The organism is Streptomyces sp. NPDC051364 (assembly GCF_040682115.1).
GTDB lineage: Bacteria > Actinomycetota > Actinomycetes > Streptomycetales > Streptomycetaceae > Streptomyces.
Map to the genome: position 1 here is coordinate 447,697 of NZ_JBFBAH010000004.1, position 57,671 is coordinate 505,367.

At 70.2% G+C, this 57,671-nt stretch carries 50 protein-coding genes and 2 pseudogenes (2 of these 52 only partly in view); 18 read left to right on the forward strand and 34 right to left on the reverse strand.

Annotated elements, in window-relative coordinates; translation table 11 throughout:
• Both AB0M76_RS11805 and AB0M76_RS11810 read right to left on the reverse strand, forming a co-directional pair.
• A protein-coding gene (locus tag AB0M76_RS11805) for an alpha/beta hydrolase (protein ID WP_365952696.1) crosses the window boundary here: on the reverse strand, window positions 1-660 show its 5' portion. The gene continues 159 nt to the left of window position 1, outside the view; only the first 660 of its 819 coding nucleotides appear in the window; its start codon is at window positions 658-660; the stop codon falls past the left edge of the window.
• 91 nt (window positions 661-751) lie between these two features.
• A complete protein-coding gene (locus AB0M76_RS11810) occupies window positions 752-1,180 on the reverse strand; it encodes a nuclear transport factor 2 family protein (RefSeq protein WP_365952697.1) in 429 nt (142 codons plus the stop codon).
• A 109-nt stretch (window positions 1,181-1,289) separates the two neighbouring features.
• On the opposite strand from AB0M76_RS11810, the gene AB0M76_RS11815 reads away from it, so the two are divergent.
• Together AB0M76_RS11815 and AB0M76_RS11820 are read left to right on the forward strand one after the other, a co-directional pair.
• Window positions 1,290-1,847, forward strand: a complete 558-nt coding sequence (locus AB0M76_RS11815) for a TetR/AcrR family transcriptional regulator (RefSeq protein ID WP_365952698.1) — start codon at window positions 1,290-1,292, stop codon at window positions 1,845-1,847.
• A 40-nt stretch (window positions 1,848-1,887) separates the two neighbouring features.
• A complete protein-coding gene (locus AB0M76_RS11820; RefSeq protein ID WP_365952699.1) occupies window positions 1,888-2,334 on the forward strand; it encodes a hypothetical protein in 447 nt (148 codons plus the stop codon).
• Here AB0M76_RS11820 and AB0M76_RS11825 read toward each other — a convergent pair.
• From AB0M76_RS11825 to AB0M76_RS11890, 14 genes are all read right to left on the reverse strand, one after another.
• Window positions 2,331-2,978, reverse strand: coding sequence for an OmpA family protein (locus AB0M76_RS11825; RefSeq protein WP_365952775.1), 648 nt, complete (start codon window positions 2,976-2,978; stop codon window positions 2,331-2,333). The two genes, AB0M76_RS11820 and AB0M76_RS11825, sit on opposite strands and share 4 nt — an antisense overlap.
• 5 nt (window positions 2,979-2,983) lie before the next feature.
• Window positions 2,984-3,574: a hypothetical protein gene (locus tag AB0M76_RS11830; protein WP_365952700.1), complete on the reverse strand. Its 591-nt coding sequence runs from the start codon at window positions 3,572-3,574 to the stop codon at window positions 2,984-2,986.
• A 31-nt stretch (window positions 3,575-3,605) separates the two neighbouring features.
• Complete coding sequence (locus AB0M76_RS11835; protein WP_365952701.1) at window positions 3,606-4,244, reverse strand: pilus assembly protein TadG-related protein; 639 nt, start codon at window positions 4,242-4,244, stop codon at window positions 3,606-3,608.
• Window positions 4,241-4,441, reverse strand: coding sequence for a hypothetical protein (locus AB0M76_RS11840; RefSeq protein WP_365952702.1), 201 nt, complete (start codon window positions 4,439-4,441; stop codon window positions 4,241-4,243). Before AB0M76_RS11840 ends, AB0M76_RS11835 begins: the two co-directional genes overlap by 4 nt.
• A 110-nt stretch (window positions 4,442-4,551) precedes the next feature.
• A complete protein-coding gene (locus tag AB0M76_RS11845; protein ID WP_365952703.1) occupies window positions 4,552-5,235 on the reverse strand; it encodes a response regulator transcription factor in 684 nt (227 codons plus the stop codon).
• The gene (locus AB0M76_RS11850; RefSeq protein ID WP_365952704.1) at window positions 5,235-6,473 is read right to left on the reverse strand and encodes an ATP-binding protein; all 1,239 of its coding nucleotides are present in this window, start codon (window positions 6,471-6,473) and stop codon (window positions 5,235-5,237) included. The genes AB0M76_RS11845 and AB0M76_RS11850 overlap by 1 nt, the downstream gene beginning before the upstream one ends.
• A 3-nt stretch (window positions 6,474-6,476) precedes the next feature.
• Window positions 6,477-7,370, reverse strand: a complete 894-nt coding sequence (locus AB0M76_RS11855) for a DUF5936 domain-containing protein (RefSeq protein ID WP_365952705.1) — start codon at window positions 7,368-7,370, stop codon at window positions 6,477-6,479.
• A 13-nt stretch (window positions 7,371-7,383) separates the two neighbouring features.
• Window positions 7,384-8,322 carry a type II secretion system F family protein gene (locus AB0M76_RS11860; RefSeq protein WP_365952706.1) on the reverse strand — a complete coding sequence of 313 codons (939 nt, stop codon included), beginning with the start codon at window positions 8,320-8,322 and terminating at the stop codon, window positions 7,384-7,386.
• Window positions 8,319-9,665, reverse strand: coding sequence for a CpaF family protein (locus AB0M76_RS11865; protein WP_266996753.1), 1,347 nt, complete (start codon window positions 9,663-9,665; stop codon window positions 8,319-8,321). The genes AB0M76_RS11860 and AB0M76_RS11865 overlap by 4 nt, the downstream gene beginning before the upstream one ends.
• Entirely contained in the window at window positions 9,662-10,024 is a 363-nt protein-coding gene (locus AB0M76_RS11870; RefSeq protein ID WP_365952707.1) for a TadE/TadG family type IV pilus assembly protein, read from the reverse strand. Before AB0M76_RS11870 ends, AB0M76_RS11865 begins: the two co-directional genes overlap by 4 nt.
• Before the next feature lies 1 nt (window position 10,025).
• The gene (locus AB0M76_RS11875) at window positions 10,026-10,403 is read right to left on the reverse strand and encodes a TadE family protein (RefSeq protein WP_365952708.1); all 378 of its coding nucleotides are present in this window, start codon (window positions 10,401-10,403) and stop codon (window positions 10,026-10,028) included.
• Window positions 10,404-10,406: 3 nt separating this feature from the next.
• The gene (locus AB0M76_RS11880) at window positions 10,407-11,720 is read right to left on the reverse strand and encodes an AAA family ATPase (protein WP_365952710.1); all 1,314 of its coding nucleotides are present in this window, start codon (window positions 11,718-11,720) and stop codon (window positions 10,407-10,409) included.
• Between the two features lie 7 nt (window positions 11,721-11,727).
• Entirely contained in the window at window positions 11,728-12,429 is a 702-nt protein-coding gene (gene cpaB, locus AB0M76_RS11885; RefSeq protein ID WP_365952711.1) for a Flp pilus assembly protein CpaB, read from the reverse strand.
• 40 nt (window positions 12,430-12,469) lie between these two features.
• Window positions 12,470-13,453 carry a hypothetical protein gene (locus AB0M76_RS11890; protein WP_365952712.1) on the reverse strand — a complete coding sequence of 328 codons (984 nt, stop codon included), beginning with the start codon at window positions 13,451-13,453 and terminating at the stop codon, window positions 12,470-12,472.
• 382 nt (window positions 13,454-13,835) lie between these two features.
• On the opposite strand from AB0M76_RS11890, the gene AB0M76_RS11895 reads away from it, so the two are divergent.
• Entirely contained in the window at window positions 13,836-15,530 is a 1,695-nt protein-coding gene (locus AB0M76_RS11895) for a glycosyl hydrolase family 18 protein (protein WP_365952713.1), read from the forward strand.
• A gap of 127 nt (window positions 15,531-15,657) precedes the next feature.
• Entirely contained in the window at window positions 15,658-16,995 is a 1,338-nt protein-coding gene (locus AB0M76_RS11900) for a M14 family metallopeptidase (RefSeq protein ID WP_365952714.1), read from the forward strand.
• A 141-nt stretch (window positions 16,996-17,136) separates the two neighbouring features.
• On the opposite strand, the gene AB0M76_RS11905 is transcribed toward AB0M76_RS11900, so the two are convergent.
• Together AB0M76_RS11905 and AB0M76_RS11910 are read right to left on the reverse strand one after the other, a co-directional pair.
• Window positions 17,137-17,547: a RidA family protein gene (locus AB0M76_RS11905; RefSeq protein WP_365952715.1), complete on the reverse strand. Its 411-nt coding sequence runs from the start codon at window positions 17,545-17,547 to the stop codon at window positions 17,137-17,139.
• Window positions 17,544-18,398, reverse strand: coding sequence for an IclR family transcriptional regulator C-terminal domain-containing protein (locus AB0M76_RS11910; RefSeq protein WP_365952716.1), 855 nt, complete (start codon window positions 18,396-18,398; stop codon window positions 17,544-17,546). Before AB0M76_RS11910 ends, AB0M76_RS11905 begins: the two co-directional genes overlap by 4 nt.
• Window positions 18,399-18,545: 147 nt before the next feature.
• Here AB0M76_RS11910 and AB0M76_RS11915 point away from each other — a divergent pair, with 147 nt between their 5' ends.
• From AB0M76_RS11915 to AB0M76_RS11935, 5 genes are all read left to right on the forward strand, one after another.
• Complete coding sequence (locus tag AB0M76_RS11915) at window positions 18,546-19,826, forward strand: alanine racemase (protein WP_365952717.1); 1,281 nt, start codon at window positions 18,546-18,548, stop codon at window positions 19,824-19,826.
• 8 nt (window positions 19,827-19,834) lie between these two features.
• Entirely contained in the window at window positions 19,835-21,406 is a 1,572-nt protein-coding gene (locus AB0M76_RS11920) for a D-aminoacylase (RefSeq protein ID WP_365952718.1), read from the forward strand.
• A gap of 57 nt (window positions 21,407-21,463) precedes the next feature.
• Window positions 21,464-22,474: a YdcF family protein gene (locus tag AB0M76_RS11925; protein WP_365952719.1), complete on the forward strand. Its 1,011-nt coding sequence runs from the start codon at window positions 21,464-21,466 to the stop codon at window positions 22,472-22,474.
• 87 nt (window positions 22,475-22,561) lie between these two features.
• The gene (locus AB0M76_RS11930; RefSeq protein ID WP_266664334.1) at window positions 22,562-22,747 is read left to right on the forward strand and encodes a hypothetical protein; all 186 of its coding nucleotides are present in this window, start codon (window positions 22,562-22,564) and stop codon (window positions 22,745-22,747) included.
• Between the two features lie 161 nt (window positions 22,748-22,908).
• Window positions 22,909-23,373 (forward strand): nitroreductase/quinone reductase family protein, encoded by a 465-nt coding sequence (locus tag AB0M76_RS11935; RefSeq protein ID WP_365952720.1) that lies wholly within the window; start codon window positions 22,909-22,911, stop codon window positions 23,371-23,373.
• 68 nt (window positions 23,374-23,441) lie between these two features.
• Here AB0M76_RS11935 and AB0M76_RS11940 read toward each other — a convergent pair whose 3' ends face one another.
• Entirely contained in the window at window positions 23,442-23,918 is a 477-nt protein-coding gene (locus AB0M76_RS11940) for a macro domain-containing protein (RefSeq protein WP_365952721.1), read from the reverse strand.
• 312 nt (window positions 23,919-24,230) lie between these two features.
• Here AB0M76_RS11940 and AB0M76_RS11945 point away from each other — a divergent pair, with 312 nt between their 5' ends.
• Both AB0M76_RS11945 and AB0M76_RS11950 read left to right on the forward strand, forming a co-directional pair.
• Entirely contained in the window at window positions 24,231-25,442 is a 1,212-nt protein-coding gene (locus AB0M76_RS11945; protein WP_365952722.1) for a pyridoxal phosphate-dependent aminotransferase, read from the forward strand.
• Window positions 25,443-25,542: 100 nt separating this feature from the next.
• Window positions 25,543-25,956: a hypothetical protein gene (locus AB0M76_RS11950; protein WP_365952723.1), complete on the forward strand. Its 414-nt coding sequence runs from the start codon at window positions 25,543-25,545 to the stop codon at window positions 25,954-25,956.
• 190 nt (window positions 25,957-26,146) lie between these two features.
• On the opposite strand, the gene AB0M76_RS11955 is transcribed toward AB0M76_RS11950, so the two are convergent.
• Window positions 26,147-26,566 carry a hypothetical protein gene (locus tag AB0M76_RS11955; RefSeq protein ID WP_365952724.1) on the reverse strand — a complete coding sequence of 140 codons (420 nt, stop codon included), beginning with the start codon at window positions 26,564-26,566 and terminating at the stop codon, window positions 26,147-26,149.
• Between the two features lie 143 nt (window positions 26,567-26,709).
• Between AB0M76_RS11955 and AB0M76_RS11960 the strand changes: the two genes are divergently transcribed.
• The 4 genes from AB0M76_RS11960 to AB0M76_RS11975 all read left to right on the forward strand — a co-directional run bounded on the left by AB0M76_RS11960 (window position 26,710) and on the right by AB0M76_RS11975 (window position 31,246).
• Window positions 26,710-27,792, forward strand: coding sequence for a hypothetical protein (locus AB0M76_RS11960; RefSeq protein ID WP_365952725.1), 1,083 nt, complete (start codon window positions 26,710-26,712; stop codon window positions 27,790-27,792).
• 13 nt (window positions 27,793-27,805) lie between these two features.
• Window positions 27,806-29,002: a toxic anion resistance protein gene (locus AB0M76_RS11965; RefSeq protein WP_365952726.1), complete on the forward strand. Its 1,197-nt coding sequence runs from the start codon at window positions 27,806-27,808 to the stop codon at window positions 29,000-29,002.
• A complete protein-coding gene (locus tag AB0M76_RS11970) occupies window positions 28,999-30,618 on the forward strand; it encodes a VWA domain-containing protein (protein WP_365952727.1) in 1,620 nt (539 codons plus the stop codon). The genes AB0M76_RS11965 and AB0M76_RS11970 overlap by 4 nt, the downstream gene beginning before the upstream one ends.
• Window positions 30,619-30,703: 85 nt before the next feature.
• On the forward strand, window positions 30,704-31,246 hold the full coding sequence (locus AB0M76_RS11975) for a hypothetical protein (protein WP_365952776.1): 543 nt from the start codon (window positions 30,704-30,706) through the stop codon (window positions 31,244-31,246).
• Between the two features lie 122 nt (window positions 31,247-31,368).
• On the opposite strand, the gene AB0M76_RS11980 is transcribed toward AB0M76_RS11975, so the two are convergent.
• Window positions 31,369-33,204 carry a phosphoenolpyruvate carboxykinase (GTP) gene (locus AB0M76_RS11980; RefSeq protein WP_365952728.1) on the reverse strand — a complete coding sequence of 612 codons (1,836 nt, stop codon included), beginning with the start codon at window positions 33,202-33,204 and terminating at the stop codon, window positions 31,369-31,371.
• A 307-nt stretch (window positions 33,205-33,511) separates the two neighbouring features.
• Between AB0M76_RS11980 and AB0M76_RS11985 the strand changes: the two genes are divergently transcribed.
• A complete protein-coding gene (locus AB0M76_RS11985) occupies window positions 33,512-34,129 on the forward strand; it encodes a hemolysin III family protein (RefSeq protein ID WP_365952777.1) in 618 nt (205 codons plus the stop codon).
• A 69-nt stretch (window positions 34,130-34,198) separates the two neighbouring features.
• Here the strand turns inward: AB0M76_RS11985 and AB0M76_RS11990 are convergent, their stop codons facing one another.
• The 9 genes and pseudogenes from AB0M76_RS11990 to AB0M76_RS12030 all read right to left on the reverse strand — a co-directional run.
• Entirely contained in the window at window positions 34,199-36,622 is a 2,424-nt protein-coding gene (locus AB0M76_RS11990) for a galactose oxidase-like domain-containing protein (RefSeq protein WP_365952729.1), read from the reverse strand.
• Window positions 36,623-36,660: 38 nt separating this feature from the next.
• Window positions 36,661-37,902: a glycosyltransferase family 2 protein gene (locus AB0M76_RS11995; RefSeq protein ID WP_365952730.1), complete on the reverse strand. Its 1,242-nt coding sequence runs from the start codon at window positions 37,900-37,902 to the stop codon at window positions 36,661-36,663.
• Between the two features lie 6 nt (window positions 37,903-37,908).
• Window positions 37,909-39,621 (reverse strand): phospholipid carrier-dependent glycosyltransferase, encoded by a 1,713-nt coding sequence (locus AB0M76_RS12000; protein ID WP_365952731.1) that lies wholly within the window; start codon window positions 39,619-39,621, stop codon window positions 37,909-37,911.
• Complete coding sequence (locus tag AB0M76_RS12005; protein WP_365952732.1) at window positions 39,618-40,925, reverse strand: glycosyltransferase; 1,308 nt, start codon at window positions 40,923-40,925, stop codon at window positions 39,618-39,620. The genes AB0M76_RS12000 and AB0M76_RS12005 overlap by 4 nt, the downstream gene beginning before the upstream one ends.
• Before the next feature lie 254 nt (window positions 40,926-41,179).
• Entirely contained in the window at window positions 41,180-43,243 is a 2,064-nt protein-coding gene (locus AB0M76_RS12010; protein ID WP_365952733.1) for a thioredoxin domain-containing protein, read from the reverse strand.
• 568 nt (window positions 43,244-43,811) lie between these two features.
• A pseudogene (locus AB0M76_RS12015) lies at window positions 43,812-44,063 on the reverse strand (helix-turn-helix transcriptional regulator); the annotation flags it as partial.
• Between the two features lie 12 nt (window positions 44,064-44,075).
• Window positions 44,076-44,594, reverse strand: a complete 519-nt coding sequence (locus AB0M76_RS12020; protein WP_365952734.1) for a DUF6879 family protein — start codon at window positions 44,592-44,594, stop codon at window positions 44,076-44,078.
• 335 nt (window positions 44,595-44,929) lie between these two features.
• The gene (locus AB0M76_RS12025; protein WP_365952735.1) at window positions 44,930-46,123 is read right to left on the reverse strand and encodes a recombinase family protein; all 1,194 of its coding nucleotides are present in this window, start codon (window positions 46,121-46,123) and stop codon (window positions 44,930-44,932) included.
• A gap of 61 nt (window positions 46,124-46,184) precedes the next feature.
• A pseudogene (locus AB0M76_RS12030) lies at window positions 46,185-46,379 on the reverse strand (hypothetical protein); the annotation flags it as partial.
• A gap of 246 nt (window positions 46,380-46,625) precedes the next feature.
• On the opposite strand from AB0M76_RS12030, the gene AB0M76_RS12035 reads away from it, so the two are divergent.
• Window positions 46,626-46,964, forward strand: a complete 339-nt coding sequence (locus AB0M76_RS12035) for a hypothetical protein (RefSeq protein ID WP_365952736.1) — start codon at window positions 46,626-46,628, stop codon at window positions 46,962-46,964.
• Window positions 46,965-47,450: 486 nt separating this feature from the next.
• On the opposite strand, the gene AB0M76_RS12040 is transcribed toward AB0M76_RS12035, so the two are convergent.
• On the reverse strand, window positions 47,451-48,224 hold the full coding sequence (locus AB0M76_RS12040; RefSeq protein WP_365952737.1) for a response regulator transcription factor: 774 nt from the start codon (window positions 48,222-48,224) through the stop codon (window positions 47,451-47,453).
• 354 nt (window positions 48,225-48,578) lie between these two features.
• On the opposite strand from AB0M76_RS12040, the gene AB0M76_RS12045 reads away from it, so the two are divergent.
• On the forward strand, window positions 48,579-48,899 hold the full coding sequence (locus AB0M76_RS12045) for a hypothetical protein (protein ID WP_365952738.1): 321 nt from the start codon (window positions 48,579-48,581) through the stop codon (window positions 48,897-48,899).
• Window positions 48,900-49,360: 461 nt separating this feature from the next.
• Here the strand turns inward: AB0M76_RS12045 and AB0M76_RS12050 are convergent, their stop codons facing one another.
• From AB0M76_RS12050 to AB0M76_RS12060, 3 genes are all read right to left on the reverse strand, one after another.
• Window positions 49,361-51,388 (reverse strand): ATP-dependent DNA helicase, encoded by a 2,028-nt coding sequence (locus AB0M76_RS12050; protein ID WP_365952739.1) that lies wholly within the window; start codon window positions 51,386-51,388, stop codon window positions 49,361-49,363.
• A 183-nt stretch (window positions 51,389-51,571) separates the two neighbouring features.
• Window positions 51,572-53,362, reverse strand: a complete 1,791-nt coding sequence (locus tag AB0M76_RS12055; RefSeq protein ID WP_365952740.1) for an MFS transporter — start codon at window positions 53,360-53,362, stop codon at window positions 51,572-51,574.
• Between the two features lie 478 nt (window positions 53,363-53,840).
• Window positions 53,841-57,671 carry the 3' portion of a type I polyketide synthase gene (locus AB0M76_RS12060; protein ID WP_365952741.1) on the reverse strand. It continues 7,653 nt past the right edge of the window, so 3,831 of the gene's 11,484 nt are visible here — the last part of the coding sequence; its start codon lies beyond the right edge, outside the window; it ends in the stop codon at window positions 53,841-53,843.

A 57,671-nucleotide genomic window follows, 5' to 3' on the forward strand; every position in this document is an offset into this window, starting at 1 on the left:
CTCGCTGCCGAAGGTCAGCATCGCGGGGCCGGTGTAGCCGGAGAGGCGGGCGAGGTCGAGGCTCGCCCAGCCCGGGTCGCCGTGTTCGTCCATGAACGTGGGGGCGTTCGCGGTGAACGTCTCGCGGAACTGTTCCGGCAACTGCTCCCAGCCGCCCGGTCCGATGGCGACGTCGTCCACGAACCGCTGGGCGCCCGCCCGGTCCTCGCCCGCGCGCAGGGCTGCGAGAACGCCGTCGATGGCGGCCTCCATGGCCTGGAGCACCGGGCGGAGTTCCCGGTCCTCGTCGCCCACGATGCCCATGAGCGGGGGCTCGTGCACGGCCAGGCTGCGCAGCAGCTCGGGGCGGCGGCAGGCGAGGCCGAGCGCGGTCGAGGCCCCGAAGGAGTTCCCGGCCACATGGACCGGGGCGCCGAGGGTCTCGATGAGCGACGCGAGGTCGTCCTCGTCCTGCCGCCGGCTGCCCTGGCCCGGCGGGCGCTCGCTGCGGCTGTGGCCGCGCCGGTCGTAGACCAGTACGCGGAACGACTGCGCGAGGCGGGGGACGACGAGCTGCCAGTTCTCGTGGTCGACCCACGAGCCGTGGACCAGGACCAGGGGTTCACCCTCGCCCACGACCTCGTAGTAGAGGTCCACGCCGTTCACGCGAGCCCGTGCCATACCGAGTCTCCTCACCTGGGATACCGGAGGGGGCCCGAGCGCCCGCGCACAGACATACCGCGGGCCGGCGAACGGCACACCTCCCTGCGGATCACCAGGTGAGGCGGCGGTCCTCGGGGGTGATCGCGATGTCGTTGATGCTGGCTTCGCGGCGCCGCATGAGCCCGTTGCCGTCGAACTCCCACTGCTCGTTGCCGTGGCTGCGCCACCACTGGCCGGCGGCGTCGTGCCACTCGTACTCGAATCGGACGGAGATCCGGTTGCCGGTGTACGCCCACAGCTCCTTGCGGAGCCGGTAGTCGAGCTCGCGCTCCCACTTCTCGGCGAGGAACTCCCGGATCTCGTCGCGGCCGTTGAGGAAGCGGTCACGGTTACGCCAGAACGAGTTCTCGGTGTAGGCGAGGGCGACGCGCTCGGGGTCGCGGCTGTTCCAGGCGTCCTCGGCGGCCTGGACCTTGGCGCGGGCGGATTCCTCGGTGAAGGGCGGCACGGGCGGGCGTACGGCGGCGGGGTCGGTCATGGCGGTCACCTCTGTCGGACGAAGGAAGGGAGAACGGTCGTTCTCGACAAGGAAGGACGATAGAGAACGACCGTTCTCCGCGCAAGCGGTTCTGGGCTACGCTGCCTTCATGGACGACGAAGAGGCCCGCACCCGGCTGCTGGACGCGGCGGAGGCGCTGTTCTACGCCGAGGGCATCCAGGCCGTCGGCATGGACCGCATCCGCACGGAGTCGGGGGTGCCGCTCAAGCGGCTCTACAAGGTCTTCCCTGCCAAGGAGGTCCTGGTCGCGGCCTACCTCGAACGCCGCGACCGCCGCTGGACGGCGAGCCTGCGCGGCGCGGTGGCGGATTCCGCGGATCCGGTCGAGGCCGTCTTCGACTGGCTGGCGCAGTGGTTCTCGGAGCCGGACTTCCGGGGCTGCGCGTTCCTGAACGCGTACGGGGAGCTGGGCACGGGCCCCGCCGGGGTGCTGGACGTCGTACGCCGCCACAAGGCGGAGCTGCGGGAGCTGCTGGCAGAGCTGGCCGGCCCCGGCCGCGAGGACCTCGCGGACCAGTTGCTGATCCTGGTCGAGGGCGCGACGGTGGTGGCGGCCCTGGAGCCCGGCCCGGAGCCGGCCCACCGCGCACGGGAGGCGGCGTCGGCCCTGCTGCTCGCCCGGGAGGGCGGGCATGCGCTAGGTTGAACGCGTTCAACTCACTGCGGAGCAGAGTGCGGGGGCGGCCATGACGGCGACGGAGCCGGCCGGAAGAGCGGACAGAACCTGGACGCGCCGGGTGCGGCCCGTCCACTCCTGGCAGACCAAGATCGCGCTGACCGCTCTGGTCCTCCCGGCACCGATCACGCTCACCTTGCTCGGTGCGGGCGCGCCGGCCTTCCGGCTGGTCGTGACCCTCCTGCTGTTCTCGGTGCCTCTGGCCTTCCGGGCGGACCGGGCGCGGTTCATGACGTCCTGCGTGGCCCTCGGGATCGTGCTGGCAGGGTGGTCGATCCTCGGCGCGTGGGAAGGCACCTTGATCTTCTTCCCTTCGGCGCTGCTCCTGCTGTGCGCGGCGTTCGCGGATCCGCGCGAGTACCAGGGACCGGCCACGGTCGTGACCGCGCTCGCCTGCCTGCTGGCGGTGGTCCCCGGGTTGTTCTTCGTCGGCTGCCTGGCGGGACTCGTCGTCTAGCTGCCGCCGGCGGCGGTGGTGCGGGGGAAGGTGATCTCGACGCGGCGGTTCTTCTTGCGGCCTTCCTCGGTGCCGTTGTCGGCGATCGGGTAGTCCTCGCTGTAGCCGCGGACGTCGTAGACGACGCCGGGGCTGGTGACGGTCTTGGCGAGCTCCGTCTGAACGGCATCGGCGCGCTGCTTGGAGAGTTCCTTGCCGTGCTCGTAGCTGCCCTGGTCGTCGGTGAACCCGAAGACCCGGACGCGGGTCGCCTTCTGCGTGTTGATCTCGTTGGCGATGGCCTGTATCCGGGCGGCGGCCTGGGCGTTGAAGACGGCGCTGTTCTCGGGGAAGAGCACCTCGGACTGCAGGGCCATCATGACGGACTGGTTGGTCTCCTGCCGCCGCTGCTCACCGCCGAGGTCTTCGACGACCTCGGCGATGTCCAGGACCTTGATCGGAGCCAGGGTTCCGCCCTGGGGGATCTTCAGCCCGGGCGAGCTCGAGTCGATGGGCACGGGCGCGGAGGCCGATGGCTCGGTGCCGGGGGGCACGGACGGCTTTACGTCGTCGGCGTGGGCGCTTGTCGCGCCGATGAAGTGAGCCCCGGCGATGACGAGGCCTACTACGGCGGTGGATGCGGAGACGCGGTGGCGTTTATTCATGGGGGTCACCCGGAGATTTTGATGGTGGCCGTTGCGAAGGTGGGGAGGCTGAAGTCGACCTCCGCCGTGCCAACGGGCGGCGCCGGGAACTGGGCGAAGAACGGAATCGTCGCGCCGTGCTCGATGAGGGCGATTCCCGTGGTGCACAGGCACCTGCCGTCCGTGTCACGCAGGACGTAGTACCGCTTCTTGCCTGCCTTGTCGGTCACCGTGACTCCGGCGATCGACGTTCCGCTCTGAGTGAGCTCGTTACCTCTCCAGGCGGGCGTCTTCGCGTAGTCGGCGCTGCCGCCGTTCTTGAACTGGCCGCTGATGGTTAGGAATCCGCCGGCGTCACGAGTTGCCGAATTGACGGTCATCACCATGCCGTCCTCACCGTTGGCCGTGGCCAGTACCTGCGTCGGTGTCGGGCTGGAGCTTGCGCCCGTCGCAGGTGTCTGGGGAGTGGAACCCTGAGGGTTGGCTGCAGCAGATTTCTGCGGCTCCTTCGACTTACCGTCATCGCCACCGCCGCACCCGGCCAATGCGAAGGCGAGGACCGCCGCAACCGCTACGGCCGCTCCCCCGCGGGCTTTCACCGTGTGCCGAATGCTCATCTGTGCAGCTTCCTTGTCTCTCGTTCGCTTGTCAGTCGACCAGTCGTACGGTGAAGAGTGCCCTCGCCAGCTGGGACAGCGGGCCCGGCTTCGCCGGGTCCAAGCTGAGGGCCTTACCGCTGCACTCGAACGTGACGGTCCCGGCGCTCGGTGTGGGCGACGGGCTGGGTGTGGACGTCGGGGTGGGAGTGGGTGCGGCAGTGGGTGCCGAGCGGAGCGAGCATCGCGGTTCGATCCGGGCCTTGGCTGTGGCCTTGCCCTGCATGTCCCCACTCGCGGGGATGACCGACTTGCCCACTGTGTCGTTGGTCTTCACCGTGACGGTGAACTCGGGGGTGGCCGACCTGCAATCCGCGGTGGCATTGTTCAATTCGGCGAACTCGGCAGCCGCTCCGCAGGCGCCCGCCCCATCGAGGAGATCGCCGTTGACGATCTCCTCCCAGTCGGCAGGCTTGAGGGCGAGCAGGTCGAGCCCGAGGAACATGTTGTCCCTGGCTTCTCGGGCAGCCGCCAGCGCCGCCGCATCGGCGGCACCCTGTGCGTTGCTCCGCGTGGCGCCGGCCATTCCGACCACGAAGAAGGCGAGGGCGGCGAAGAGCAGACCCGCGACCACCACGATGTAGATGGGGAAGGCCTGCCCTTTGTCGCCGAGGAGGTCGTCCTCGGTCACTTGCCAGCCGTGATCGCGCCGATCTGACTCGTGATCTTGGCCGTAATCGTCTGACCGATGCCCGTGCCGACGATTGCGCCGATGATCACTACGACCACCAGGATGATGCCCAGGTATTCGAAGGCCGTCTGGCCTCGGTCCCGGGCGCCCTTGGTTTCGTACCGCTTCCGCATCCTCGCCAGGGTGTTCTGCAACATGGGGGTTCCCTCCCGGGCCGGTGCCGCTGTTGGTTTGCGGACCGTACGGGGAGTCACCGGTGATAACCAAGGGTCCCGGGGCCCAATTACGGACCCACTGCGCACTCCGTCTACCCATGGCCGGTCACCCCTGGACGGGCCGTTCCCAGCCAGCGCGCTATCGCCTCGCTGCGGCTCGTGCTCTGGAGCTTCGCGAAGATGCGGTTGATGTGGTTCTTGACCGTCTTCTCGCTGATGAAGCAGGTGGCGGCGATCTGCTGGTTGCTCATCCCGGACGCGATCAGATCCATGATCTCCACCTCCCTCGAACTCAGGCCGAAGAGAACCGAGTTGTGCAGTCGCTCAGGAGAGCGTGCCACAGATCGTTGCGGTTGCGAAGAGGTCCGGAGATTCGCGAGCAGCGCGCTCGCCGCCGTCGTCGTGAAGTGGGCCCGGCCCTCGCGGACGTCTCGGACCGCTCGGACCAGGTCTTCGGGCGTGAATTCGCCGTGGACGAGGTAGCCGCCTGCGCCCAGGAGGAGGGCTTCTCGGACAATCTCCGATTCCTGGCTGTACGTCAGCATCAGTACGGGCGCCAGCTGTACGAGGTGCGGCAGCGCCGAGATGCCGTCGACGCCTGGCATGCGGACGTCCAGCAGGATCACGTCCGGGGCGTGCCGGCGGGTCAGGCTCAGGGCCTCGCGGCCGTCTGCCGCCTGGGCCACGACCTCCAGGTCCCCGGCCGTCGCCAGGAGGGCTGCCAGGCCCGCCCGTACGACCGGGTTGTCGTCGGCGATCAGGACGCGGAGCGGCATCACGGGCTCCCCTCCGGGGTCAGGGCCGCGAGCGGGAGGTCCAGGCGGATGAGGGTTCCGGGGCCGGACGGCCGGGCTCCGATGTGGAGGCGGGCGCCGATCGACGCCGCGCGTTCCGTCATGCCGAGCAGCCCGAAGCGGCCCCTGCGGTGCAGGGCATCGGGCGGGAGGCCGCAGCCGTCGTCCTCGATGGTCAGGGTGAGGTCCCTCGCGTCCACCGCCGCCTTGACCACCACGCGCGAGGCTCCCGCGTGGCGGCGGGCGTTCTCCAGGGCCTCCGAGGTGACCGCCAGGAGGTGGTGCGCCACTGCGGAGGGGAGCACGGGGAGGACTCCCTCCGTACGGAGCTCCGCGTCCGCGCCGGCCAGGCGGCGCAGCTCCCCCTGTAGCGAGACCCCCGGTGCCTCCGTCTCCCGCCGCAGGTCCGTCAGCAGTGCGCGGGATTCCGCCGCCGCCGCGCGGGCCGCGCCCGAGAGGAAGAAGGCCTGGCGGCGCACGGTCGCCGGGTCCGTGGTGCGGGCGAGGGCGTCCGCCGCCAGGGCCAGGCCGTGCAGCGTCTTCGACACCGAGTCGTGCATCTCGCGGGCCAGGTGGTCCCGTTCGGCGCGCACCGCCTCGGCCACCGCCAGCCGGGCCCGCGTCTCCGTCAGGGCCTGGCTCGCCGAGCCGAAGCGGAAGAGCAGGTCCCGCAGCGAGGCACCGGCAGCGCCCGCCAGGAGGCACAGCACCGGCAGGGTCAGGCCGCCGCCGCCCACGGCCACCACGAGGGCCGCCGCCAGGGCCGCGTAGACCGCCGAGCCGCGCCACCCGTGGACCAGCCCGGCCAGCAGCGGTGTGCAGAGCACGGCGAAGCCGAGCGGCGACTCGGGCCTCGCCGTGACCAGCAGCAGCCCGCAGAACGCCATGTCCGGGGCCAGCAGCCAGCGGTGGCGCAGCAGCAGCGGCCCGAAGCGCTCCCAGTCGCGGAAGAGCACGTACGAGAGCATGAAGGTGAGCAGGATCGCGCCGCCGACGAGGTACGTCGGTCCGCCGCCCGCCGTGCGCCCCAGTGCCAGCGGCGCGCCCAGGCCGATCACCACCATCCGGAACGCGAACACCCGGCGGCACAGGGCCTGGAGGGCGTTCGCCTGGAGCGTGAGGGAAGGGGTCGGGGAAGGGGTCGGGGAAGGGGCCATGCCCTGCCGCTGCGCCCTCCCCCGCGCCGCCAGGTCGGCCAGGGGGATGTGGAGGACCGCCATGGCTCACCCGCCCCCGAGCATCGCGCCGAAGTCGACGTCCGCGCCGTACACGAAGCCGCAGACCAGCAGGATCAGCGTGCCCGGCAGCATGAACATCGTCACCGCGAACGTGGCCTTCGGGACGGCCCGGGCGGCCCGCCGCCGGGCGTTCTGGGCGTCCGTACGGCGCATGTCCTCGGCGATCGCGATCAGCGTCTCGACGATCGGCGAGCCCAGCTCCTCGCCCTGCTGGAGCGCGGTCACGAACTGCGCCACCTGCTCGGAGTCGTTGCGCGCGCGCAGCTCGTCGAAGGCCTGGCGGCGGCTGACGCCCATGTCCATCTGCTGCAGGGTGATCCGGATCTCGTCCGACCAGGGGCCCTCGTACTTGGCGGCCACCCGCTCCAGCGCCTGCCGGAAGCCGAGCCCCGCGCTCACGACGACCGCCAGCACGTCCAGGAAGTCCGGCAGCGTCCGCTCGATGTGGTCGCGGCGGACCCGGATCGCCGACCACAGGCCGACCTCGATCCAGAACAGGCCGAAGGCGACCATCAGCAGGGCCGGTACGAGCTGGCCGTTGATCAGCATCGAGAACGCGCCGAGCGCGCCCAGGAACCCGTAGACCGCGCGGCGCGCCGCGTACCGGTCGATCGTCAGGCCGGCCGGGTTGCCCGCCAGGTCGATCTGGCGCCGCTTGCGGGCGACCCGGTTCGGGCCCATCAGGCGCAGGACGAGCGGCGCCCAGCGGATGCCGAGGCGGTCGACTGCCGAGCCGACGGCCGTCGTACGGGTGGCGCCGACCTCCAGGGCGAGCGCGAGGTCGCTCGGCAGTTTCGTCTCGGCGCGGTAGAGGCGGATGCCGTGGAAGACGCCGAAGACCGACATCCCCAGCAGCAGGGCCAGCAGCAGAGCCGTCATGTCCGTCGCCCCCTCACACGTCGATCTTCGAGAGCCGGCGGATCAGGACGAAGCCGAGCGTGAAGAGCCCGATCGCCACCAGCACCGCCGTCTGGCCGATGAACGCGCCGGTCATCCGGTCCAGCGCGCCCGGCATCATCACGTTCACCAGCAGCAGCGAGCCGAGTCCGATCGCCGGTACCAGGTAGGCCGTCACCGTCACCTGGGAGAGCTGGGTGCGGATCTCGCGCCGCGTCTCCTTGCGCTGCTCCAGCGTCACCGTGAGGTTGCGCAGGCTGCCGACGATGGCGCCGCCCGCACGCGCGGACAGGACGAGCGTGGAGACGAGGACGACCAGTTCCCGGGAGGGAAGCCGTTCGGCGATCTCGCCGAGGGACTCCTCGATGGAGTGCCCCACGGCGAGCCGGTCGGCGACGCGCGCGAGCTCCTCGCCCGCCGGGGCCTCCAGCTCCTCCGCCGCTATGGCGATGGCCGTACGCAGGGCCAGCCCGGCCTGGGTGGCATTGGCGAGGATGCGGGCGAGCTCGGGGAGCTGGTTGATGAACCGCTCGGTACGGCGCGCCCGCTGCCAGTTGAGGAAGGCCTCCGCCGCCCACAGGCCGATCAGGCCGGCCACCGGGCCGAAGAACGGGGCCAGGAAGCTCGCCGCGACGAGCCACACACCGGCGACGGACATCAGCATGTAGACGAAGAACTCGCCGGGGGTGAGGTCCAGGCCGGTCACGGCCAGCTTCACCTCGATCCGCTTGCCCAGCGCGGTCCTGCGCAGGCGCCGGTCCACGCCGGGGAAGCGGCGTCTGCGGCCCGCCGGCTCCGGTGCGCCGTCCGTGGCGAGGCGTTCGATGAGGGCGGCGCGCTGGGCGCGGCCGGCGGCGTAGGCGTGGACGCCGACGACCACGAGGACGCAGGCCAGCAGCGTGGCGCCGAGGGTGAGGAGGATGAGTGGGTTCACAGGACGGTCCGGGTGATGCGGGTGGCGAGCTGGTCGTCGGACATGGCGACCCCGAAGGCCTGCGGGATCGGCTGGTTGTTCATGTAGAGGCGGTCCGCGATCCGGCGCGGCAGCGGGTAGTACTCGAAGTAGCCGTGGACGCGGCCGTCGGCGCCCATCGGCTGGGCGGCGAACCGGCAGACGGTGGTGATGCGGAAGGGCTCGCGGCCGTGCGAGTCGAGGATGGCGATCTCCGTGACGCGGCGCGAGCCGTCGCCGAAGCGGGTCAGCTGGACGACCACGTTCACCGCGCTGTTGATCTGGTCCTGCAGGGCCTCGAAGGGGACTTCCACCTCGGACATGGAGGCGAGGGTCTGCAGGCGCATCAGGGCGTCCTCGGCGCTGTTCGCGTGGACGGTGGCCAGGGAGCCGTCGTGGCCGGTCGACATCGCCTGGAGCATGTCGAGCGTCTCGCCGCCGCGGACCTCGCCGACGATGATGCGGTCGGGGCGCATGCGCAGGGAGTTGCGTACGAGGTCGCGGATGGTGATCCGGCCCTTGCCCTCCACGTTCGCCGGGCGGGATTCGAGGCGGATGACGTGCGCCTGCTGGAGCTGGAGCTCCGCGGAGTCCTCGATGGTGATGATCCGCTCGCCCTCGGGGATCAGGCCGGAGAGGGCGTTGAGGAGCGTGGTCTTGCCGGTGCCGGTGGCCCCCGACACGATGACGTTCATCTTCGCCTGGACCAGGCCGGACAGGAGCAGGAGCATCTGCTCGTCCAGCGAGCCGAGGCCGATCATCTCGTGCAGGGTGAACGCGCGCGGGAAGCGGCGGATCGTGAGGGTGGCCCCGGTCAGGGACAGCGGCGGGATGATCACGTTGACGCGCTCGCCGCTGGGCAGGCGGGCGTCGACCATCGGATTGGCCTCGTCCACCCGGCGGTTGACCGTGGAGACGATCCGCTCGATGGTCTGCATCAGCTGCTCGTGCGAGGCGAAGCGCAGCGGCAGCTGCTCGACCCGGCCGGCGCGTTCGACGAAGATCTGGTCCGGGCCGTTGACCATGATCTCGGAGATCGAGGCGTCCTCGAGGAGCGGTTCGAGCACACCGAGACCGAGCGCCTCGTCCACGACCCGGCGGATCAGCTGCGCCCGCTCGACGGTGGAGAGGACGGGCCCCTCGCGGCTGATGATGTGCCCGAGTACGCGCTCCAGCCGGGCCCGGCGCTCGGCGGGCGCGAGCGCGGACATCTCGGCGAGGTCGATCTCCTCCAGCAGCTTCGCCCGGTACGCGGAGACCAGCCGGCCGTCCTCGCGGGGACTGTGCCGGTCGTCGGGGGTGTTGACCCGGGAACGCAGGCTCATGGTCCGGTCACCTTCGGGTCGTCGTTGGGCATGATGGCAGTTGCCCTGGCCGGGTCGATGGACAGGCCCGGCACGATGGACTTGATCGGGATGCTGACCTTCGCGGTGACCGCGTCGGGGACGGAAGACACGTCGATCGTCGCGTCGAGGCCGGAGCTGATGGCCGCCCTGCCCGCCGCCGACCCGGCGCCCGGGTTGCGGGCCTCCACGCGTGCGGCGGTGCGGGCAGCGGTCTCGGCCTGCTGGTGGACGTAGCCGACCCAGCCGAGCTGGATCCCGCACAGTGCGACGAACAGCAGGATCGGGATGAAACCGATGTACTCCAGGGCCACTTGGCCCCGGTCCCGGTCTCGTTTCACCTCAGTCCTCCTCTTCCTTCGCGGAGCCGCCCTCGCCCGTGATCGGGGTGCCGATGTCGAGGCCCGGGAAGAAGACCGGGAGGTTGAGCTTCACGGTCGCCTTGTAGACGTCGCCCGACTCACGGCAGCGCACGCTCATGTTCCAGGCGCCCCCGACATGCCGCCGCGCAGCGGCGTCGCACGCCCCGTCCCCGTGCACCGCCCCCACCCGCGCCGCCTCGTCCGCCGCGTTGCCCGCCAGGGAGAACGCGTACCCGATCAGTACGCACTCCCACACCGCCGCCACGAGCAGCAGGATCAGCGGCACCATGCCGACGAACTCGACCGCCACCTGGCCGCGGTCTCCCCGGGCGGCGCGGACGGGTCTCCGCGCGGACACGCGTCAGCCCTCCCGGCCGCGGCGCAGCCAGGGGCCCGCCGCGCCCCGGTCGCCGCCCCGCAGGCGCGCCACCGGGCCGGGGGCCCGTACGGCCAGGGCCGCGCCCGGGGTTCCCGAGGCGGCGGCTGCGGGCTCTGCCGTGGACGGGGGTGTCAGCAGACCGAGTTCGCCCGCCAGTGTCCACAGCGCCTGCTTCACGCTGGAGCGGTTGTCGAGGTCCTGCACCCGTCCCGCGTCCACGACCGCCTGGAGCTCCTTGAAGGCCGCCGGCACCGGGGTCCGGGTGGCCCGGGTCTTCGTGATCTTCTCGATGAGCGCGGGCTGGATCTCCGTGTGCTTGCTCCAGCGGTTGACCACCATCGCGGTGTCCTCCGCCTTGCGGACCTGGAGCCGCTCCCACATCCGGACCAGCCGCTTGGCCGCCCGTACGGAGACCACGTCCGGGGTGGTGACCAGGACCGCCACGTCCGCCATCTCCACCGCCGCCGCGTTCGCGCCCGTCACCTGGGTGCCGCAGTCGATCACGACGAGCTCGTACCGGCTGCGCAGGGCTCCGACGATGTGCCGGGCGGCGCGTTCGTCGACCTCCTCGCCGCGCTCGCCGTCCGCCGGGGCCAGCAGCAGTGCCAGCCCGGTCCGGTCGTCGTACACCGCGTCCTGGAGCACCCGCGGCGAGATGTCCTGGATCCCGGCGAGGTCGGCGATGGAGCGCCGGAACTGCACGTCGAGGTACGAGCCGACGTCGCCGGCCTGGAGGTCCATGTCGACCAGGGCGGTACGCCGCCCCGAGGCGGCCGCGGCCAGCGCGAACTGCACGGCGGTGAAGGTGGTGCCGACGCCGCCCTTGGCCCCGGTGACGGTGACCACCGTGCCGCCGGGGCCGGTGAACACGTCGGCCCCCCGGCCCAGGTGGCGGCGTACGCCCACGGACCACTGGGCGGCGGCCTGGACACGGGCGGCGAGTTCCTCGTACGCGAGCGGCAGCCCGATCAGACCCCGGGCGCCGGAGTCCATGGCGGCGGAGAACAGCGCCGGGCCCGCGTCCGAGGACACCAGCACCACGCCCACCGCCGGGAAGCGGAGCGCGACCTCGCGGATGAGGTCGAGCGCGGGCACCGGGCCGATCCGCTCGTGGACGAGGACCACCTCGGGCAGTTCGTCGATGGACTCGGCGGCCAGCCGCCCCAGGGTGTCCAGCAGCGAGGTGGAGTCGGGGACCGGGGCGCCCGGCTCGGCGGCCGGGAGCTGGCTGAGGAGGGTGGAGATGGCGCGGGCGGCGTCCGGGTCGCCGGCCGCGGGGAGGATTCGGGTGGTCATCCGGGCCTCACTTGTCCCCGTCGAGGGTGTACGTACGGTCGCCCGCGCCGGGCGCGGAGTCGGTGCCGGGGGCCACCAGGGCCAGGCGTACGTGCTCCGCGAAGGACTCGGCGTACGCGACGCGCTGGGTGTCCTTGGTGTTCAGGGCGAAGGTGATCGGGACCGCCTCGGCCGGGCCCTTCTTGTCGCTGTCCTTGTCGAGGGCGGTGAGCTTGCCGACGTTCAGGACGCGCGCGTTGGCCACGATGATCACCGACCGCGAGGGCTCGGTGTCCTTGGCGCCCTTGAAGGTGGCGATGATGTTGACCTTGGCCCCGGAGTAGATCTTGCCGGCCACGCCGGTCGACGCGTCGATCATGATGGCGATCTCCTGCTCCCCGGGCTGGAGCTGCGGCTTGTCGACGAACATGCCCGCCTGGAGCAGTGAGCCCTTGCGCAGGGTGGTGAGCGTGATCTTGTCCTTGAGCTGCCCGAGGTCGGTGACGGCGGTCTCGGACAGCCAGCGCTCGGGGATCGAGACTTCCTCGAACTGGCCCGCCGACAGCGGGCTGTACGGCGCGATGTCGCCCTTGGCGCGGTACGCGACAACCTCGGCCCCGACCTTGGAATTGACGTCGCCGATCACCACGAGGACCCCGCCGAACGCCGCGAGGGCGCACAGGACCGACAGGAGCAGCAGGATGACGCCGCGGCGCTGGCGTGAGTTCATGGGCCGTACTACCTCGCCGTTCTTCGTTCGTTCGGGCCGGTCAGTGTCTTGGTCTGAAGGAGCCGGGAGAGCCGGAGAACGCCGGGGGTGCCGTCCGGCGCCCGTCCTCGGCCGGCGGCGGTGCGGCCAGTGGCGCGGCGCAGAAACCGCAGCGGTCGCCGATGAGCTCGAGGCCGCACCAGTGGCACTGCTCGCGCCGGACGGAGGCGACGAGCTGGTACAGCACGGACGGGTCCGGGATGGCGGCGGCGAACTCCACGAGCTTCGTCGTGGCCCACCAGACGGGCGAGTCGGCCGGGAGCGGGTTCTCCATGACGCCCTGGACCTGCCAGGCGGGGGCGAGTTCGGCCGCCACCCAGTCGGAGGCGAGCTGGCCGCGGGCGAAGGTGAGGTGGGTGGCGAAACCGGGGCCGGGCGGCAGCCCGGCGCCCGCTGCGCCCCCGGAGCGCCCGCCTCCGCCGTGCCCGCCGTGTGCGCCGCGCCCGCTGTGCCCGCCCTGGGCCTTGCCGCCGGAGCCGCTCAGCTTGACCACGTGCGGGGTCGGGTGGGCCAGTACGGCGAACTGCGCGTTCGGCGACCACGAGCGCGCGTGGGCCTTGAGGCCGACCGCGACCCGGTCCAGTCTGGCGACCGAGCCCAGCAGGGCCCCCGCGTGGATGTAGTGGGACAGCAGCCGGGCCGCGGAGGCGATGACCCCGGGGCTGAAGTCGCAGACGCTGAGCTGGCGCAGCTGACGTACCAGCAGGGCCGTGGCCAGCGGGGGCAGATCGAGGTCGACGAGCGCGATCCGGTCGGTCTCCAGGATGGCCCGCACCGTGTGCAGCCGCTGGACGGTCGCCGTCGGCAGCCAGGGCGGTACGAAGACCACGAGATGGCCGTGGCGCTCCAGCAGGGCGCTCGTCTCGGCGAGCGCGCCCGCCAGGTCGAGCTGTCCCGGCGGGTGCAGTACGACGGCCGGCGGTGTGTGCCGGTCAGGGGCCGGCAGCACCAGATCGGCGCTGGTGACGGCAATGGCGGTCGGCACGCGAATCCCCCTGTTCACCCCGTACGCCCCATACGTCGGCGCCGCCGTCGCGTACGCGCACCCCTGCGCGACCGCAAACGATCGGCGCCCTTCCCCCTTGCCCCAGCACCATATCCGCGTCGTCCCTGGCAGGGCAGGGCCTTGGGAATTCCCGTGCTGCAGGCACCTGTCACAGGTGGCGGGAAACCCGGACAACCGGGATCGGACGCCCGATCAATTCAAGCCACATCGCAAAGAGTCTTGACACGGAGATTGGTCTGGACCAACTTGGGGCCAACACGTTGACGGGTTCCCCCACTTACGCCCGAAGGCGTTCCTCCACCTGCCCCTCCGCCTGTTCCACCACCCCCTTCACATCCCCTTCTCCCCCCACGGAGACCACGTGAACCGCATACGCTCGCTCGCCCTCCTGGGCGCCGCCACCCTCACCGCCGGCGGCCTGACCGCCCTCGCCACCGGCACCGCGCAGGCCGCGGACGTCAACGTCGCCCGCAACGGAGGCTTCGAGTCCGGGCTCGCCGACTGGACCTGCACCTCCGGGAGCGGCGCCGCAGTGTCCTCGCCCGTGTACGCCGGGGCCGGCGCCCTCAAGGGCACCCCCGCGGGCCAGGACAACGCGCAGTGCAGTCAGACCGTCACGGTCAAGCCGAACTCGACGTACACGCTGAGCGAGCAGGTGCAGGGCTCCTACGTGTACCTCGGCGCGACCGGGACGGGCACGCAGGACGTGTCCACCTGGACCCCCGGCTCGGGCGGCGGCTGGCAGAAGCTGTCGACCACCTTCACCACCGGCCCGAACACCACCCAGGTCACCGTGTGGACGCACGGCTGGTACGGGCAGGCCGCCTATGTCGTCGACGACTTCAGCGTCTTCGGCCCGGACGGGGGCGGCGGCACCGACCCCGGCCCGTCCGTGCCCGGCGCCCCGGCCGGGACCGCCGTTTCCGGCCAGAGCTCGAACGGGCTCACCCTTTCGTGGAACACGGTCAGCGGGGCGACCGGCTATCACGTCTATCAGGACGGTGCCCGGGTCAAGACCGTGTCCGGCTCCCCCGCCCAGATCACCGGGCTCGCCGCCGCCACCTCGTACTCGTTCCAGGTGAGCGCGTACAACGCGGCCGGCGAGGGCCCGAAGTCGGCGGCGGTGACCGGCACGACGACCGGTGGCGGGAACCCGAACCCGAACCCCTCGGTCCCCAAGCACGCGCTGACCGGCTACTGGCAGAACTTCAACAACGGCGCGACCGTCCAGAAGATCTCGGACGTCTCGTCCCAGTACGACATCATCGCCGTCTCCTTCGCCGACGCCACGACCACGCCCGGGGCCATCACCTTCAACCTCGACTCGGCCGGTCTCGGCGGCTACACGGTCGCGCAGTTCAAGGCGGACATCGCCGCGAAGAAGGCGGCCGGCAAGTCGGTCATCCTCTCCATCGGCGGCGAGCGGGGCACCATCTCGGTCAACGACTCGGCCTCCGCGAACAACCTGGCGAGCTCGGCGTACGCGCTGATGCAGGAGTACGGCTTCAGCGGGATCGACATCGACCTGGAGAACGGCCTCAACCCGACCTACATGACGCAGGCTCTGCGCTCGCTGTCCGCCAAGGCCGGCTCCTCGCTCGTCATCACGATGGCCCCGCAGACCATCGACATGCAGTCGACGGCGGGCGGCTACTTCAAGACGGCGCTGAACATCAAGGACATCCTCACCGTCGTCAACATGCAGTACTACAACAGCGGCTCGATGAACGGCTGCGACGGCAAGGTCTACTCGCAGGGCTCGGTGGACTTCCTCACCGCGCTGGCCTGCATCCAGCTGGAGGGCGGGCTCGACCCCTCGCAGGTGGGCATCGGCGTACCGGCCTCGCCGAGCGGCGCGGGCAGCGGGTACGTCTCCCCGACCATCGTGAACAACGCCCTGGATTGCCTGGCCAGGGGCACGAACTGCGGATCCTTCAAGCCCTCGAAGACCTACCCGGGGCTGCGCGGCGCGATGACCTGGTCGACCAACTGGGACGCCCAGGCAGGGAGCGCTTGGTCCAACTCGGTGGGGCCGAAGGTTCACAGCCTGCCCTAGGCGGTACGTGTGGGGGTGGCCGTCCCGGCACATTTGGCCGGAATGCAGTTCTTGACCGGGACATGCCACAAGAGCACGCTGTGCGCATCCGCACGGCTACCCCCCACACTCCCACCCAGGAGAACGCATGCGGCTCCACACCCGACGCAGGGCCGCCGTCACGGCGGCCCTGCTCGCTCTCGCGCTCGGCGCACCCGCCTACGGCATGAGCGCGACGGCGGCCCCACCGCCCACACCGTCGACGGCCACCCAGGACGAGGCCGTCGTCCAGTACGAGATCAAGGGCCCGTCCACGGCCGCCGAGCGAACGGCCCTGCTCCGTACGGGCGTCTCGATCGACGAGGTCGACGCCCGCTCGGTCGTCGTCAGCGCCGACCCCGTGCAGGTCAAGGAGCTGCGGGCGCTCGGATACAAGCCGACCGCGCTGCCCGGGCCACCGGACCGCTCCGAGCGGGGCGTGGCGGCGAGCCCGATGGACTTCCCGTCCAAGGACTCGATGTACCACAACTACGCCGAAGCGAACACGGAGATCGACCAGCGCATCGCGCAGTACCCCTCGATCATGAGCAAGAAGGTGATCGGAAAGTCGTACCAGGGCCGGGACATCGTCGCCATCAAGATCAGCGACAACGTCGCCACCGACGAGAACGAGCCCGAGGTGCTCTTCACGCACCACCAGCACGCCCGCGAGCACCTGACCGTCGAGATGGCGCTCTACCTGCTCAAGGAATTCGGCTCCAAGTACGGCACCGACACGCGGATCACCAACATGGTCAACGGCCGCGAGATCTGGATCGTGCCGGACCTCAACCCGGACGGCGGCGAGTACGACATCGCGACCGGCTCCTACCGCTCCTGGCGCAAGAACCGGCAGCCGAACTCGGGCTCCTCGTACGTCGGCACCGACCTGAACCGGAACTGGGACTACAAGTGGGGCTGCTGCGGCGGCTCCAGCGGCAGCAAGAGCTCCGAGACCTACCGCGGTGCGGCCGCCGAGTCGGGGCCCGAGGTGAAGGTGGTCTCGGACTTCGTCCGCAGCCGCGTGGTCGGCGGCAAGCAGCAGATCACCGCCGCCATCGACTTCCACACATACAGCGAGCTGGTCCTCTGGCCGTTCGGGTGGACGTACAACGACACGGCGCCGGGCCTGACGGCCGACGACCTCGCCGTGTACAAGACCATCGGCACGAGCATGGCCAACAGCAACGGCTACACGCCGGAGCAGTCGAGCGACCTGTACATCACGGACGGGACGATCGACGACTGGCTGTGGGGCAACCAGAAGATCTTCGCCTACACCTTCGAGATGTACCCGTCCGACACGGGCGGCGGGGGCGGCTTCTACCCGCCGGACGAGGTGATCGACCGCGAGACGGCACGCAACCGGGACGCGGTGCTCCAGCTGTTGGAGAACGCGGACTGCATGTACCGCTCGATCGGCAAGCAGGCGCAGTACTGCGTCTGACATCCGGCTGATCCAGGGGCGCCCTACCGCCAGGGGGGCGTCCCGCCCGCCTGATCGGCCGGCTGGGCTCCGCGCTTGTCTCTGCGGGCGGAGCGTGGCTGGGCGTGGCTGGGCGTCAACTGGCCCTTCTGAGAGCTCCGGTCAGCCGAGGACGGCGAGGGCGTCGATCTCGATGAGGAGGCCGGCGGGCAGGCCGACGTACACGGTGGTGCGGGCGGCCGGGGCCTCCTTGAGGCCCTGCTCCTCGAAGTAGGCGTTGTAGAGGGCGTTCATCTCGGCGAAGTGCCCGGTGTCGGTGAGGTACACCCGGATCATCATCACGTCGTCCCAGCCCGCGCCGCCGGCATCCAGTACCGAGCGGACGTTCTCCAGCGTCTGGAGGGTCTGCTCGCGCAGCGTCGGCCCGGCGGGGGTGGGCGCCCGGCCGTCCACGTGCGGGAGGAAGCCGACCTGGCCGGCAACCTGGAGGATGTTCCCCTTGCGCACGCCGTGCGAGAACTTCGCGGGCGGGGTGGTGTGGGTGTCCGGCGTGATGGCGGTCTTCTCGGTCACGGGGTGTCCTCGCTGTTCTCGGGGGAGCCGGGGTTCCCGGGGGAGCCGGGGTTCTCGGGGGAGCCGGGGTTCTCGGGTGAACCGGGGTTCTCGGGGGAGCCGGGGTTCTCGGGTGAACCGGAGTACTCCCGGCTGACGGTGTCGGCGGTACGCAGGACCAGGGGCAGCAGTTCGAGCAGCCCCTCGGCGGGGACGACCACGCCGGGCGCGGAGACGGACAGCGCGGCGACGACCCGTCCGTCCGGCCCGTGCACGGGCGCGCCGACGCAGTTGATCGACTCCTCGTGCCCGCCCAGGTCGGTGGCCCAGCCCTGTTTCCGTACGAGGGCCAGCTCACGCAGGAAGGCCTGCGCGTCGGGGGTGGAGCGGGCGGTGTAGCGCGGGTAGTCGATGCGCTCGGCGAGGCTGCGCCGCTCCGCCTCGGGGAGGTCGGCGAGCAGCAGCTTCGCGACGGCGGCGACGGTGAGCGGGACGGGCTTGCCGATGCGGGAGTACATCCGGACGGGGTAGCGGCTGTCGACCTTGTCGACGTAGACCACCTCGTCGTCCTGGTGGAGGGCGAGGTGCACGGTGTGCCCGGTGAGCCGGTTCAGCTCCACGAGGTGGGGGTGGGCCACGGCGCGGACGTCCAGGTTCTCCAGGGCCTGCCCGGCCAGCGCGAAGAGCTGCGCGCCGAGGCGGTAGCGGCCGTCGGGCTGGCGGTAGACGAAGCGGTGCTCGTGCAGGGTGCGCAGCAGGCGCAGGGCCGTGCTCTTGTGCACGCCGAGCTCCTCGGCCACCTCGCCGAGCCCCGCCGCCCCCTTCGCGAGCAGCGGCAGGATCCGCAGCGCCCGCTCCACCGACTGACTCACGCCATGCCCTTCCGTCCGTCCGTCCGTCCGCTGCGGAACCCGAGACACGGGGCGGGACGTTGACCCTTCACCACCAGGGATGTTAGACACCCATAGGCACAGCACGCAACGAGCGTTGCATCTCATGCAACGCGAGGAGGAATCCGCATGGGCACCGAAGCAGTCCGCCGGCTCGCCGACGAACCGGTCGACCACCGGTTCAAGGGGCTGCCGCCCGACGCGGAGCGGGCGAAGCTCACCGTGGGCCGGCTGGCCGCCGAGAAGCGGGACCTCTACACCGGCGGCTTCACCACCCCCGTCCTTACGCTCGACGCCGACGCGCTGGAGCACAACCTCACCGCCCTCGGCACGTACGCCGCCCGCCACGGCCTCGCCTTCGCCCCGCACGGCAAGACCTGCATGGCGCCGCAGCTCTTCCAGCGCCAGCTCGACCACGGCGCCTGGGGCATCACCGCCGCCGTCCCCCACCAGGCCCGCGTCTACCGCGCCTTCGGCATCCAGCGGATCTTCCTGGCCAACGAGCTCGTCGACCCGGCCGCCCTGCAGTGGGTGGCCGCCGAGCTCGCCGCCGACCCCGGCTTCCGCTTCGTCTGCTACGTCGACTCCGTGCGCGGGGTCCAGCTCATGGACCGGGCGCTGCAGGGTCAGGACCAGGTCCTCGACGTCGTCGTCGAACTCGGCGCCGGCGAGGGCGCCCGCACCGGCGCGCGGACCGACGAGGACTGCCGGGCCGTCGCCGACGCCGTGGCCGAGGCCGCCACCCTGCGCCTCGTCGGCATCGCCGGGTACGAGGCCGAGGTCCCCGACGCCGACCCGGACTCCGTCCACGCGTACCTGCGCCGGCTCACCGCGCTCGCCGTGGAGTTCGACGGGGCCGGGCGGTTCGCCCCCGACGTCGAGGAGATCGTCGTCAGCGCCGGCGGCTCCTCTTGGTTCGACGCCGTCGCCGACGTGTTCGGCGAGCTGCCCGAGCTGTCCCGGCCCACCCTGCGTCTGCTGCGCTCCGGCGCGTACGTCTCCCACGACCACGGCTGGTACACCCGCCTCACCCCCTTCAATCGCGTCCCGGAGGAGGGCGGCCTGCGCCCCGCCTTCCGGCTCTGGACGCAGGTCGTCTCCCGCCCCTCCCCCACGCAGGCCTTCGTCAACGCCGGCAAGCGCGACGTCGCATACGACCTGGGCCTGCCCGAGGCCGAGCTGGTGCGCGACGCCCTGACCGGCGAGGAACGCCCGGCCACCGGCGTCCGCGTGGTCAGACTGTCCGACCAGCACGCCTGGCTGGAGACCGACTCCGCGGACGGGGTGAACGTCGGCGACTGGGTGGCGCTCGGCATGTCCCACCCCTGCACGATCTTCGAGAAGTGGCCGCTGATCCCGGTCGTCGCGGCCGACGGCACGGTCACCGACTACGTCCGCACCTTCTTCTAGCCGCGCCGGTGGACCTGGTCATCCGCGGGGCCCGCGTCGTCGACGGCACGGGCGGGCCCTCGTACACCGCCGACGTGGGCGTGCACGAGGGCCGGATCGCCGAGATCGGCCGGATCCGCTCCGGCGGCCGGCACACCGTCGACGCGCACGGTCTCGCGCTGGCCCCCGGGTTCGTCGACATGCACGCCCACAGCGACCTCGCCCTGCTCCGCGACCCGGACCACAGCGCCAAGGCCGCCCAGGGTGTGACCCTCGAGGTCCTCGGCCAGGACGGGCTCTCGTACGCGCCCGTCGACGACCGCACGCTGGCCGAGGTGCGGGCGGCCATCACCGGCTGGAACGGCCCGGGCGAGGACATCGAGTTCACCTGGCGGGACGTGGGCGGGTACCTGGACCGGCTCGACCGCACCGGAATCGCCGTCAACGCCGCGTACCTCGTCCCGCAGGGCACCGTCCGCGCGTACGCCCTGGGCTGGGACGACCGCCCGGCCACCCCCGCCGAGCTCGACCGGATGCGGACGCTCGTCGCCGAGGGCCTCGCGCAGGGCGCGGTCGGCCTGTCCTCCGGGCTCACCTACACCCCCGGCATGTACGCGTCCGGCGCCGAACTGACCGAGCTGTGCCGGGTGGTGGCCGCGTACGGCGGCTACTACTGCCCGCACCACCGCTCGTACGGCCGCGGCGCGCTCGGCGCGTACGCCGAGATGGTCGAGCTGAGCCGGGAGGCCGGCTGCGCGCTCCATCTCGCGCACGCCACCATGAACTTCGCGGAGAACGAGGGCCGGGCGGGCGCACTCCTCGCCCTCCTCGACGACGCCCTCGCCGCCGGGGCCGACATCACCCTCGACTCGTACCCCTACACCCCGGGCTGCACCACCCTCGTCGCGCTCCTGCCCAGCTGGGCGGGCGAGGGCGGGCCGGACGCGGTCCTCGCCCGGCTGCGCGACGACGCCGAGGCCGAGCGGATCCGGTACGCGCTGGAGGTGACCGGGGCCGACGGCTGCCACGGCGTCCCGGTCGACTGGGCGACGATCGAGATCTCGGGGACGGCGGACCCCGCCCACGGGGCGTACGTCGGCACGCGCCTGCGGGACTGGGACGCCGCCCGGCGGCTGCTGGTGGAGGACCGGCTGGGGCCGACGATCCTCCAGCACGTCGGCCACGAGGAGAACGTCCGGGCGATCATGCGCCACCGGGTCCACACCGGCGGCTCCGACGGCATCCTCCAGGGCGCGAAACCGCATCCGCGGGCGTACGGCACCTTCCCGCACTACCTCGGGCGCTATGTGCGCGAGCTCGGCGTGCTCTCGCTGGAGGAGTGCGTGGCCCACCTGTCCGGCCGCCCGGCGGCCCGACTGCGGCTGCCCGACCGGGGGTTGGTGCGCACCGGCCACCGCGCCGATCTCGTCCTGTTCGACCCGGACACGGTGGCGGCAGGGTCGACGTACGAGAACCCGCGCGCGCTGCCGGCCGGCATCCCGCACGTGCTGATCGACGGCCGGTTCGTGATGCGGGACGGGCGCAGGACGGACGTCCTGGCCGGCCGGTCGGTCCGCAGGACGCCGTACCGCGGGCGCTGAGACCTCGGGGCCGTTGAGCCCGCCGGGGGTTCGGGCCGTCCGCCTACGATGGGCGGCATGCTCGCCTTCGTCCCCGCCGCGCTGTTCTTCGCCCTCTTCTGCGTGAGCGTGCGGGAGGACCGCCGGCGCTTCCGGAACGCGGTCCTGCTGGGCCTCACCCTGATGTTCGGGTCGACAGGCCTGCTGTTCCAGATACCTGAACTGCCGTCACCTCTGGACGGGATCGCGGTCCTGCTGGTGCTGCTCGTGCCGACGGTCGGCACGCTCGTGCTCGGCGGCTATCTGATCCGCAACGGCCTGACGATGATCCGCAAGGAGGGCCGCAGCCCGACCAACATGCTGTCCATGGCGGCGGGCATCGGGATCTTCGCGCTGATCGCGCTGGTCCTCGGGGTGGCCGGCCAGGGCTCGCGCGTCGTGGACACGATGGTGGCGGGCCTGGTCATGCTCGTCGGCTACGTCTCCTTCCTCTTCCTCTGCTTCCTCGCGTACGCCTTCCTCTACGGGCGGATCACGGTGCGCGGCGACGTCGACTACGTGGTCATGCTGGGCTCCGGACTCATCTGCGGCGAGCGGGTGCCGCCGCTGCTGGCGTCCCGGCTGGAGAAGGGCCGGCAGATCCACGCCGCCCAGGTGGCCCGCGGCGGCCGGGTGCCGCTGCTGCTGGTCTCGGGCGGGCAGGGGACGGACGAGAGGCTGTCGGAGGCGCGGGCGATGGCCGACTGGCTGATCGCGCAGGGCGTCCCGGAGGAGCAGATACGGCTCGAGGACCGCTCCCGTACGACGAGGGAGAACCTCGCCTTCAGCCGCACGATCATGCTCGATGCGGACCCCGGCTACCGCTGCGTGGTCGTCACCAACAACTTCCACGCCTTCCGGGCCGCGATGACGGCCCGCAGGGCCGGGGTCAACGGGCAGGTGCTGGGTTCCCCGACGGCCACGTACTTCTGGCCGAGCGCCACCCTCCGCGAGTTCGTCGCGGTGTTCTGGGAGCACCGGGCGGTCAACCTGAGCATCTGTGCCTCGATAGTCGCCCTGACGGCCTTTGCGGCGGTCGCCTCGGCGTGACGGCGCGGGCCCGGGGCCCTGCAGGTGCGTTCTTGGCGATGTCGCCGGAGGATGAGGGGATCGGGGGACATTCCGAGGAGGTAACCGATGGACAGTGAATCGGACCAGCAGCCCAAGCAGCCGGCCAAGCTCTTCAGCGGCGGGGAACGGCCGTACGACCCCGAGGACCTCGTGATGGTGCAAGGCATGGAGCCGACTCCGGAGCGGCTCGAGAAGGCGCGCCAGCTGATCGAGAAGGAGGGCCCGTCGGTCATCGAGCGCTACCTCCCGTAGCGCGGGCGGTCGCGCGGCACGAAAGCTGCTGGTGGCCCCGGTCCGGGGGCCGCGCCCCCGGACCGGGGCCACACGTCGGCTGCGCCGGCCGAGGCCGACCGCATCCAGAATCGGTGAAGGATCGTTAAGCCTCGCGGGGGCCCTGACTCGGAGGCACCGCCATGCAGACGCTCACCATCGACTGGAACCACCCCACCGACCCGAAGCCCGGCCGCGAACGGGACCACGTACGGGACTACGTGACGACCGGCGGACTCGACGGCCATCTCTGGCACGGGGTCCCCACGCTCCTGCTCACCACGGTCGACCGCACCACGGGCCGGACCGCCCGGACCCCGCTGATCTACGTCGAGGACGCGGGCCGCCACATCGTGCTCGCGGCCGACTGGGGCGCCCCGGAGCACCCGGCCTGGTACCGGAACCTGGCCGCCCACCCGGAGGTCCGCCTCCAGGTCGGCCCGGCCGTCTTCCAGGCCGCGGCCCGTACGGGCTGCCCGATCGAGCGGGACGTCTACTGGCCCGCCATGACGGCCCTGTGGCCCCTCTTCGACGACTACCGGACGGCGGCGGCGCCCCGCGAGATCCCCCTGGTCATCCTGGAGCCGGCCCCCGCCCGCTCCGCCTGACGCCGTCCGGACGGATCACGCCCCGCATCGGACCGGCCCGGAAGACGGACGGCCGGCCGGTCCGGCGCTCACCCGTGGTCGTAGACCGTCACGGGCACGTCCCGGGCCGACAGGGCCTGGGTGATCAGCGGTTCGATGCGGGGCCACTTGCCGCCGGCCAGGCCGCAGCCTATGCGGGGCATGTGGACCGAGGCGCCCCGTTCGAGCGCGTGCCCGGCGAGCGCCGCCAGGCAGCGTGCCACCGCGTCGTAGCGGATCGGCGGGCCGCCGCTGCCCGTGCGTATGCCGCGCTGGCCGACCATGTTGGCCACCCAGACGTCCGGCGCCACCTGGACCAGCTGGACCGCGCCCAGCCCGAAGTCGTTCCCGCTGCGGCCCCGGTGCCAGGCCCGGTACGCCTCCTCGGGCTCGGGCCAGCGTTTCGAGAGGGCCACCACGAAGCCCTTTCCCCAGCCGCCGATGTCGTTGCAGACGTGCGCGATGATCTTCGGCCCCTTGGCCTGCGGGCTGGTCGCGTCCCCCGCGATGATGCGCAGATGCTCCATGTTCCGTCCCTTCCCCACCCACGACAGTACGGGCGACCACTGACACTGCGGCGGCCTGCTCGCGCGGAGCACGGACCGCCTGCTCGAGCCCCGTCCGCGCGCACCTCGAATCGACGAGCGTGACGAGCGCAACACCGCGGCTCCGCCGCCCCCGGCCCCCACCGATTCCGCAGGCCGGAACGCCGCGGCGCCGCCGTTTCCAAGGGGGGATCGCGCCGCCACCGTCCCATCATGCGAAACGGGACATATCCCTCCCCTGTTCCTGCCCCGAATACCTCGGCGGACCGCCCGTACGGCCCGTAAGCTCCCGGCATGCAGGTGATCCAGTCAACGAAACTCGCCAATGTCTGCTACGAGATCCGCGGCCCCGTCCTCGAAGAGGCGATGCGGCTCGAAGCAGCAGGTCATCGCATCCTCAAGCTCAACACCGGCAACCCCGCGGCCTTCGGCTTCGAGTGCCCGCCGGAGATCCTTGAGGACATGCTCCGCAACCTGGGCAACGCCCACGGGTACGGGGACGCGAAGGGGCTGCTCTCCGCGCGCCGCGCGGTCATGCAGCACTACCAGACCAAGGGCATCGAGCTGGACGTCGAGGACATCTACCTCGGCAACGGCGTCTCCGAGCTGATCCAGATGTCGATGCAGGCGCTGCTCGACGACGGCGACGAGGTGCTCGTCCCCGCGCCGGACTACCCGCTGTGGACCGCCTCCGTGTCACTGGCCGGCGGCACCGCCGTGCACTACCGCTGCGACGAGCAGTCCGACTGGATGCCGGACCTCGCCGACATCGAGCGCAAGATCACCGATCGCACCCGCGCGATGGTGATCATCAACCCGAACAACCCGACCGGCGCCGTCTACAACGACGAGATGCTGCGCGGCCTCACGGACATCGCGCGCCGCCACAACCTGATCGTCTGCTCCGACGAGATCTACGACCGGATCCTCTATGACGGCGCCACGCACACGAACACCGCCGCGATCGCCCCGGACCTGCTGACCCTCACCTTCAACGGGCTCTCCAAGAACTACCGCGTCGCCGGCTTCCGGTCCGGCTGGATGGCGGTCTGCGGCCCCAAGAAGCACGCCGCGTCGTACATCGAGGGCCTGACGATCCTGGCCAACATGCGGCTGTGCGCGAACATGCCCTCGCAGCACGCCGTCGCGACCGCCCTCGGCGGCCGGCAGTCGATCACGGACCTCGTCCTCCCTGGCGGGCGGCTGCTGGAGCAGCGCGACACGGCGTACGAGCTGCTGACGCAGATCCCCGGCATCACCTGCGTGAAGCCCAAGGGCGCGCTGTACCTCTTCCCGAAGCTCGACCCGGCCGTCTACAAGATCAAGGACGACCGCCAGCTGGTCCTCGACCTGCTGCGGGCCGAGAAGATCATGGTGGTGCACGGTACGGGCTTCAACTGGCCCGAGCCCGACCACTTCCGGATCGTGACGCTGCCGAACCCCAAGGATCTGGCGGACGCGGTGACCCGGATCGGCAAGTTCCTCGACGGATACGGGCAGCCCTAGTCCCGCGTCAGGCAAGCACGGGGCACTCGATGCCGGATCGAGCACAACTTTAGAACGGATCCAATGTAGGATGGCCTCCTGACCACGCAGGAGGCCCCCCATGTACGAGCCGATCCGCACGAAGCCGGTCGTCCACCGTCCGGGCGGCCGCCACTCCGACGGCCACGCCGGCTATCCGCACAGCAGCCGCGCCGAAGCGCTGGACACCCAGCTCGCCGGGCACCTGGCGGCCCTGCTGACCGTCACCGACGAGCTCGGGCTCGACGGCGCCGCCGCCCGTATCGCCGCCCAGGTGACCCGGCTGCGCGGCGCCGAGCCCGCCCGGGCGCCGCGCGCCGACATCGCCGGGGCCGCCGAGCTCACCGCCCTGCACCAGCGGGCGCATGACCTCGCCGGCCGCGCGCTGGTCGTCGCCGCGTCCCGTGCCGACACCACCGTCGCGATCCTCGCCGCCGAGCGGATGGATGCGCACGCCGCCGCCCTGGCCTCGCAGAACCTGGCCGGCAGCCTCTGATCGGCCCCGGTCCGGGGCCGCGGAGGCTCCGGACCGGGCGCCACCGCCCTGCCGGGCCGGACGTGGGCCCTGGCTCGGCCCGTCGGGCCGGTTCCGGTGTGCCGCTGCGCGGGGCTTGCCCCCCCACCCGGGCTCCGCCCGGACCCGCGCCTCAATCGCCGAACGCCGGCGGGGCTGGATGGGGCCGGCACTAGCGGGTTGGCGTGAAGTCTGCGGCCGCGATGCCGCACCAGGGGGTTGTTGCCGGGGGCCAGAGGGGGCCCAGGGCCTCGGCGTGTTCCGTGGCGGATGGGGCGACGCCCGGGAGTTTCACCAGGGCCTGGGCCGGTCGGGCGGCCGGGTCCGGATCCGCCGTTTCGCGGAACTCGACCGTGACCACGTACGCGCCGGTGCCCTCGGGGCGGCCCGTCACCTCCACCGTCGCCACCACGCGGCGGCTGCCGGGGTCGATCCGGCAGCCGGTGACCCGTACGTCCTCCACCGCCGGTCGCGGCGGCGCCGCGCCCGGCTCGCCGCTGGCCCAGACGTACAGGCCCAGCGGGGCGAACACCAGCAGGCCGGCCACGGCCGTCAGGCCGACCGCCCAGCCCTGCCACTTCAACGCGCTCACGCCCATGGGACGATCCTCCCGGCCTGCCGCCCCGCCTGCCAGCACCGGCCGATCCACACAGCATTTCGAAGTGGGACCGCCTGGACACCTGACGTTCATTCAACTTCGCGCGGAATGTGGGTTTCCGCGAGCACTCTGCACCCGTGAGACGCATCCTAGGAATCGCTCTGGCGGTCCTCCTCCTCGGCGGCGTGGTCGCCGTCGCGCTCGCCGGAGGAGACAAGACCCCACCCACGGCAACGAAGACCGTGAAAGTCAAAGGCGTCATCGGGTCCGAGAAGTCCGAATACTTCCGCGACCCTGACGTCGTCAAGGCCCTGGCCGACAAGGGCTACACCGTGAAGACCGAAACGTCCGGCTCCTGGGCGATGGACCAACTCGCCCTCAAGGAGTTCGACTTCGCCTTCCCCAGCAGCAGTGAGCCCGCCCCCGAGATCGAGGCCGCGGCCGGAGTCAAGGGCGCCCAGACCACCAAGCCCTTCTTCTCCCCGCTCGTGGTCATCGCCCGCTCCAACGCCGCCAAGGTGCTCGCCGACAACAACCTCGCCAAGATGACCGGCAAGAACTCCGGGACCCTCCTCATGGGCCCCTACCTCAAGGCTGCCGGTGAGGACCGCAAGTGGCAGCAGCTGTCCGGCTCCGCCGCGTACGCCGAGCTGACCGGCACCGTGTTCATCAAGACCACCGATCCCGCCACCTCCAACTCCGGTGCGCTCTTCCTGGCCGCCACCTCGAACGTCGCCAACGGCAACAGCGTGGTCTCCGACCAGGCCGCGATCGACCGCACCGCGCCCCTGATGCAGAAGCTGATCTCCGTCCAGGGGGCACTCGAGCCGAGCACCGACGACCCCTTCCGGGCCTTCATCTCCGGCAGCGGCGAACCGCTCATCCTGGCGTACGAGTCGCAGGTGGCCTCCCTGCTCCAGCAGAAGCAGGCTCCGGGCGACATGGTGGTCCTGTACCCGGACACCACGGTCAACTCCCCGCACACCTTCGTGCCGATCAGCGAGAACGCCAAGGAGCTCGGCTCCCTCCTCGCCAACGACCCGAAGCTGCGCGAGCTGGCCGTCCGGCACGGGTTCCGGCCGCAGAACGGCGTGCCCGAGTTCACCGCGGCCACCGCCGCACACGCCGCGTACCTCAACCCGGAGCTGACCGGCATCCGCCAGATCAGCGCACCGACCGTCAAGATCCTCATGGCGCTGGCCGCGCGCGCCAAGGGCTAGGGGGACCACGTACATGTCGTTGACACGACCCGATGACACCACAGAGAGCCCGCTCGTCCTCACCGCCCCCGAGCCCGTCGCCCCCGTCAAGCGGGAGCAGGCCTCGGGCCTCGTACCGCTCCAGGACGGGGTGCGCGAGGAGATGGCCCGCCGGGCCGGGGAGTACGTCGGCTCGCTCGCCGGGATCGACGCCCGCTCCCCCGAGTTCGCGAGCCGCATCGGCGAGATCGCCGGGCTCGGCGCCGGCGACATCCGCAGCGCCGCCCAGCAGTCCAACCGGATGCTCGAGCGGGCCGTACGGTCCCTCGGCTCCGACGGGGGAGGCGACGCCCAGGCCCGCGTCGCGGGCTCCCTGGTCGAGCTGCGCCGCACCGTGGAGGACCTCGACCCGCGGGACACGCCCGCCAAGGGCGTCAAGGCGCTCCTCGCGAAGCTGCCCGGCGGCAACAAGTTCCGCGACCACGTGGCCAAGTACGCCTCCTCGCAGGCCACCCTCAACAAGATCGTGGGCGCGCTGCGCGGCGGCCAGGACGAGCTGCGCCGCGACAACGCGGCCCTGCACACCGAGCGGGCTCGCCTGTGGGAGACCATGGGCAAGCTCCAGGAGTACGCCGTCCTCACCGAGGCCCTCGACACGGCCGTCGAGCAGCGGATCACCGAGGCCGGGCACAGCGACCCGCCGGCGGCCGACGCGATGCGCGCCGACCTCCTCTTCCCGGTCCGGCAGAAGCACCAGGACCTGCTGACCCAGCTCGCGGTGTGCGCGCAGGGCTACCTGGCGATGGACGTGGTCCGGCGCAACAACGACGAGCTGATCAAGGGCGTCGACCGGGCCGCCACCACCACCGTGTCCGCGCTGCGGATCGCCGTGATGCTGGCTTCGGCCCTCGACAGCCAGCGCAAGGTGATCGAGCAGGTCAACACGTTGCGTACGACCACCGAGGACCTGATCCGCGGCAACGCGGAGATGCTGTCCACGCAGAGCGGGGAGATCCAGCGGATCGCCGCCGACCCGGCGGTCGGCGCGGAGACGCTGCGCACGGCCTTCGCGCAGATCTACCGGACGCTGGACGCGATCGACACGTTCAAGGTGCAGGCCACCGAGAACATGGCCGCCACCGTCGAGTCCCTGACCGGGGAACTGCAGACCGCCTCGGCCTACCTGGCCCGTACGCGCACGTCCGGTGCACTGGAAGGCGGGGACCGATGAGTATCCGTGGCGTCCGTACCGCTTCGGTGCGCAGACGGCTCGCGGCGGCGGTCGCGCTGACCGCGACCCTGCTGGGAGCCTCGGCCTGCACCTCCGACGGGCCCGCGAAGCCCGCCGAGTCGAAGTACCAGGAGGGCAGGCTGCGGGTGCTGGCCTCCAGTGAACTGGCCGACATGGAGCCGGTGCTGAAGGCCGCGAAGGCCGCGACCGGGGTCACCGTCGAGCTCACCTGGTCCGGCACCCTGGACGCGGTCGAGCAGGTCGCCTCCGGCAAGGCCGACGGCAAGTACGACGCGATCTGGCTGTCCTCCAACGACTATCTGCGGCTGCGCCCCGAGGCTGCCGGGAAGCTCAGCAGCGAGACCCCTGTGATGTCCTCGCCGGTCGCGCTCGGCGTACGGGCGGACGCGCTGGCCCGGCTCGGCTGGAAGCCGGAGGAGGTCACCTGGTCGGCGGTGCACGAGGCCGTCGCCGCCGGGAAGCTGTCGTACGGGATGACCGACCCGGTGCGCTCCAACTCCGGGTTCTCCGCGCTGATCTCGGTGGCCTCCGGGCTGTCGGGCGCGCAGGCGGCGCTGACCGACGCGGACGTGAAGACGGCCCAGCCCAAGCTGAAGGAGTTCTTCGCCGGGCAGAAGCTGACCTCGGGGTCCTCCGGCTGGCTGGCCACTGCGTACACCAAGCGCGGGGACGTGGACGCGCTGGTGAACTACGAGTCCGTGCTGCTGTCCATGAACCGGGACGCGAAGACCGACCTGACGGTGATCCGGCCGCGCGACGGGGTGGTCACCGCCCACTACCCGCTGACCCTGCTGACCTCGGCCCCGGCCGGGGCCCGCGAGTCGGGGCGGGCCCTGACCGACTACCTGAGCGGCGCCGAGGCGCAGAAGGCGATCACCGAGAAGACGTTCCGCCGGCCGGTCACGGCCGGGGTGGCGCCCGCGGCCGGGCTGAACGCGGACAAGCGGCGCGAGCTGCCGTTCCCGGGCACCCGGTCGGTCGCCGACGGGCTGCTGGCCTCGTACGAGAACGAGCTGCGCCGGCCCTCGCGCACGGTGTACGTGCTGGACACCTCGGGCTCGATGGAGGAGGAGGACCGCATCGGGCGGCTGCGGTCGGCGCTCACCGAGCTGACGGGCACGGGCGGTTCGGGGCCCGGGCAGCGGTTCCGGGACCGCGAGGAGGTGACACTCCTGCCGTTCGGCGACAAGGTGAAGAAGGTGCTGACGCACGTCGTCGAGCCGGGCAATCCCGGGCCCGCGCTGGATGCGATCCGGGGCGATGTGAAATCGCTCCGGCCGGAGGGGGGTACGGCCGTGTACGGCAGTCTGAAGGCGGCGTACGAGCACCTGGGGAAGGGCAACGCGGACGCGTTCACCTCGATCGTGCTGATGACGGACGGGCAGAGCGGCGACAAGGCGAAGGACTTCGACTCCTTCTACGCCGGGCTGCCGGACGCGCAGAAGCACACGCCTGTCTTCGCGGTGCTGTTCGGGGACTCGGACCGCAAGGAGCTGACCCACATCACCGAACTGACCGGCGGGCGGCTCTTCGACGCCACCGACGGCAACGGTTCGCTGGACGGAGCCTTCGAGGAGATCCGTGGCTACCAATAGATCCGGCGCTGCCGGGAGAGCCCTCGGCACGCGTCTTCTCGGTTACCTGGAGTCGAAGAAGAACCTGGCCGGGAGCGCCTGCGGGATGGCCGGGCTGGGCCTGACCCTCACCGGGGTCGCGGGCACGTACTGGCCGGTGGTCGTGGCCGGGCTGTACGGCGCGGGCGCGCTGATCGCCCCGCCGCAGCGGCCGGCGCCGCCGGAGCCCGAGGGGCCCACCGAGCAGCTGAACGGCGTACGGGAGCAGTTCGGCCGGCTGCGGGAGTACGTGGCCGAGGTGGAGCTGCCGGCTCCGGCCGAGGGGCGGCTCGCGGAGCTGATGGAGCTGTACGGGGCACTGCTGGAGCCGGGGTGGGTGGCCGACGTCCTGGCCACCGATCCGGAGTCGGTGCACGCGCTGTCGCGGGCGATCGAGCTGGACGTGCCGGAGTGCGTGGACACGTACAACCGGACGCGCTGGTGGACCCGGCTCACCCCGGGCGGGGAATCGCCGGAGCGCCACCTGGAGCGGCAGCTGTCGCTGCTGCACGAGGAGGCGGAACGCGTGACGGCGGACCTCCGCGAAGCAGAGGCCCGCCGTCAGCAGACGCACACGACCTACCTGGAGGAGCGCGGACAACGCTCCTGACAGGTATGACTTTTGGCCGGTGCTGCGGTGGGAACCGCTTGGTCGGGGGCTCCCACAGCGGTGGGCGCCGCTTGGTCGGGGGCTCCCACGTTCATTGGCCCTTCTTCAGGGCGCGGCCTGGCTCAGCCCAGGCGCTCCACGAGCGCGTGGTACTGGTCCCACAGCTCCTTGGGAGTGTGGTCGCCGTAGGTGTTCAGGTGCTCGGGGACCAGGGAGGCCTCGTCCCGCCACACCTCCTTGTCGACGGTGAGGAGGAAGTCGAGGTCCTCGGCCGGGATGTCGAGGCCGTCGGTGTCGAGGGAGGCCACGGTCGGCAGGATGCCGATGGGGGTCTCGACGCCCTCGGCCTTGCCGTCGAGGCGCTCGACGATCCACTTCAGGACGCGGCTGTTCTCGCCGAAGCCCGGCCACACGAACTTGCCCGCGTCGTTCTTGCGGAACCAGTTCACGTAGTAGATCTTCGGGAGCTTGGTCTGGTCCTTGTCCTTCGCGACGTCGACCCAGTGACCCATGTAGTCGCCCATGTTGTAGCCGCAGAACGGCAGCATGGCGAACGGGTCGCGGCGCAGCTCGCCGACCTTGCCCTCGGCGGCGGCGGTCTTCTCGGAGGCGATGTTCGAGCCGATGAAGACGCCGTGGTTCCAGTCGAAGGACTCGGTGACCAGCGGCACGGCGGAGGCGCGGCGGCCGCCGAAGAGGATCGCCGAGATCGGGACGCCCTTGGGGTCCTCCCACTCGGGGGCGATCGTCGGGCACTGCGAGGCCGGGACGGCGAAGCGGGCGTTGGGGTGGGCCGCCGGGGTCTGGGACTCCGGGGTCCAGTCGTTGCCCTTCCAGTCGATGAGGTGCGCGGGCGCCTCTTCGGTCATGCCCTCCCACCAGACGTCGGAGCCGTCCGGGGTGAGCGCGACGTTGGTGAAGACGGTGTTCGCGTACATCGTCTTCATGGCGTTGGCGTTGGTGTGCTCGCCGGTGCCGGGCGCGACGCCGAAGAAGCCGGCCTCGGGGTTGATCGCGTACAGGCGACCGTCCTCGCCGAAGCGCATCCAGGCGATGTCGTCGCCGATGGTCTCGACCGTCCAGTTGGGGATCGTGGGCTCCAGCATGGCGAGGTTCGTCTTGCCGCAGGCGCTCGGGAACGCGGCGGCGACGTACTTCGCCTCACCCTGCGGCGGGGTGAGCTTGAGGATCAGCATGTGCTCGGCGAGCCAGCCCTCGTCGCGGGCCATGACGGAGGCGATGCGCAGCGCGTAGCACTTCTTGCCGAGCAGGGCGTTGCCGCCGTAGCCCGAGCCGTACGACCAGATCTCGCGGGTCTCCGGGAAGTGCGAGATGTACTTGGTGGTGTTGCAGGGCCACGGCACGTCGGCCTGCCCCTCGGCGAGCGGAGCGCCGAGGGTGTGGACGGCCTTGACGAAGAACCCGTCGGTGCCGAGCTCGTCCAGGACGGGCTTGCCCATGCGGGTCATGGTGCGCATGGCGACGGCGACGTAGGCGGAGTCGGTGATCTCGACGCCGATCGCGGAGAGCTCGGAGCCGAGGGGGCCCATGCAGAAGGGGACGACGTACATCGTCCGGCCCTTCATGGAGCCGCGGAAGATACCTTCCTGCCCCGCAAAGATCTCCTTCATCTCGGCCGGGGCCTTCCAGTGGTTGGTCGGGCCCGCGTCCTCCTCCTTCTCGGAGCAGATGAAGGTCCGGTCCTCGACGCGCGCGACGTCGGACGGGTCGGAGGCGGCGTAGTACGAGTTGGGGCGCTTGCCCTCGTCGAGCTTCTTGAACGTGCCCTTGGCGACGAGCTCCGCGCACAGGCGCTCGTACTCGGCCTCGGAGCCGTCACACCAGACGACCCGGTCGGGCTGGGTGATCGCTGCGATCTCGTCCACCCAGGAGATCAGCTCTGCGTGATCGGTGGGGAGTGTCGAACCGGTGGTGGGAGCCGCGTTGTCGCGCGCCACGATTGCTCCTTGTTGAGGGGTGTGTTTGGTGTTTGCCCCGTGGGGGCTGCGACCCGGATGCTTCGCGCTCCGCTCATCCGGTGCCGACCGCACTCATCTGATCATCCGGTGCATGTGCGCATATGTCCAGGGGGCCTCTCACGTGAGCATCGCCACTCCCGTCAATCTTCCGTAAAGCGCACTAACGGAAACCTACGGACCCGTAGGTAGCATGGCGGCCATGAGTTCTGACGCCGCCGCCGTGCCGGTCGACGCCGTACCCGTCGCACCCGACGCCTCCGAGGCACCGGAGGAGGCCAAGCCGCTGATGCGCGGCTGGCTGCACACCGGGATGTTCCCTGCCGTCGTCGTCGCGGGCCTCGCGCTGATGGCCTTCACCGAGTCGACCCGGGCCAGGGTGGCGTGCGGGGTGTACATCCTCACGGCCTGCCTGCTGTTCGGCGTCAGCGCGGTGTACCACCGCGGCACCTGGGGCCCCCGGGGTGAGGCCATCCTGCGGCGTCTCGACCACGCCAACATTTTTCTGATCATCGCAGGGACCTATACCCCGCTGACGGTGCTCCTGCTCCCGCCCTCCTCCGGACGGACGCTCCTGTGGGCGGTCTGGATCGCGGCCGCGGCCGGCATCGCCTTCCGCGTCTTCTGGGTCGGCGCCCCGCGCTGGCTCTACACCCCCTGCTACATAGCGATGGGCTGGGCGGCGGTCTTCTTCCTCCCCGACTTCATGCGCACCGGCGGCATCGCCGTCCTGGTCCTGGTGATCGCCGGCGGGCTCCTCTACAGCGCGGGCGGCGTGATCTACGGCATCAAGCGCCCGAACCCCTCCCCCCGCTTCTTCGGCTTCCACGAGGTCTTCCACTCCCTGACACTGGCCGCCTTCGTGGCCCACTACGTCGGCATCTCGCTCGCCGCCTACCAGCACTGACCCCACGGCCTTCCGGCACTGGCGGAGCCCCGTCGCGGTATGCGGCGGGGCTCCGTCCTGCCGGTGCGGCTACGTACAGGCGTAGCCGTCGCCGTCCGGGTCCAGGCGCAGCGGGTCGCTGCCGTTGACCTTCATGCGCTTGGGGTACTGGTGGGAGGCCAGCCAGTCGCAGCGGGCCTTCGTCGTCGCCTTCACCTCCGCCGGGAAGTTCGTCGGGACGCACTGGCTGACCGTGCCGTAGTGCCGGTCGCAGCCGGCCACGCTCGGGGCGACGGGCACCGAGTCCCGCTTGCCCGGGTTCTGCTTCGGGGCCGCCTGCGGCGCGTCCGCGAAGTCGTGGACGTGCGGCGACGGGGCTTCCGCCGTGGCCGCGAGCGCCGACGGGCCGCCCAGGTGCACCCAGGTCGCCACCGACGGGATGCCGTTCGCGTCGACCCCGAAGAGCATGTACCAGCCCGGCGGTGCGAGGTTCGGGTTGCTGGTGACGTTGAGGTCGACGGTCGTGTTGTTGACCACCGTCATCGGCAGGTCCACGAACCGCTGGTTCGGGTCCGAGGAGTGCGTGACCGCCGCCGGACGGATCAGCTCCGCCTTGGCGATCGGCCGGTCGACGGTGATCCGCTGCGTGTCCCCGTACACCCACTGCGTGTCGATCACCGAGGTGAGCTTCGGGCGTGCGCCCTTGAACAGGTACGGCGGGGTGTAGATCGACACGTTGTTGTTGTACGTGCCGTTGCCCGGGTTGTCGCCGACCGTCATGACCCGCCCGTCGGGCAGCAGGAAGGCGCCCGAGTGGTACGTCCGCGGGATCGGGTCGGCCGGCAGCCCGGCCTTGTAGGTGTTGGTCACCGGGTCGAAGAACGAGGCCTCGTACACCGGGTCGGCCCGGTCGTGCAGCCCGCCGCCGGTCTCCAGCACCTTGCCGTCCGGGAGCAGGACGGCGGACACGTACATCTTGCCCTCGGCCCCGGCCTGCGCCCGCTTGACCCCGCCCACGTCGACCAGGCCCTGCGGCAGGTCGGGACCTGCGGTGTACGCGGGGCTCGGCGCCTTCAGGTCGATCAGCTCGGTGAGCCGGTTCGCCGCCGGGTTCGACTCGTTGTTGCCGCCTCCGACGGTCAGGACCCGCTGGTCCTGTGCGGGCGGCAGCAGCACGCTCGCCGACTCGTCGCGCTCGTCCTTCTTGCGCAGCCCGGGCACGTCCGTGATCGTGTTGGCGTTGTAGTCGTAGATCGACGCGCCGCTGCCCTGCGTGCCGTTGCCGAAGGTGTGGCTGCCCGAGTAGAAGAGCCGCCCGTCCTGCATCAGGATCATCGACGGGTACAGGCCCCAGTACGACCAGGTCTGGTTGACCTCGTTCATCGGGAGCCACTTGCCCTGCGCCGCCGAGAACTTCTCCGCGGTCACGTTGCCCGTCGAGTCCTCCTTCAGGCCGCCGAAGGAGATCACGTCGCCGTTGCCGAGGACCGTCGCCGACGGGTACCAGTGCCCGCCGTTCATGTCGTTGGTCTTCGTGTACGCCTCGGTCGCCGGGTCGAAGACGTAACTGTCCTTCAGCCCCTGGTAGCCGATCTTGCCGTCGGCGGACGGGTACCCCTTGTTGCCGCTCATCACGAGCACCCGGCCGTCCGACAGCTGCACGTGCCCCGAGCAGAACATGTCGACCGGCGTCGGGATCGTCTTGAAGGACCCGTTCGCCGGGTCGTACACGGCCGAGGTGAACGTACCCGCGTTGAACTGGGCGATGTCGTTGCCCGAGCCCGCGATCAGCAGCACCTTGCCGTTCTTGAGTACGACGGCGTGCATCGAACGCACCGGGTTCTTGGCCGGGATCACCTCCCACTTGCCCTTGGCGCACTGCTCGGCCGTGCCTGTGCACCCCGGCTGCGGCGGGGCCGCGCCGACCTCCTCCAACGCGTAGTCGTCGGTGGTGAGGGTGCCCACCCCGTAGACCGAGAGCCCCCACGTGATCTTGTCGGTGCCGGGCGGGACGGCGGGCGTACGGACCTCCGTGCGCGCCCATCCGGCGCTGACCGGCGGATTCTGCAGGTCGGTCCAGTACTGCCAGCCCGCGGTGGTGTCGTGGCGGAACACGGTCACCGACACGTCCGGGGTGTTCGACTTGTACCAGGCGGACAGGTCGTACTGCCTGCCCGGCACGACGGTCGGGGCGCAGGTGGTGTTCTCGGTGACCAGCGCCTTGCGGTCACCGCTGAGGCGGCTGGTCAGCGAGACCTTCATGGCCTTGGTGCCGCTGTGCGCGTCGGCGACGGTGGCGTAGGTGAAGTCGTTGTCCCCCCAGCCGGACTTCTCCCAGCAGGAGGGCATGTCGTCGCCGGGTGCGCCGGCGGTCTCGAAACCGGAATTGGTGAGCAGATTGGGCGGTCCGGCCGTGGCCTGCTGCGGTGCGGTGAGCAGCAGGCCCGCGGTCATCGCCCCGACGGCGGCCAGGGCGGCGCGCCGCCCGGCCTTCCGCCGGATGTTCGCTGGCATGGACAAGTTCCCTTCTGTTCTTGTTCTGTGCTTGCGGCTCAACTCCTGGTGGGACGTGCGGTACGCGTACGGCTACGCGTCTTGCGCGGCAGGTAGACGAGGGCCTCGGTGGCCGCGAACCGCAGGACGAAGGTGGTGACCAGGGCGAGGGCGGTGGAGGACAGCACCTCCATGCCGAACCTGCCGACGAACAGGGCGATCAGCGGGATGCGCAGCAGCAGGTCGGCATTGGCCAGCACGGCGAAGCGGCCGATGCGGTCCGCCCAGTGGCGGTGGCGGCGCCGGTCGCGGAAGAGCAGCGTCTCGATGAGGACGAAGTTCCAGAGCACCCCGGCCTGGTTGGCGGCGATCTCGGCCGGCAGGTAGTGCATCCCGGCGTGCGTGAGGAGCCACAGCGCGAACAGGTTCGGGACGAAGCCGGAGAGCCCGATCAGCCCGAAGCCGATCATCCGGGCCAGCGGGGTCGCCGAACGCAGCGCGGCCAGGTGGGCCAGGAACCGCATCCCCTCGCGGGCGCTCGACTTGGACTCGCCGGAGTAGCGGTCCTGGAAGACGAACGGCACCTCGGCGACCTTGGCGGGGCGGCAGCGCACCGCCAGTTCCAGCAGGATCTTGTAGCCGAGGGGTTTGAGGGCGTCCGCGGTGACGACCGCGCGGCGCATGGCGAAGAAGCCGCTCATCGGGTCGCTGATCCCGCGCAGGGCGCGCGGGAAGAGCCCCTTGGTCAGCCAGGTGGCGCCGCGCGAGACGGCGATGCGGTAGCTCCCGGCGAGCCCGGCCCGGCTGCCGCCCGGGATGTAGCGGGAGGCGACCACGAGGTCGGCGCCGGTGCGTTCGCCCTCGCCCACGAGCTCGGGCACCAGGTGCGGCGGGTGCTGGAGGTCGGCGTCCATGACGACGATCCAGTCCGTGCCGGGCCCCTCTTCACCAAGGGCCAGCACTCCTTCGACGACGGCGCCGCCGAGGCCGCCGGACGCGCTCTCCCGGTGCAGGACGGAGACCGGGAAGGGCAGGTCGAGGGCGGCCTTCTCGATGACGGCCGGGGTGTCGTCCGTGGAGTCGTCCACGAACAGGACCTCGCAGGGCAGGTGGGCGGGGAGCGAGTCGGCGAGCCGGCTCAGCAACTCACCGATGTTCCCCGCTTCGTTGAAGGTCGGGATGATGAGGGTGACGCTGCCTGCCACCACCCCGTCCGAATCGGACAGCGCCGGAATCGACAGCGCCGGAATGGAAAGTTCCGCATTGCTCAGGGCATGCGGGGTCCACAGGTCCTCGCTCATGGCGGATCAGCTCCCGTCGACTCGGTCGGTCCTGCGGATCTCGATGCGGTCCTCGCCGGAGCCGAAGACGGCCACCGCGGTCGAATGCTCCAGCGCCGCCTTCACGTTGGGCAGGTCCACCGCATCCCGGCGGACGGTGGGCGAGGAGACCACGTAGTCGATGTCCCGCCAGCCGCGCGGCAGCGTCTTGGTGACGGCCGGGTCGAGATCGGCCTTGTAGAACCAGATCGCGCCGAGCCCGGGCTCGAAGCCGTGGTGGACGGCGTCCAGCCAGAGCGCGTCGTCGACCAGGACCCGGGTGCGCCCCGGGTCGGGGACCTCCCGGCCGAGCCAGGCGGCGGCCTGCCGGTACGGGGCGTTCGCGTCGGCCGTGAGCGCCGTCCGGTTGCCGTCGTACCAGCGCGGCAGGACGTACACCGCGGCGGCCGCGGCGAGTACGCCGATCAGCACCCGGCGCCCGTACGTCAGGGACCGGCGCTCCCCCGGCGTACGGCGGCGGCGCAGCACGGCGTGCGTGACGCTGGCCGCGCCCCCGGCGAGAACCAGCGCGAGGAACGGCAGCGCCTGGATCACGTACATCGCCGGCAGGTAGCCGGAGGGCCGCAGCGCGACGGCCGCGAGGATGACGGCGGCGAGCGCGGGGCCCGCGAGGGCTCGGGCGGTGACCGACCAGCGGATGGTGACGATCAGCAGGAGCGCGCCCGCCAGTCCGCCGAGCGGCAGGACGGTGTCGTAGTACAGCCAGGACCGGAACACGCCGTTCGAACCGGAGCCGGGGGTGAGGATGAAGCCCGAGCCGGGGCGGCTCATCTGGTACGTGATGCCGTCGATCAGCGAGACGTGCCCGGCGCCGGGCAGCAGTTCGCTGTTGAGCAGCGCGTACAGGGGGTACGAGAGCCCGATGAGCGCGCAGGCCGTGATGGCTCCGGTGACGGCGAACTTGCGGGTGTCCCGGTGGCTGTGGCGCCACATCGTCACCAGCAGCGCCGGCAGCACCACCAGCATCGTCTCCTTGGTCAGGACGGCGGTGGCGGCCGCGAGTCCGGACCCGAAGTGGTGCCACAGGTGGCGGCTGGGGGACGCGGCCAGGCAGAAGGCCAGCAGCATCCACATCACGGCGAGGTTGTCGAGGAAGATCTCCCGCTGAAGCACGACGGAGAGCGGGGAGAGCCCGAAGAGCGCCATCGCCAGTCCAGCCGCCCAGCGCGGCAGCCACAGCCGGCGCGCGAGGACGTAGATCAGCACGGAGCTGACGGCGCAGACGCCGACCATCGAGAAGCGCATCGGCGCGACGGTCATCCAGTCGGGCACGAAGAGGGAGGGCAGGTACGTCAGGCCGGCTATCTGTATCCAGCCCAGCGGCGGATGGTCGTACCAGTACGTGTAGTGCGCGAGGCCGTCGCCCTGTTGGACGGCCCACGCCTGGGCAAGGTAGGTGCCCTCGTCGTCGCTCAGGGTCGGGAACTGCGTGATGTTCCAGCCCTGGACGAGCACGATCGCGAGCAGGACGGCCCCGCAGAGCAGCAGGTCGGGGCGGGAGGAGCGGAAGCGGACGAGGGGGTGGGCCGGGGCGGGCGGCCGGACCCCGAGGCCGCCGCGGCTGCCGGGGCTGCTCGGACCGCGCTGGGCGGGGACGCGGGGCTCGGCGACGGTCGTGGCGGCGACGGTCGTGGCGGCACCGGGCTGGGGATCAGTGGCCGTGGGCAGGGTGGCGGTCACTGGCGGCTGTCCTCTCGGATCGCGGTGGACGCGCCGGCGGTGGAGACCCCGGCGGTGGCGCTGATCGGAGTGAGGTGGGCGCCGGTGTGGCTGGTCAGCTCCCACTCGTTGCGGCCGCGCTGTTCGCGCCAGACCGCACGGATCGCGGCGCCCGCCAGCATCACCTGGTAGAACGGGCCGCCGACGACGAGCTTTACGTAGTGCACGAAGCGGACGCGCAGGCCGTACTGCCGGCCGAAGTCGTGCAGGCCGACGATCTCGAAGACGAACGTCACCATCGCCGTGATCATCGGCAGGAAGGTGATGATCGCGACGCCGACCGGCACATCGAGGAAGACTGCCACGGCGAAGTTCACCGGGATGATCACCCCGGACGCGGCCTGCATGAACGGCGTCATCAGCGTGTAGCGGGCCAGCCAGCGCTGGCCGCGGCCGGGCAGCTGCTGCCAGTCCTTCTTCCGGTAGACCTGGAGGAAGCCCTGGTTCCAGCGGGTGCGCTGCTTGAGCAGGCTCATCAGCGAGCCGGGCGTCTCCTCGCGGGTGACCATGTCGGAGTCGTACGCGACGACCACCTTCTTGCCGACCGAGGAGAGCCGTACGCCCAGGTCGCAGTCCTCGGCCAGGCAGTTCTGGTCCCAGCCGCCGGCCTCGCGGAGCACCTCGGTGCGGACGAAGACGGTGTTGCCGCCGAGCGGGATGAACCCCTTCTCGGCGTGCAGATGCAGCCGGGAGCGGAACCAGAAGAAGTACTCCAGGCAGTTGCGCAGGCTGTACCAGCTCGAGTGGAAGTTGATGAGCTGGACCCCGCCCTGGACCACGTCGGCCGCGGTCGAGCGGAAGGCGTGGTCGACGTGGGCGAGCAGCTCGGGGTGGACCTGGTCCTCGGCGTCGAAGACCCCGACGATGTCGCCCCGGCAGTGCGGGAGGGCGGTGTTGAGGGCCTTCGGCTTGTTCTTGGTCTCGTGGTGGTCGACGACGACCCGTACCCGTTCGGGCGCATGGGCGGCGGCGGCCTCGGCGACGGCGGCGGTCTCCGGGTCGTCGTGCCCGACGATGACGATGATCTCGTAGTCGGTGTGGCTCGATTCGAGCAGCCGCTCGATCGTGTGCTGCAGGACCGCCTGCTCGTGCCGGGCCGGCAGGAGCAGCGAGAAGGCCAGCCGGCCCTCGCCGTCGGGGCGGTCGAACCGGGTGGAGGCGAGCGTCTCGGGCGTGCGCCACGCGTGCATCTGCCACCACAGCGTGAAAGCGGCCATCCAGAAGAGCGCAAACGAAATCACGGATATGACAACAGAGGTGTACAAAACGTCCCCCACAGACATGCCGCGACACCAGGCGGCGATCGGCAAACCCCCCAGGGGATCAAGGCGGGCCCCCCGGCCCGCCTGCCCCTGCTTCCCCCTCGGGCGCACCCCCCAGTGCGCTGTTCCGGCGACTCCCCAGCGACTCCGAAGACACGAGACTAGGCAGCAAAAATGAAACTCAGGCACTGCGGAGATAAAAAATACGTTTCCGAACGTGCCTACAGGTAACCGGAATTGACGGCACTCCGGCAGATTCAGGTATGAACCGCACCCAACTGGTCGGCAAGCTCGACCGGGTCTGCCGTAGGCCGCGCGCAGACGAAATGTCGACACACATACGCCGTGGGAAGGTCGTGTACGAGTGTGCGCTCGGCCAGGAGGGGGAACTCGCCCCCACTGCCGTCGGCCGCCCGCGGCAGACCGACCGCCACCACAGCCCCGGGAGCCGTCCCCAGCAACGCCGCCCGGTGCAGCCCGGCCAGAGCCGGATCCTCCGGGTGCCCCACCACGGCCACCTCGCGCGGACCGTCGAGCAACGCCTCCGCCACCGCGAGCCCGTGCCCGATGAAGCGCGGAACGCGCGGACCCAGCGCGTGCACCACCCCCAGCGCCCGCTCGGCCGCCGTGCGGTGCGCCTGCGAGCCCGTGTGCGCCGCGTACGAGAGAAGCGCGCCCGCCGCGGCCGTCCAGCCCGAGGGGGCCGCGGTATCGGTCGGGTCCTGGGGCCGGCGGATGAGCTGCTCGGCGTCGTGCGCGGTGTCGTAGAGGGAGCCGTCCTCGGCGGTGAACCGGTCCAGGACCAGGTCGACGAGGAACCCGGCGAACTCCAGCCAGACCCCCTCGCCGGTCACGGATGCCAGCGCGAGGAAACCCTCGGCGACGTCGCCGTAGTCCTCCAGGACCCCGGCGTTGACGCCGACGCGCCCGTCCTTGCTGGTCCGGGCCAGCCGCGCCCGGCCGTCCATGTGCACCCGGACGAGGAGGTCCGCGGCCTCGGTGGCCCGCTCGACCAGGTCCGGCCGGTCGAAGTACGCCCCGCACTCGGCGAGCGCCGCGATCGCCAGCCCGTTCCAGGCGGCGACGACCTTGTCGTCCCGCCCGGGCGCGGGCCGCCCGGCGCGCGCCGCGAGCAGCCGCTCCCTGATCCCGGCGATCACCCCGGCGTCCACGACGGGCCCGTCCTGCGGCAGCTGGAGCACGGACGCGCCGTGCTCGAAGGTGCCCTCGTCCGTCACCCCGAAGTACGCGGCGGCCAGCGCACTGTCGTCCTCGCCGAGCACCTCGGCCAACTGGGCGGGCGTCCAGGCGTAGTACGCACCCTCCACGTGCTTGCCGGTCAGCGGGTCCTCGCTGTCCGCATCGAGCGCGGAGGCGAAGCCGCCCTCGGCGGTGCGCAGCTCGCCCACCATGAAGTCGGCGGTCTCGAGCGCGACGCGCCGCGCGAGGTCCGACCCGGTGGCCCGCCACAGGTGCGCGTACACCCGGCACAGCAGCGCATTGTCGTAAAGCATCTTTTCGAAGTGGGGTACCAGAGGTCCACCATTCCTCGGCGTGAGTACGTACCGGTGGAACCCGCCTCCCACCTGGTCGTACAGGCTCGAACGAGCCATCGCGCCGCACAGCCCCTCTGCCATCTCCAGCGCCGCCACGGAACCGGCACGCGCGTGGTGGCGCAACAGGAACTCGATCACCATCGACGGCGGGAACTTGGTGTCTCCCTTGAACCAGCCGCTCGCGGGGTCGATGTCCCGGGTCAGTTGGAGGAGCGCCAGGGCCTGAGTCTCGCCGGTGGGCAACCCTGCGGACTCGATACTCAGCTCCCGCCCGGCAATGTCCCTGGTGATCTTCGCGGCGACCTCGCCCACCTCGTCGCGCCGACTCGTCCACGCGCTGTGGACGCCTTCGAGTACCTGCCGGAAGGACGGCATCCCGTGGCGGGGCTCCGGCGGGAAGTACGTGCCGAAGTAGAACGGCTCCCCGTCCGGCGTCATGAAGACGGACATCGGCCAGCCGCCCTGCCCAGTGGCGGCCTGCACGGCCTCCATGTAGACGGCGTCCACGTCGGGCCGCTCTTCACGGTCCACCTTGACGGACACGAAATGCTCGTTCATGTACACAGCGGCGTCGTCGTCCTCGAAAGACTCGTGCGCCATGACATGGCACCAGTGGCACGCGCTGTAGCCGACGCTCAAGAACACGGGGACGTTGCGCCGCCGGGCTTCTTCGAACGCTCCGGTCTCCCACGGCCACCAGTCGACTGGGTTGTCCGCGTGCTGGAGGAGGTAGGGGGATGTGGCCTGCGCAAGTCGGTTCGGCATACCCCCATCCTTGCGCACCCGGCCTCCGCCCCGCCCATGCGCCACAGGGGCAGCGCACGGGTCGGAGAAGGCCCGACTCAGTGCGCGACAGCCTCACGCGGGACTCAGAACCGAAGGGCGAGCCATCCACTTACGTCCTCCCCGTTCGGGGCCCACGAATGCCGTGAGGGTCCTGCGGTGCTCGCTGGAGAGCTTGGTCCGTTCCTCCCAATCGGGGATCACTTCGCGCAGGATGCCTACCCTCCTGGCGGCGTCCTGACCGGCTTCCCGATGTCCCCGCTGCCGACCACTACGCGGCACGCTTCGGGGCGCACTCGCTGTGCCGGTATGCGACAGCGAGCGCAGCGCCAGGACGGGCCAGCATCCCCCGACGACAGCCCTCAAGGGGCTTGATCGGCTTCGCGTACGCGGGGCACGTCTCGCCCGCCGGGGCGTAGGTGCTGTACTCCATCTGCCGCGCGTCGGTGTCGGTTGCAATCGCCTTGCTGGCCATCGTCGCTGTCCCCTCACGTGGTCCGATGACGACCACGCTAGGGAGAGCGGACCCCCGACTCACATGGGATTGCTCTTCGACCGTCCGCAGGGAGGCGATCAGATCGCCTGTCTGGCCCTCGGCACCGCACGCCCGGCACCACGCCCGGATGTCATCGGCGGACGGGGGCGTACGGGCGTTCATGATCCGGGAGGACTTCGACGGGTGCCACCCGCACAGGCGGGCGAGATCGCGCCCGTTCAGCCCGGCGTCCCGGCAGAGCTCAGCGAGTCGGTTCGCAAGAGCCTGCCGGGCTTGCTGGGCGCTCGAAGACGGAGAGAGAGCCATGGTCGTGGCCGGTCAGCGCGGCTTGTACTCCTCGTGCGGAATGGCTCGCTGCCACACCGCCTCAAAGGCCGTGGTGCACAAGCTCACCCTCGCGGCGTCGTCGGTGTACTCCCGCCCGTCCTCGTCCAACTGCCCGTCCCCCGTGAAGTGGTGGAAGAGGGCTTGTCCGCCATCGAAGACCCAGAAGTCCGTACCCGGCAACGCCAGGTCCGTCGTCTGCCGCCGGGGCAGCCAGCGGACCAACTCACCCGCAGCCAGGTTGGTGAACGTGCAGTCGTACTCGTACCGCGCGTAGTCGCTGATCGGCTCGGACACGATCCGGGCCCGGCGGACCACCACCCCGCGCGCATTGGCAGCGCTCACCGCATCGTGCCAGCCACCCCACCACGACGTCCGGTCAGCGAGGTCGATTCGCTTGCCGTTCTGCCATGCGATGAACTCAGGGTCGTCGCGCATGTAGCTGTCACGCATCTCAAGGTGCACGGCGGAGTGCCGGGCCTGGGCCAGTGCGTTACGGGCGGGTGGCTGCACTTGCTGCCTCTCCGTTGTCGTCCAGGCGCGGGATGAACTTCAGCATGACCGACGGGAGCCTGATGATCGTCTCGTGGTCCGGTACGTCCGTGGAGTGGCCTGGGATCGAGCCAATCTCCTGGCACGTCACCTCTTCCTCAGTCGCCTGGTACGGGGCAGCGCGTGAGAGCGGCGGGAAGCGCGAGCGGTGACGAAGTGACGAAGTGACCCTGAATCCGGGTTACCTCTTACAGATGGTGTTTTGGTTCTATGCATGGAACAGAACTAATCGTCATTCCGTCACTTCGTCACCACGTAGGGGTCCAGCGGCGAACTCACCTCTCAGTGGCGGCGTCCTACCTCGACAACCAGTCGAACTCCATCCGTTCCAAGATCGGAGTGTGGTCCCCTTGCCGCACGGCGGGCTTGACCGTGATCCCCTTCTTTCCAAGGGCGCACTTCAGGAGCATCCGCTTGTCCGCCATATCCGCCGCTTCCCACGCCTCACGCAAGGTGTCGACCTGCGTGAGGGGCGAGAGGTCTGCCTCCGCGTCCAGTGCCTCAAGGATCGCGGTGGTGCTCTCGATGACGGCGCGCTGCCCTTCGCTCAACTCCTCGAAGCGCTCTTCGTCCATCTTCCCGTACACGTAGAAGTCGTCTTCGAGCTTCTTCACACGCCGCTGGGCCGCCTCAAGGGCCTTCTGAGCCTCGTCCTTCTTCGCCTGCGTCTCTGGGTCCGCGAAGGCGAGCCACCGGCGGGCTATCTCGATGACCACCGGGTCACCAGGTTCAAGGGCCGTGATGTGGTGGACCCAAGCCTGTCCGACCGCGCGGTCGATGCGGTCGGCAAGGGTCACCACTCCCTCGCAGATGGACTTGCCCCGCGTCTGCCGGACCTCACACCGGTAGCGTCCGCCACGGTGACTCATCGAGCCACCACACGACTCAAGCTCCCCCGTGCCCTTCTTGTCCCGTAGCCGCCCGCATCGGTAGCTCCCCGTGCCCAGATACTTCGCTTCCGGCTTCCCCTTCGCCCACCGTTCGTCGGTCCGCTCGGCAATGAGCGCCTTGATTTTGGACCACTCGCCCGGCGTCACGACCCCCTTGCCACACATGACGACTTCGCCCTTCTCATTGCGCAGAGGCTCGCCGTACCCCTCCCAACTGTCCAAGGGGTTGCCGTGCTCGTCCGTCTTGCGCCGCCGGACTGGGACCATGCCCGCGAAAAGCGGGGACTGAGCCAGCTTGCTCACCGCCGTGGGCGACCAGGTGGCACCGCTCCGGGTCCGATACCCCTCCTCATTGAGTTGGTGGGAGGTGTCCTTCGTCGTCCTCTTGTCGAGCAAGAGATCCGCCAGCCTGCGGGCCGTGTCGTACTCGTCGGGATGAGGTTCGACCTTGCCGCTTCCGGGCGCGCTGTAGAGACCGAACGGGGGCCTGCCCGTTCCCCTTCGGCCTTCCGCCTTGTGCGAGTCATGGCCGATCTTCACTCGCTTCGCTATGTCCTTCGCTTCCTCCCTGGCACGTTCACTCAGGATCGCGAAGACCATGCGGCCGCCCTGCGACGAGTCCAGCCCTTCGGAAACGGAGACGAGTCGCGATTGCCGGCGGTCGGTCGTAGATCCCGCCGCGGGCCATGGCCTCACAGGTGTCGGCGGCCATCTGCAGCGCCCCCTCGCCCCCGGTGCGCGCGTGGTGACGCAGCAGGAACTCCAGCACCATGGACGGCGGGAACTTCGACGCCCCGCCGAATCCGCCGCGGACGGCGTCGTACTCCCGCGTCAGCCCGAGCAGCGCCTGCGCCAGTACGCCTCGACTGAAATTCGAGTCGCACTGTGCCCCGCTTCGACTTTCAGTTGCGGCTTTCGCGACCTGCGGCGCGGACATATCCCCCGAGGGCTACCCGGCGCACGGGGTCATCTGCGCCGACCAGAACCGAGTCCAGCGCACGCTGGGAAGAATTCGCGGACGCCCTGACTCTCGGCACAAGTCGGCGCTTCTGCAACCCAGATAGATCTCACCGAGGAGAGCGAGATAATCAAGACCGGCGTCATGGCAGTGGTCAACAAGGCGGAGTCCGTGAAGAAGAGGCGCCGCATTCGCGACCGGCACCAGGACCGAATCCTTGACGGCCTCCCGCACAGCGGGCCGCGGCCCTTCGGCCGGGAAGAGGACCGCAAGACCCTGCGGCCCGACGAGGCGATGTTCCTGACCTGGTCGATCGATGAACGGATCAAGGGCGAGGCCATGCTCCTGGCGAAACTGGCCGAGGAAAAGCCGACTGCGGAAGCGGGCCGACAAAGTTGGCCCAGCTGGAAGAGCAGTGGAACACGGACAAGATCAGTAGCGAACTGGTCTACCGGCCGGCTCCGAAGACAGAGAAGGACGTAAAGGCGCTGCGACGCGAACGCGCACAGTTCGAGTCGGCCTCCCAGGCCGAAAGAAAATCACCGGGCGACGTAATCGAAAGCGACCGGCCGGAGAATACGACCTCGAACAAAAGCGGAAAGCATTGTTCGAGGCATTCGCCGCAATCCAGGTGCGGCCGGGGCGGAAGGGAAACAAGACACCCAACCCCAAGAGGCTTATTCCCATCTGGAATCAATAACCCGAAGGAGAAGTTCAGGGCTGCAATGCACAGATTTAAGGGCCGGGGCATTCGCGAATGCCCCGGCCCTTTGCGGCTTGCTCGTCAGGCAGCGGCAGGCCGTGACCGAGGGAGGACAGCCTGCCTCATGACGCGGTCTGTCGCGCTCTCGACCACGACCCCGGGCGGCCCCGTCACGCCCACATCGCCCATCCGCACACCAATCACCACGAAGTACATTTTCGGACTAGCCATGCCGACGGACAGAACTTCGCGAATCGGTCGATACCTCACATAACGAGGAGCCCCGACTCCATGGCCCGAACGACCGCAAGAGTCCGATTTGGGCAATTGAGCTTGGCCAAAATGATGCCGACCGTGCGTTTGACTCCATGCTCAGAGATACTCAGCGATCGAGCGACTTGCCGGTTACTTGACCCCTCGGCAATGAGGCGCAGTACCTGGTGCTCACGTGCCGTCAGCGCAATCATCGACGCGCGCTTCGAGGTGGCGTCATCACCGGCTTGGTCGGGCGCCGTCAAGGATCGTCGCGCCAGGGTCGCCGACACATGAAATCGTCCAGCCTTCACGTCGACGATCGCTTCGCGCAGGGTCTCGGGGCGAAGATCTGCCCAGTCCAGGAAACCGCTTGCATGATCGACCCAGGATTGCTCAACAACGTCTGCCGAATCTACCAGTATCAGCACATGTATGTTCTGGATGCGCAGCTTTTCAGCGATCTCGCCAGGCACAGACCTCAAAGCATTGCTGTCTGAAATGACCAGCTGGCCGTTGCAGAATGCCGAGAGATCTTCGATATCCGTGATGGATTGCACTGCCGACTGGATGCCGAGCGAACGAAGCATTCCCTCGATGCTGTATCGACGAATGTCGTCTTCGATTATCAGCGCTATCTCAGTCTGCAACAGGGATCGTCCAGCTTGCGGGGAAACTCGTCTGCCAGATACATCAGGTGCCAAATAGTCTACCTGACTGCTGTAGTTTTCGTGATTTCCGCTGCTCGAAATAGGTTGCCAAGTCAACCTATTCTTCACGCTGCTCATATCAGCAGTCCCCCGTTACCCATATCAGCGATTCCCCCGTTCTCTCGCGTTTAAATGTGGAAGGTTTCGACGCTTGATAGATGAGGATGGCACGTAGTGACGGGAACTGTCCACCCCGAACTAGCCAGCGCGTGATGGGCAGTCGGTGGACGGGGAATAGTAAGAGGTGCCTGCCGACCTGCGATGGTGGGAGTTCCTAGGCTTCCACCACGCTCGATCGACAAGGCACCTCTGTAGTGAAAGCTTCACAGGCCCGCGGAACTGTTTGCCGCGTTCGATGACCCCGATCTGATCGCGTATGCCGGGTCTATCCCGACTATCCGGTTGGCCGAGCGGTGCGCTCTGCCCGCCCTGGTGGCCGAGAAGGTGAAACTCGTCGGCGTGGCCAACGGCGCCGGGACGGCCGCCGACGTGAAGGCGCTGTCGATCGTGGGTGGGATGGTGGCTGGGGCGGACAGCATCGACGACCTGGACATGCTGCGCCACGGTGGTCTGTCGCGTCTGTCCGGCTTCGCGCCGACGCGGGAGGAGGCGGCGTGGGCCGCCGAGCGGATGGACTCCGACGGCCATCAGCTCGCGTTCTGCCGTGGCATCCACGACCGCATGAGCGCTGCCCAGCGGGCGGGGCTGCTGCGGCTGCCGGCCGAGCGCGACAGCGACGGCACGATGCAGTAGAACCGGTTGAAGCAGACCGCGCAGGCTCCGACTGCGGTCCGCCGCCGCGGCGGCAGCGGATGCCGGGTATCCCGTCGGCCGCTACGTGGGCCCGTACGAGGCGGCCAAGCAATCGCCGACCCGGTCAACGCGCACGCCCGCCTCGACATCTCCCAGGCATGGGGCGACGGCACCGCCGTAGCGGCGGACGGCACCCACATCGACACCTACATCGTGCTGTTCGCACACTTCATCCGTACAGCACGCACGAACTCTGCATGGAAACCCGACGCGTACGACCCGAAGCTCGACGTCGACTTCACCCTGCTGCGCGGAGGGGATCTGAACATCGTCGGCTTGGACCGGGCCGCACGATGCCGGGTGCGGCCAGGAGCGGTGAGGCGGCGAGCAGCCCCGTGCGCGCGGGCCGGTGTCCGTACCGCGCCGGCGGCGCCCGCGGCGACGACGCGGGCGCCGAGCCGTCAGGCGGGCTGGACGGTGATCGTGCAGAGTCGCTTGGTGGCCCGGGTCAGGGCTACGTACAAGTCCCTTTCCCCACCGGGGCGGGTCGTGATGATTTCCTCGGGGTTCATGACGACGACCCCGTCGAATTCCAGGCCGCGTGCTTCGGACGCCGGCACGATGCGTGCGTGGTGAGCGACGCCCTGGGCCGTCAGCTCACTCACCCTGGTGTCCGCGCAGATCACTCCCAGAAGCTCGCCCGGGTGCGCGGTGCTCTGGGCGCGGAGTTCCTGAACGACGGCGGTGGCCAACCCGTCCGGAGGCGTGGTCACGGTGCGAGGGCTCTCACCGCTTCGCAGTGACCGTGTGGGCTTCTGGTCCGGAGCGATCCGCGTGAGCAGGTCCCGGACGCTCTCCAGAATCTCCTGCGTGGTGCGGTAGCTGACGGTCAGGTTGTGCAGTTTGAACCGCGGTCCGACGTGGGGGCTCAGTGCTTCCTTCCAGTCGCGTGCTGTCGCGACCGGGCCTGCCTGGGCGAAGTCACCCACCAGCGTCATCGCCCTTGCCGGGCAGCGGCGGACGATCATCCGCCACTGCATGGCGGTCAGTTCCTGCGCCTCGTCGACGACGACGTGCCCGTACGTCCGCTCGGGGGGGCCGTCGACCAGGCTCGCCGCCTCGTCCAGCAACGGCACGTCGGCATCGGTCCACGGGGCGTCCTGACCGCGCAGCAGAAGGGACCGCTCCTGCGCGGTCAGGCGGGGCAGGTGCTCGGCGAGGGCGTCGGCGTTCGTCAGGAGCGCCTTCACGAGGTCACCGGGTACCAGCCGCGGCCACAACACCTCGACCGCTCGCTCGACGCCGGCGTCGTCGAGGAGATCGGCTCGGATGGCGTCCAGGTCCAGCTCGTGGGCCGGACCCGCATCGGGCGCGCCTTCGACACGGCGCTGGGCGGCTCCCGTGAACCGGTCGAGGTTGAGGCCCGTCATCCTTTCGGCATCGGCGTCGATCTGCTCCAGGAGGTCGCCCATGTCCCGCTGCATCGCGTCGGTGACGGCGTCGACCAAGAGCTCCTTGAACACCTGGCGCGCGGGGTTGTGCCCCGGGACGGCTGCCACGGCGGCGTCGCGTGCCGTGGCGACTTCCTCGCCGGAGAGGTGGACCAGTTCCTGTCCGACCCGCACGGTGAAGCCACCGGCGGGGGCCTGGTGGACGCGCAGCAGGCCGGCCAAGGCGTCGGCGAGGTCGGAGCTGCCCTTGAGACGCGCCGTATCGAACGGGTCCACCGTGTCCGTGGACACTCCGGCCAGTTCCGGGCAGGTCGCCAGAACGACGTCGTTCTCTCCGAGCGAGGGAAGGACCTGGGAGATGTAGTCGAGGAACCGGGCGTTGGGGCCCACCACCAGGACGCCCTCCTCCGCGGCGCGCGGGAAGGCGTACAGGACATAGGCCGCCCGGTGCAGGGCGACCACCGTCTTGCCGGTGCCGGGCCCGCCCTGTACCACGGTCACCCCGCGGTGGGCGGAGCGGACGATCTCGTCCTGCTCGGTCTGCAGCGTCGCGACGGCCGCGTGCATCCTGCCCGTACGCCGTGCCGACAGGGCCTCGGTCAACGGGCCGTCCCCCACGACGTCCTCGTCGGTCGGGACGGTCCCGTCCAGCAGTTCGTCGCTCACCGAGATGACCGTGCGCTCCGCGAGGCGCAGGTGCCGGCGCCGCCGCAGGTCCATCGGGTGGACCGGTGTCGCCTCGTAGAAGGGCCGCGCCGCGTTCGCGCGCCAGTCCACGAGCAGAGGCAGGTCGTCCTCCTCCGTATGCAGTCCGATCCGCCCGATGCGCAGGGCCGTGCCATCCGTCCAGTCGATGCGCCCGAAGAGCAGCCCCTTTTCGGCGCCCTCCAGCCGGCCGATTTCCTTGGCCAGACGCTCGGCGGCGATTTCCCTCTCGTATGCCTCACCGGCGCTTTCCGCCGGGGCCTTCAGTACACTCGCTCGCTGTACTCGCGCCTCGGAAATCCGCTCGGTGAGCAACTCGTACAAAGAGGACACATAATCCTGCTCCGATTCAACCGCACGCACAGCGGGATCATTCATTTTCGCCAACAGAGGTCTCCTTCGATTCGCGCCAGACCATGAGTCAAAGCACCCAAAAGATGGGCCTTGACCTACTTGGTGAAGTTTTCCGCTGCCGAGCCCTCCCTCGGATGCCGGCGATGTTGTGCAGACAGCCCGTCACACGGTGGATCGAGGCTCGGCGCTGCGCGCCTCTTCGTGGTCCGGCTGCGGTGTCGGGGCCTTCTTCTTTCCGGCAGCAGGCAAGGTGATCAGCAGCACAGCTGCTCCGAGGAGTGCGATGGCCGCGATCCAGCCCGCGCCGACGTGCATGGCATGGATGAACGCATGGTCGGCAGCCTGAGCAAGAGAGGGCTGGTGGATGGTGGCGGCGACGTGGCGGGCCTGTTCGGCGGAGACTCGCGCCTGCTCCTGCACCGGACCGGATGCACCCTCCAGCGAAGGTTCGATCGCGCCTCGGTACATGATCGACATGATCGTGCCGCCTACCGCGATTCCGATCACACTGCCGGTCTGTCGCACGGTGTTGGTGACGGCCGATCCCGCACCGGCCTGATCCAACGGCAGGTCGCTGATCAGTGCGGCCGTAACAGGGCCGATCACCATGCCGATCGAGAGACCCTGTACCAACAACAGGATCTCGATCCAGACGAGTGGCGTCTGGAGTCCGAGGAACCCGTACCCGCCCATGGTCAGCGCGGCCATGGTGAGCGCCGGCACGGCGACGAGGCGGAGCGGCAGGCGGCGGACCAGGCGCGCGGCAAGGGGCGCCCCCACGAGCGCGCCGAGTGCGGTCGGGATATTGGCCAGACCCGCCTTCATCGGCGAAAATGCGAGCGCGCCTTGCAGATAGAACGCGTTGTAGAAGGTGATGGCGGCCACACCGAAGAGCAGCAATCCGAGCGCCACGTTGCCGCCACCGAATGCGCGTTGGGCGAACAGTCGCGGATCAAAGCTGGGCGCCTTGAGGCGCAGTTCGACGAGTACGAAAACGGCCAGCAGGACCAGTCCGACAACGATCGGCGCCCACACGTCGGTGCGACTCCACGCCGCCACCTGCCCCGCCCGGATCAGCCCGTAGGCCAACGCCACGAGCCCACTGATCGACAGCAACATTCCAGCGGGGTCCAGTGGCCGCCGAGTGGGGCTGCGGAAATTCGGAACCAGCACGACGAGCCCGACCAACGCCAATGCCGCGACCGGAACATTGATCAGGAAGACCGAGCCCCACCAGAAGTGATCGAGCAGGAGCCCCGCCAGCACCGGGCCGGCAACCATTCCGACACCGGCCGACGTCGAGAAGATGCCGATCGCGGCGGCCCGCGCGGGGCCGGTAAAGGTCCACATGAGGATGGCCATCATGGCGGGCGTGATCAGCGCGCTGCCCACCCCCATCGCAGCTCGAGCCGCAATCAGCTGGTCCACATCGCTTGCGTACGCCGCCCACAGCGAGGACGCTGCGAAAATCACCAACCCACTGGAAAACACGGTCCGGTGACCGAACCGATCGCCCAATGAGCCTGCAGTGAACATCAATGTGGCGAAGGCCAGGGTGTACGCACCCGTCGCCCATTGCAGCTGACCGGGATCGGCCCCCAGTCCACGGACTGGGTCCGCAAGGGTCTCCAGCGTGGTACTCAGGACGGTGTTTTCTATCCAGATCAGCAGCGAACACAGCATGAGAATGGAAAGAATTAACTGCTGCCTGGGCTTCGGCAATGCGGGAGGTACGGTCATGAACACCTTCGGATATCGATGGGCGGAGACTTGGCCGATGGGAATATAGACAACCTCCACAACACTGTCAAGCTTGGATTTCTCGCCAAAACTGTTGCGGCCGGACGAACTGTATGCCTCTGCTGGATTTGCAGACCGAGCAGATTTGTGCCTCTGGCGGATTTGCGAGTTGAGGATTTCACTTCCGGATGGTTGCGACTGAGCGGATTTCATGTCTCCAGAGCTGTCGCCCCGCGTCGCCCGTGGGCGCCTCGGGCAAGGGTGCCGCGTTCGCGCAGTTTGTCCAGCACGGTCGTATGGCTGTGCGTCCGGCACCAGGCGCCGCGGGACACCGCCGAAGAAGCGGAACGCGATCGGCCCTCCTCAACCCGGGCAGCGGCATGCTCTTGGGGAACTCGACCGATTCTCTGGGAAGGCTCTAGTTCGAGCTTGGCCAGCCGCATGATCGGCGTCAGCGTCCCGCTGGGGAGTCGTGACCACAGGGGTGGGGAATTGGCTGACGCCGATCATGCGGATCGTGGGGAATTCGGGGAATTACCTGACCGTCGACACGGGGTCGTGCCGCACATAGCGGCGGACCGCGTGAACGTCGTCGAATGTACGCACGCCGCGCTTTTTCAGGGCTGTCATGCGTTTTCGGCTTTCATGTGTTTTCGGCTGTCATGTGTCCTCGAATCTGACGGTTCGGATATCAGTGGCCGCTGAGCGAATCGAGCCAGCGCCGCAGGTGCGCGGCGGTCTCTGCCACCTGTTCCTCGATGATCGAGAAGTGATCTGCCTCGATGTACTCGGCCGGTCCACGGTGTTGCCAGTCGGGGACGGGGTCGACGTCCCCGAAGCTGCTCAGCGTCACGGTGGCCCGCAGATTCAGCGTCGGCGCGGCGATCGGCTCGGCCTCGCGCTCGGGGTATATCCGCACGTAGCCGCCCATGGAGACCAGGCCGTGGTCGTCGACGGGGGTCAGTGCGTTGTCCCGGGCCAGGATCTGCCCCAGCGCGTTGGTGAGCACGAGGCGGTTGAGTTCGTGCTCTTCCGGGGAGTAGGTGTCGATCATCGCGACGCCCGCGAGCTCAACGCCGTCGTCCTCGAGCCGCCGGGCGACCGCATGGGCGAGCGCACCACCGGCCGAATAGCCGATGAGCGCCACCGGGCCTCGCTCGAGTTCCGATGCGACGGCCGCGGCGAGGCTCCCGATCGCCGCCGCCCATGTCGCCGGCAGGTCGTCGCCCGCGCGCATACCGGGCAGCCGCAACGCACTGACCTGCCGCTCGCCACCCAGTTCGCGAGCCAGGCGGGCGAACTGGTGCGGGCCCGATCCCGCCAGGAACGAGGGGATGCAGATCAGTGCCGGTGCCGCGGCGCCGCGCGCCAGGAGCTGCGCCGCCGGGCGCTGTGCGGCGGCCTCGTCGGCGGAGTACGTGGTCATCAGGGCCGAGCTCGCGATCAGCAGGGGCATCGCCCCTGCCAGCTCACCGCGGCGATGCGCCGCCGACACCAGGTCGGTGATCGTGCCGCGCACGCCGGCCGGTGCCTGCTCGACCACGCCGGTGTCGGATTCCTCGATCAGCGATCGCACCAGCTTCGCCACATCGGCGGCGGTCGGGTGGTCGAAGATCAGCGTCGACGGCAACGTCAGCCCGGTCAGCTGTGCGAGCCGGTTCCGGAATTCGACGGCACCGAGGGAGTCGAAACCGAGCTCGGTGAACGGCGCGTGCGGGTCGATCGCGTCGCCGGACAGGTGGCCGAGGACCGCCGAGGCGACGTTGCGCACCTCTCGCAGGATCACACCGTCACGGTCGGCGTCAGGCAGTGCGGCCAGCTGCCGCGCCAGGCTGACACCGGTGCTCGCGGCGGCCTGGGGAACCCGGACCATGCCGCGCAGAACCGCGGGCAGTGTGCCGCCGCGCGCCAGGTCGGTGAGCGCCGCCGTGTCCAGCAGTGCCGTCATCGGTGTCGCCCGATCGGTCGCGAGGGCGTTGTCGAACAGCGCCGTCCCGGACTCCGGGTCGATCGGGACCAGGCCCAGCCTGGCCCGGATCTGGCGGGCGTACTGCTCGGCGCCGTCCCCGCTGAGTATCCCTGCCATGCCGACGGTCCACAGTCCCCAGGCCAGCGAGTGCGCGGGCAGGCCCGCGCTGCGCCGCACGCGTGCCAGCGCGTCCAGCGCGCTGTTCGCGGCGGCGTAGTTGCCCTGTCCTTGCCCGCCGAGCAACGGCGCCGCGGACGAGAACAGCACGAACGCCGACAGATCCAGGTCGCGGGTCAGCTCGTGCAGGTGCAGTGCCGCGTCGACCTTCGGTGCCAGCACCCGTGTCGTCTGCGCGGTGGTGAGGGTGTCGATCGTGCCGTCGTCCAGAACGCCCGCCGCGTGGATGACGGCGGTCAGCGGGGCGTCGGTGTCGATGCCGGCCAGCAGGGCTTGGACGGCGGTGCGTTCGGTGACGTCGCACGCCACGACCCGGACGTGGGCGCCGAGGTCGGTCAGCTCGGCGACCAGTTCGGCGGCGCCGTCCGCGGCGGCACCGCGCCGCGATGTCAGCAGCAGTCGTCGTGCGCCGTGCGCTGCGACCAGGTGTCGGGCGACGATCGCGCCGATGCCGCCGGTGCCGCCGGTGATGAGCACCGTGCCGTGGTCGAACGACAGTGGCGCGCCCGGTTCGGTGGCGGACAGCGGCTGCAGTCGCGGTGCCAGGAGCCGACCCCCACGAACGGCCACGTACGGTTCGTCCTGGGCCACGGCATCGGCGAGCGACGTGATCGGCAGGGCGTCGCTGTCGTGGTCGATGAGCAGGAACCGGCCCGGGTGCTCGGACTGTGCGCTGCGCACCAGGCCCGCCACGGCGGCTCCGACCAGATCGGGTTCCTCGCCGGGCAGTCCGGCGGCCGTGTGCGTCACGATCGCGAGCCGGCCGGGATGCTCGGCGCCTATCCAGCCCTGCAACAGTGCGAGCGTCGCCAGCACGCCGGCGTGTACGTCCGCCGCGCCGGCACCGGTTCCGCGGGGCGCCGACCACACCACCGTGTCGGGAACATCCCGCAGCACGGCGAGTTCCGCGAGATCGACACAGCGTGTCGGGGGCTCGGGGGCCTCGACTGTCGCCGGGTCGCCGAGCACGACGACGCGTCCGGCGTCCGCCTTGGAGGCAGCGGGCACGGCGACCCACTCGAGGTCGAACAGCGGTGCCGCGCCGCGCAGCCGGGCCAGCTCCTGCTGCTCGATCGGGCGGGCCCGCACCGACTCCATGCTCAGAACGAGGGCACCGGTCGCGTCGACCGCCTCCACGCACAAGGTGTTCGGTGCGGTGCGGGCGATGCGGACGCGCAAGGCACCCACGCCGGACTGTGCCAGCTGAACGCCGTCGAAGGCGAAAGGCAGTGGCACCCGGCCGTCGGGCCCGCCCTCGGCGAGAGGATCGACAGCCGCGTGGAACACCGCGTCCAGCAGTGCCGGATGCAGTCCGAAGGCGGTGGCGCGCTCTGCGGTGGCGGTGTCGAGCGCCAGGTCGGCGAACACTTCCTCCCCGCGCGACCACGCGGCGCGAACACCCTGGAACACCGGGCCGTACCCGAAGCCGAGGTCGCCGAGTGCGCGGTACACCTGCTGCCCGTCGACCGGATCGCCCGCAACCGGAGGCCACACCTGGGACCAGCCCGGCGCCGCGGTCGGCGCGGCGGGCGTGAGCAGGCCACGGGCGTGCAGCACCCAGGCGTCGGCGGCGCGGGCGTGGACGGCCACGGTCCGGTGCCCATCGGCGTCGGGTTCACCCACAGCGAGCTGAATGTCCGCGGCACCGTCGGGCGTGAGAACCAGCGGCTCCGCGAGCACCAGTTCCGCCAGGCGCGGCACGCCGAGCCGGGCACCAGCGGCCAGAGCCATTTCCACGAATCCGGTGCCTGGCATCAAGACCGCGCCGAAGACGGCGTGGTCGGCGAGCCATGGGTGTGTGCGCAGCGAGAGCCTGCCGGTGAACAGCCACTCGTCCTTGCCGGCGAGCTGTACCTGGGCGTGCAGCAGCGGATGGTCGACGGAGTCGGCACCGGCGAGCGGCGCAGCGGCCTCCGCGGGCAGCAGCCAGAATCGTTCGTGCTGGAAGGGATAGGTGGGCAACGTGATCCGTGCCTGCGGTCGGGCTCCGAAGTAGGCCGCCCACCGCACCGGCCGGCCCGCACAGTGCGCGGTTGCCAGCGCGGTGACCAGCTGCTCGGGTTCGGCGACCGTGCGACGGGATCCCGCGACCACCGACGTGCGCGCTGCGAGGTCTGCCGGCAGAGCGGCGCGGGTCATGGTCGTCAGCACCGCGTCCGGGCCCAGCTCGACGAACAGGCGTACACCCGAATCGAGCAGTGACTGCACCGCCGGGGCGAAGCGCACTGCCTCACGCACCTGCCGTACCCAGTACTCGGGCGTACCCAACGAATCGCCGGCGAATGCGCCGGAGACCGTGGAGCACAGAGGTATGCGCGGCTCGTGGTACATCAGGCCCGCGGCGGTCTCCGCGAACTCGGTCAGCATCGGATCCAT

Bases quoted from the DNA above. Each gene is read 5' to 3' on its own strand.
- AB0M76_RS11810 (WP_365952697.1), bottom strand. From the start codon at position 1,180: ATGACCGACCCCGCCGCCGTACGCCCGCCCGTGCCGCCCTTCACCGAG.
- AB0M76_RS11815 (WP_365952698.1), top strand. From the start codon at position 1,290: ATGGACGACGAAGAGGCCCGCACCCGGCTGCTGGACGCGGCGGAGGCG.
- AB0M76_RS11820 (WP_365952699.1), top strand. From the start codon at position 1,888: ATGACGGCGACGGAGCCGGCCGGAAGAGCGGACAGAACCTGGACGCGC.
- AB0M76_RS11825 (WP_365952775.1), bottom strand. From the start codon at position 2,978: ATGAATAAACGCCACCGCGTCTCCGCATCCACCGCCGTAGTAGGCCTC.
- AB0M76_RS11830 (WP_365952700.1), bottom strand. From the start codon at position 3,574: ATGAGCATTCGGCACACGGTGAAAGCCCGCGGGGGAGCGGCCGTAGCG.
- AB0M76_RS11840 (WP_365952702.1), bottom strand. From the start codon at position 4,441: ATGTTGCAGAACACCCTGGCGAGGATGCGGAAGCGGTACGAAACCAAG.
- AB0M76_RS11845 (WP_365952703.1), bottom strand. From the start codon at position 5,235: ATGCCGCTCCGCGTCCTGATCGCCGACGACAACCCGGTCGTACGGGCG.
- AB0M76_RS11850 (WP_365952704.1), bottom strand. From the start codon at position 6,473: ATGGCGGTCCTCCACATCCCCCTGGCCGACCTGGCGGCGCGGGGGAGG.
- AB0M76_RS11855 (WP_365952705.1), bottom strand. From the start codon at position 7,370: ATGACGGCTCTGCTGCTGGCCCTGCTGCTGGGGATGTCGGTCTTCGGC.
- AB0M76_RS11865 (WP_266996753.1), bottom strand. From the start codon at position 9,665: ATGAGCCTGCGTTCCCGGGTCAACACCCCCGACGACCGGCACAGTCCC.
- AB0M76_RS11880 (WP_365952710.1), bottom strand. From the start codon at position 11,720: ATGACCACCCGAATCCTCCCCGCGGCCGGCGACCCGGACGCCGCCCGC.
- cpaB (WP_365952711.1), bottom strand. From the start codon at position 12,429: ATGAACTCACGCCAGCGCCGCGGCGTCATCCTGCTGCTCCTGTCGGTC.
- AB0M76_RS11900 (WP_365952714.1), top strand. From the start codon at position 15,658: ATGCGGCTCCACACCCGACGCAGGGCCGCCGTCACGGCGGCCCTGCTC.
- AB0M76_RS11915 (WP_365952717.1), top strand. From the start codon at position 18,546: ATGGGCACCGAAGCAGTCCGCCGGCTCGCCGACGAACCGGTCGACCAC.
- AB0M76_RS11925 (WP_365952719.1), top strand. From the start codon at position 21,464: ATGCTCGCCTTCGTCCCCGCCGCGCTGTTCTTCGCCCTCTTCTGCGTG.
- AB0M76_RS11930 (WP_266664334.1), top strand. From the start codon at position 22,562: ATGGACAGTGAATCGGACCAGCAGCCCAAGCAGCCGGCCAAGCTCTTC.
- AB0M76_RS11935 (WP_365952720.1), top strand. From the start codon at position 22,909: ATGCAGACGCTCACCATCGACTGGAACCACCCCACCGACCCGAAGCCC.
- AB0M76_RS11940 (WP_365952721.1), bottom strand. From the start codon at position 23,918: ATGGAGCATCTGCGCATCATCGCGGGGGACGCGACCAGCCCGCAGGCC.
- AB0M76_RS11945 (WP_365952722.1), top strand. From the start codon at position 24,231: ATGCAGGTGATCCAGTCAACGAAACTCGCCAATGTCTGCTACGAGATC.
- AB0M76_RS11950 (WP_365952723.1), top strand. From the start codon at position 25,543: ATGTACGAGCCGATCCGCACGAAGCCGGTCGTCCACCGTCCGGGCGGC.
- AB0M76_RS11965 (WP_365952726.1), top strand. From the start codon at position 27,806: ATGTCGTTGACACGACCCGATGACACCACAGAGAGCCCGCTCGTCCTC.
- AB0M76_RS11970 (WP_365952727.1), top strand. From the start codon at position 28,999: ATGAGTATCCGTGGCGTCCGTACCGCTTCGGTGCGCAGACGGCTCGCG.
- AB0M76_RS11975 (WP_365952776.1), top strand. From the start codon at position 30,704: ATGGCCGGGCTGGGCCTGACCCTCACCGGGGTCGCGGGCACGTACTGG.
- AB0M76_RS11985 (WP_365952777.1), top strand. From the start codon at position 33,512: ATGCGCGGCTGGCTGCACACCGGGATGTTCCCTGCCGTCGTCGTCGCG.
- AB0M76_RS11990 (WP_365952729.1), bottom strand. From the start codon at position 36,622: ATGCCAGCGAACATCCGGCGGAAGGCCGGGCGGCGCGCCGCCCTGGCC.
- AB0M76_RS11995 (WP_365952730.1), bottom strand. From the start codon at position 37,902: ATGAGCGAGGACCTGTGGACCCCGCATGCCCTGAGCAATGCGGAACTT.
- AB0M76_RS12010 (WP_365952733.1), bottom strand. From the start codon at position 43,243: ATGCCGAACCGACTTGCGCAGGCCACATCCCCCTACCTCCTCCAGCAC.
- AB0M76_RS12025 (WP_365952735.1), bottom strand. From the start codon at position 46,123: ATGGTCTTCGCGATCCTGAGTGAACGTGCCAGGGAGGAAGCGAAGGAC.
- AB0M76_RS12035 (WP_365952736.1), top strand. From the start codon at position 46,626: ATGGCAGTGGTCAACAAGGCGGAGTCCGTGAAGAAGAGGCGCCGCATT.
- AB0M76_RS12040 (WP_365952737.1), bottom strand. From the start codon at position 48,224: ATGAGCAGCGTGAAGAATAGGTTGACTTGGCAACCTATTTCGAGCAGC.
- AB0M76_RS12055 (WP_365952740.1), bottom strand. From the start codon at position 53,362: ATGAAATCCGCTCAGTCGCAACCATCCGGAAGTGAAATCCTCAACTCG.